54 protein-coding genes and 1 pseudogene (1 of these 55 only partly in view) are annotated in these 55791 nt (G+C 63.9%); 16 read left to right on the top strand and 39 right to left on the bottom strand.

Annotated elements, in window-relative coordinates; all coding sequences use genetic code 11:
* Positions 1 to 1827: the 3' portion of a peroxidase family protein gene (locus tag HU750_RS08760; RefSeq protein ID WP_186678671.1), read on the top strand. The gene continues 9000 nt to the left of window position 1, outside the view; only the last 1827 of its 10827 coding nucleotides appear in the window; its start codon lies beyond the left edge, outside the window; it ends in the stop codon at positions 1825 to 1827.
* Positions 1828 to 1998: 171 nt separating this feature from the next.
* Here HU750_RS08760 and HU750_RS08755 read toward each other — a convergent pair whose 3' ends face one another.
* From HU750_RS08755 to HU750_RS08700, 12 genes are all read right to left on the bottom strand, one after another.
* Complete coding sequence (locus HU750_RS08755) at positions 1999 to 2295, bottom strand: chorismate mutase (protein ID WP_186678668.1); 297 nt, start codon at positions 2293 to 2295, stop codon at positions 1999 to 2001.
* Positions 2296 to 2352: 57 nt separating this feature from the next.
* On the bottom strand, positions 2353 to 3138 hold the full coding sequence (locus HU750_RS08750; RefSeq protein ID WP_186678665.1) for an ABC transporter ATP-binding protein: 786 nt from the start codon (positions 3136 to 3138) through the stop codon (positions 2353 to 2355).
* An 11-nt stretch (positions 3139 to 3149) separates the two neighbouring features.
* Entirely contained in the window at positions 3150 to 3905 is a 756-nt protein-coding gene (locus HU750_RS08745) for an ABC transporter permease (RefSeq protein WP_186678662.1), read from the bottom strand.
* 10 nt (positions 3906 to 3915) lie between these two features.
* Positions 3916 to 4668: an ABC transporter permease gene (locus HU750_RS08740; RefSeq protein WP_027593767.1), complete on the bottom strand. Its 753-nt coding sequence runs from the start codon at positions 4666 to 4668 to the stop codon at positions 3916 to 3918.
* A gap of 356 nt (positions 4669 to 5024) precedes the next feature.
* Positions 5025 to 7472, bottom strand: a complete 2448-nt coding sequence (locus HU750_RS08735) for a TonB-dependent receptor plug domain-containing protein (protein ID WP_186678660.1) — start codon at positions 7470 to 7472, stop codon at positions 5025 to 5027.
* A 64-nt stretch (positions 7473 to 7536) separates the two neighbouring features.
* Positions 7537 to 9780, bottom strand: a complete 2244-nt coding sequence (locus tag HU750_RS08730; RefSeq protein ID WP_186678658.1) for a TonB-dependent receptor — start codon at positions 9778 to 9780, stop codon at positions 7537 to 7539.
* 303 nt (positions 9781 to 10083) lie between these two features.
* Positions 10084 to 11142: an ABC transporter substrate-binding protein gene (locus HU750_RS08725; protein ID WP_027593764.1), complete on the bottom strand. Its 1059-nt coding sequence runs from the start codon at positions 11140 to 11142 to the stop codon at positions 10084 to 10086.
* Entirely contained in the window at positions 11139 to 12203 is a 1065-nt protein-coding gene (locus HU750_RS08720) for an ABC transporter substrate-binding protein (protein WP_186678656.1), read from the bottom strand. The genes HU750_RS08725 and HU750_RS08720 overlap by 4 nt, the downstream gene beginning before the upstream one ends.
* Positions 12204 to 12221: 18 nt before the next feature.
* A complete protein-coding gene (locus HU750_RS08715) occupies positions 12222 to 13373 on the bottom strand; it encodes an LLM class flavin-dependent oxidoreductase (RefSeq protein ID WP_186678654.1) in 1152 nt (383 codons plus the stop codon).
* A gap of 451 nt (positions 13374 to 13824) precedes the next feature.
* Positions 13825 to 15684 (bottom strand): ABC transporter ATP-binding protein, encoded by a 1860-nt coding sequence (locus HU750_RS08710; protein ID WP_186678652.1) that lies wholly within the window; start codon positions 15682 to 15684, stop codon positions 13825 to 13827.
* Positions 15677 to 17452: an ABC transporter ATP-binding protein gene (locus HU750_RS08705; protein WP_186678644.1), complete on the bottom strand. Its 1776-nt coding sequence runs from the start codon at positions 17450 to 17452 to the stop codon at positions 15677 to 15679. Before HU750_RS08705 ends, HU750_RS08710 begins: the two co-directional genes overlap by 8 nt.
* A gap of 133 nt (positions 17453 to 17585) precedes the next feature.
* Positions 17586 to 18818 (bottom strand): acyl-CoA dehydrogenase family protein, encoded by a 1233-nt coding sequence (locus HU750_RS08700; RefSeq protein WP_186678643.1) that lies wholly within the window; start codon positions 18816 to 18818, stop codon positions 17586 to 17588.
* Between the two features lie 378 nt (positions 18819 to 19196).
* On the opposite strand from HU750_RS08700, the gene HU750_RS08695 reads away from it, so the two are divergent.
* The 7 genes from HU750_RS08695 to HU750_RS08665 all read left to right on the top strand — a co-directional run bounded on the left by HU750_RS08695 (position 19197) and on the right by HU750_RS08665 (position 27631).
* Positions 19197 to 20252, top strand: coding sequence for an ABC transporter substrate-binding protein (locus tag HU750_RS08695; RefSeq protein ID WP_186678633.1), 1056 nt, complete (start codon positions 19197 to 19199; stop codon positions 20250 to 20252).
* Positions 20253 to 20279: 27 nt separating this feature from the next.
* The gene (locus HU750_RS08690) at positions 20280 to 21011 is read left to right on the top strand and encodes a class II aldolase/adducin family protein (protein ID WP_027593757.1); all 732 of its coding nucleotides are present in this window, start codon (positions 20280 to 20282) and stop codon (positions 21009 to 21011) included.
* A 174-nt stretch (positions 21012 to 21185) separates the two neighbouring features.
* Positions 21186 to 22373, top strand: a complete 1188-nt coding sequence (locus tag HU750_RS08685; protein WP_027593756.1) for an LLM class flavin-dependent oxidoreductase — start codon at positions 21186 to 21188, stop codon at positions 22371 to 22373.
* A 10-nt stretch (positions 22374 to 22383) separates the two neighbouring features.
* Entirely contained in the window at positions 22384 to 23958 is a 1575-nt protein-coding gene (locus HU750_RS08680) for an ABC transporter substrate-binding protein (protein WP_027593755.1), read from the top strand.
* Complete coding sequence (locus HU750_RS08675; RefSeq protein WP_186678631.1) at positions 23951 to 25030, top strand: ABC transporter permease; 1080 nt, start codon at positions 23951 to 23953, stop codon at positions 25028 to 25030. Before HU750_RS08680 ends, HU750_RS08675 begins: the two co-directional genes overlap by 8 nt.
* On the top strand, positions 25023 to 25850 hold the full coding sequence (locus HU750_RS08670) for an ABC transporter permease (RefSeq protein ID WP_186678630.1): 828 nt from the start codon (positions 25023 to 25025) through the stop codon (positions 25848 to 25850). The genes HU750_RS08675 and HU750_RS08670 overlap by 8 nt, the downstream gene beginning before the upstream one ends.
* Entirely contained in the window at positions 25847 to 27631 is a 1785-nt protein-coding gene (locus HU750_RS08665; RefSeq protein WP_186678629.1) for a dipeptide ABC transporter ATP-binding protein, read from the top strand. Before HU750_RS08670 ends, HU750_RS08665 begins: the two co-directional genes overlap by 4 nt.
* Before the next feature lie 98 nt (positions 27632 to 27729).
* Here the strand turns inward: HU750_RS08665 and HU750_RS08660 are convergent, their stop codons facing one another.
* The 6 genes from HU750_RS08660 to HU750_RS08635 form a co-directional block, all read right to left on the bottom strand.
* On the bottom strand, positions 27730 to 28818 hold the full coding sequence (locus tag HU750_RS08660; protein WP_099429803.1) for an LLM class flavin-dependent oxidoreductase: 1089 nt from the start codon (positions 28816 to 28818) through the stop codon (positions 27730 to 27732).
* A 28-nt stretch (positions 28819 to 28846) separates the two neighbouring features.
* The gene (locus HU750_RS08655; RefSeq protein WP_186678628.1) at positions 28847 to 31423 is read right to left on the bottom strand and encodes a TonB-dependent receptor; all 2577 of its coding nucleotides are present in this window, start codon (positions 31421 to 31423) and stop codon (positions 28847 to 28849) included.
* 210 nt (positions 31424 to 31633) lie between these two features.
* Complete coding sequence (locus tag HU750_RS08650) at positions 31634 to 33187, bottom strand: ABC transporter substrate-binding protein (protein WP_186678627.1); 1554 nt, start codon at positions 33185 to 33187, stop codon at positions 31634 to 31636.
* A gap of 4 nt (positions 33188 to 33191) precedes the next feature.
* Complete coding sequence (locus HU750_RS08645; RefSeq protein WP_186678626.1) at positions 33192 to 34391, bottom strand: LLM class flavin-dependent oxidoreductase; 1200 nt, start codon at positions 34389 to 34391, stop codon at positions 33192 to 33194.
* A 12-nt stretch (positions 34392 to 34403) separates the two neighbouring features.
* A complete protein-coding gene (locus tag HU750_RS08640) occupies positions 34404 to 35627 on the bottom strand; it encodes a lipase family protein (protein ID WP_099429799.1) in 1224 nt (407 codons plus the stop codon).
* An 11-nt stretch (positions 35628 to 35638) separates the two neighbouring features.
* Complete coding sequence (locus HU750_RS08635; RefSeq protein ID WP_186678624.1) at positions 35639 to 36712, bottom strand: ABC transporter substrate-binding protein; 1074 nt, start codon at positions 36710 to 36712, stop codon at positions 35639 to 35641.
* A gap of 332 nt (positions 36713 to 37044) precedes the next feature.
* Here HU750_RS08635 and HU750_RS08630 point away from each other — a divergent pair, with 332 nt between their 5' ends.
* Entirely contained in the window at positions 37045 to 38109 is a 1065-nt protein-coding gene (locus HU750_RS08630; protein WP_099429798.1) for a sigma-54 interaction domain-containing protein, read from the top strand.
* A gap of 144 nt (positions 38110 to 38253) precedes the next feature.
* Here HU750_RS08630 and ttdB read toward each other — a convergent pair whose 3' ends face one another.
* Entirely contained in the window at positions 38254 to 38862 is a 609-nt protein-coding gene (gene ttdB, locus HU750_RS08625; protein ID WP_186678620.1) for a L(+)-tartrate dehydratase subunit beta, read from the bottom strand.
* Positions 38859 to 38954 (bottom strand): annotated as a pseudogene (locus tag HU750_RS27415) (L(+)-tartrate dehydratase subunit alpha); the annotation flags it as partial. The pseudogene HU750_RS27415 and the gene ttdB, both read right to left, overlap by 4 nt.
* 265 nt (positions 38955 to 39219) lie before the next feature.
* Here HU750_RS27415 and HU750_RS08615 point away from each other — a divergent pair.
* Together HU750_RS08615 and HU750_RS08610 are read left to right on the top strand one after the other, a co-directional pair.
* Positions 39220 to 39699, top strand: coding sequence for a cysteine hydrolase family protein (locus HU750_RS08615; protein WP_027593733.1), 480 nt, complete (start codon positions 39220 to 39222; stop codon positions 39697 to 39699).
* Between the two features lie 97 nt (positions 39700 to 39796).
* On the top strand, positions 39797 to 41650 hold the full coding sequence (locus HU750_RS08610; protein ID WP_186678619.1) for a DUF3857 domain-containing transglutaminase family protein: 1854 nt from the start codon (positions 39797 to 39799) through the stop codon (positions 41648 to 41650).
* A gap of 35 nt (positions 41651 to 41685) precedes the next feature.
* Here HU750_RS08610 and pbpG read toward each other — a convergent pair whose 3' ends face one another.
* The 11 genes from pbpG to HU750_RS08560 all read right to left on the bottom strand — a co-directional run bounded on the left by pbpG (position 41686) and on the right by HU750_RS08560 (position 47106).
* Positions 41686 to 42609 (bottom strand): D-alanyl-D-alanine endopeptidase, encoded by a 924-nt coding sequence (gene pbpG, locus HU750_RS08605; RefSeq protein ID WP_027593731.1) that lies wholly within the window; start codon positions 42607 to 42609, stop codon positions 41686 to 41688.
* A gap of 131 nt (positions 42610 to 42740) precedes the next feature.
* On the bottom strand, positions 42741 to 43874 hold the full coding sequence (locus tag HU750_RS08600) for a tyrosine-type recombinase/integrase (protein WP_323055819.1): 1134 nt from the start codon (positions 43872 to 43874) through the stop codon (positions 42741 to 42743).
* On the bottom strand, positions 43775 to 44119 hold the full coding sequence (locus HU750_RS27550) for a hypothetical protein (RefSeq protein WP_265967390.1): 345 nt from the start codon (positions 44117 to 44119) through the stop codon (positions 43775 to 43777). The genes HU750_RS08600 and HU750_RS27550 overlap by 100 nt, the downstream gene beginning before the upstream one ends.
* Before the next feature lie 37 nt (positions 44120 to 44156).
* Complete coding sequence (locus tag HU750_RS08595) at positions 44157 to 44480, bottom strand: hypothetical protein (RefSeq protein ID WP_186676579.1); 324 nt, start codon at positions 44478 to 44480, stop codon at positions 44157 to 44159.
* A 55-nt stretch (positions 44481 to 44535) separates the two neighbouring features.
* Positions 44536 to 44910, bottom strand: a complete 375-nt coding sequence (locus HU750_RS08590; RefSeq protein ID WP_186678612.1) for a hypothetical protein — start codon at positions 44908 to 44910, stop codon at positions 44536 to 44538.
* The gene (locus tag HU750_RS08585; protein ID WP_186678609.1) at positions 44907 to 45257 is read right to left on the bottom strand and encodes a hypothetical protein; all 351 of its coding nucleotides are present in this window, start codon (positions 45255 to 45257) and stop codon (positions 44907 to 44909) included. The genes HU750_RS08590 and HU750_RS08585 overlap by 4 nt, the downstream gene beginning before the upstream one ends.
* Complete coding sequence (locus HU750_RS08580) at positions 45254 to 45637, bottom strand: phage protein NinX family protein (protein ID WP_186678605.1); 384 nt, start codon at positions 45635 to 45637, stop codon at positions 45254 to 45256. The genes HU750_RS08585 and HU750_RS08580 overlap by 4 nt, the downstream gene beginning before the upstream one ends.
* On the bottom strand, positions 45634 to 46023 hold the full coding sequence (locus tag HU750_RS08575) for an ASCH domain-containing protein (protein ID WP_186678600.1): 390 nt from the start codon (positions 46021 to 46023) through the stop codon (positions 45634 to 45636). Before HU750_RS08575 ends, HU750_RS08580 begins: the two co-directional genes overlap by 4 nt.
* On the bottom strand, positions 46020 to 46223 hold the full coding sequence (locus HU750_RS08570) for a hypothetical protein (protein ID WP_085273464.1): 204 nt from the start codon (positions 46221 to 46223) through the stop codon (positions 46020 to 46022). Before HU750_RS08570 ends, HU750_RS08575 begins: the two co-directional genes overlap by 4 nt.
* The gene (locus HU750_RS08565; RefSeq protein ID WP_186678596.1) at positions 46220 to 46516 is read right to left on the bottom strand and encodes a hypothetical protein; all 297 of its coding nucleotides are present in this window, start codon (positions 46514 to 46516) and stop codon (positions 46220 to 46222) included. Before HU750_RS08565 ends, HU750_RS08570 begins: the two co-directional genes overlap by 4 nt.
* Positions 46513 to 47106, bottom strand: a complete 594-nt coding sequence (locus HU750_RS08560) for a hypothetical protein (protein ID WP_186678594.1) — start codon at positions 47104 to 47106, stop codon at positions 46513 to 46515. The genes HU750_RS08565 and HU750_RS08560 overlap by 4 nt, the downstream gene beginning before the upstream one ends.
* A gap of 127 nt (positions 47107 to 47233) precedes the next feature.
* Here HU750_RS08560 and HU750_RS08555 point away from each other — a divergent pair, with 127 nt between their 5' ends.
* A complete protein-coding gene (locus HU750_RS08555) occupies positions 47234 to 47440 on the top strand; it encodes a hypothetical protein (protein ID WP_186678593.1) in 207 nt (68 codons plus the stop codon).
* 114 nt (positions 47441 to 47554) lie between these two features.
* On the top strand, positions 47555 to 47857 hold the full coding sequence (locus HU750_RS08550; protein ID WP_186678582.1) for a hypothetical protein: 303 nt from the start codon (positions 47555 to 47557) through the stop codon (positions 47855 to 47857).
* A gap of 44 nt (positions 47858 to 47901) precedes the next feature.
* On the opposite strand, the gene HU750_RS08545 is transcribed toward HU750_RS08550, so the two are convergent.
* Together HU750_RS08545 and HU750_RS08540 are read right to left on the bottom strand one after the other, a co-directional pair.
* Positions 47902 to 48810 carry a hypothetical protein gene (locus tag HU750_RS08545; protein ID WP_186679066.1) on the bottom strand — a complete coding sequence of 303 codons (909 nt, stop codon included), beginning with the start codon at positions 48808 to 48810 and terminating at the stop codon, positions 47902 to 47904.
* A 244-nt stretch (positions 48811 to 49054) separates the two neighbouring features.
* Positions 49055 to 50998, bottom strand: coding sequence for a DNA cytosine methyltransferase (locus tag HU750_RS08540; RefSeq protein WP_186678580.1), 1944 nt, complete (start codon positions 50996 to 50998; stop codon positions 49055 to 49057).
* Positions 50999 to 51156: 158 nt separating this feature from the next.
* On the opposite strand from HU750_RS08540, the gene HU750_RS08535 reads away from it, so the two are divergent.
* The 3 genes from HU750_RS08535 (at position 51157) to HU750_RS08525 (ending at position 52653) form a co-directional block, all read left to right on the top strand.
* Entirely contained in the window at positions 51157 to 51567 is a 411-nt protein-coding gene (locus tag HU750_RS08535) for a hypothetical protein (protein ID WP_186678578.1), read from the top strand.
* A gap of 7 nt (positions 51568 to 51574) precedes the next feature.
* Positions 51575 to 52027 (top strand): hypothetical protein, encoded by a 453-nt coding sequence (locus tag HU750_RS08530; protein WP_186678576.1) that lies wholly within the window; start codon positions 51575 to 51577, stop codon positions 52025 to 52027.
* A 362-nt stretch (positions 52028 to 52389) separates the two neighbouring features.
* Positions 52390 to 52653, top strand: coding sequence for a hypothetical protein (locus tag HU750_RS08525; RefSeq protein ID WP_186678574.1), 264 nt, complete (start codon positions 52390 to 52392; stop codon positions 52651 to 52653).
* 37 nt (positions 52654 to 52690) lie between these two features.
* On the opposite strand, the gene HU750_RS08520 is transcribed toward HU750_RS08525, so the two are convergent.
* The 6 genes from HU750_RS08520 to HU750_RS08495 all read right to left on the bottom strand — a co-directional run.
* Complete coding sequence (locus HU750_RS08520; protein WP_186678572.1) at positions 52691 to 53296, bottom strand: hypothetical protein; 606 nt, start codon at positions 53294 to 53296, stop codon at positions 52691 to 52693.
* Between the two features lie 257 nt (positions 53297 to 53553).
* Positions 53554 to 53742, bottom strand: a complete 189-nt coding sequence (locus HU750_RS08515; protein WP_186678569.1) for a hypothetical protein — start codon at positions 53740 to 53742, stop codon at positions 53554 to 53556.
* A 93-nt stretch (positions 53743 to 53835) separates the two neighbouring features.
* A complete protein-coding gene (locus HU750_RS08510; protein WP_186678566.1) occupies positions 53836 to 54381 on the bottom strand; it encodes a hypothetical protein in 546 nt (181 codons plus the stop codon).
* A complete protein-coding gene (locus tag HU750_RS08505; RefSeq protein WP_085273453.1) occupies positions 54378 to 54647 on the bottom strand; it encodes a hypothetical protein in 270 nt (89 codons plus the stop codon). Before HU750_RS08505 ends, HU750_RS08510 begins: the two co-directional genes overlap by 4 nt.
* 19 nt (positions 54648 to 54666) lie before the next feature.
* Complete coding sequence (locus tag HU750_RS08500; RefSeq protein ID WP_016487862.1) at positions 54667 to 55050, bottom strand: response regulator transcription factor; 384 nt, start codon at positions 55048 to 55050, stop codon at positions 54667 to 54669.
* A gap of 6 nt (positions 55051 to 55056) precedes the next feature.
* A partial coding sequence (locus tag HU750_RS08495) for a ParB/RepB/Spo0J family partition protein (protein WP_186678563.1) occupies positions 55057 to 55791 on the bottom strand: 735 nt, incomplete at its 5' end.

Below are 55791 nucleotides of genomic sequence, written 5' to 3'. Positions count from 1 at the left end.
CAGTTCACCTTCCAGTGGCAATCGAACCGGGGCGTTGGCTGGGTCAACATTGCCGGTGCCATTAACAGCACCTTCGTCCTGACCCAGGCGCAGGTGGGGCAGAACATGCGGGTGGTGGTCAGCTACGTGGATGACTTCGGCGTGCACGAAAGTGTTGCCTCCGACATCCTCGACCCGGTGGCCAACGTCAACGATGCACCGACAGGCGCGGTGCTGATCAGCGACACCACACCGGACCGCGGCCAGGTGCTGACCGCGCTCACCGCTGGCATTGCCGACCTCGACGGGCTGGGTGCGTTCAGCTTCCAGTGGCAGCAAGGCAGCGGCAGCAGCTTCAGCAACATCGTCGGCGCAACGGCGGCCACCTTCACCCCGGGCTTTGCCCAGGGTAACCAGCAACTGCGGGTGATCGTGCGCTACACCGACGGCTTCGGCACGCTGGAGACGTTGACGTCGGCAGCAACCGCGCCCGTGGTAGTGCCGCCCGGTGTGACCCTGGTCGGTACCAACGCGGCCAACACCCTGACCGGTGCGGCGGGTAACGACGTGATCTCGGGCCTGGGCGGTAACGATACCCTCAACGGATTGGGCGGTGCGGACCAGCTGTTCGGCGGCCTGGGTAATGACGTGCTCAACGGCGGTGACGACCCCGACATCCTCAACGGCGACGATGGCAACGACACCCTCAACGGCGGGCTTGGCGCGGACGCCATGAACGGTGGTGCCGGCAACGATACGTTCGTGGTCGACAACGCCGGTGACACGGTGACCGAGGCGCTGAACGGCGGGACCGACCTGGTGCAGACCAGCCTGGCAAGCTACACGCTGACGGCGAATGTCGAGAACCTGACCTACACCGGCAGCAGCAGCTTCAACGGCACCGGCAACGCTTTGGCCAACACCCTCACTGGGGGGGCAGCCAACGATGTGCTCAATGGCGGTGCGGGGGCCGACCGACTGGTCGGTGGCGTCGGCAATGACACCTACGTGGTCGACAATGCCAACGATGTGGTGGTCGAAGCGTCGGGTGCCGGTACCGATACCGTGCAGACCTCGCTGGCTACCTACACCCTGGCCGGCAACGTCGAGAACCTGACCTTCACCGGGGTGGGCAACTTCACTGCCACGGGCAATGGGCTGGCCAACCTCATCAACGGCGGGGCAGGTAATGACACGCTCAATGGTGACGGCGGCAACGACATCCTCAATGGCAACGCGGGCAACGACACGCTTAACGGTGATGCCGGCAACGACCAGCTGTTTGGTGGGCTGGGCATCGATACCTTGAACGGCGGCGGTGGCGATGACAGCCTCGATGGCGGTGATGGCAATGACTCACTGCTGGGGGGCGCTGGCAACGACACGCTGCTGGGTGGCCTGGGCAACGACACCCTGGACGGTGGCGTCGGCGTCGATTTGCTGCAGGGTGGCGATGGCAACGACACGCTGTTTGGTGATGTCGGCAACGACACCTTGCTGGGAGGGGCCGGCAACGACTTCATCAACGGTGCCGCTGGCAACGATACGGTCACAGGTGGGGCGGGCAACGACACGATGATTGCCACTGACGGCAATGATGTCTTCCAGTTCGCTGCAGGCTTTGGCAACGACCTGATCATCAACTTCGATGCCATCGCGTCGGGCGGCCAGGACCGGCTGGACATCACCGCGCTCAATATCACGGCTGCCACCTTCGCTGCCAGCGTCACCATCGCCGATGTCGGCGCTGATACGCTGGTCAGCATCGGCGCTGCCGACTCGATCCGCCTGGTGGGGGTGGCCGACGCCACGACGGTGACGGCGGCAGACTTCATTCTGGCGGGGTGAGTGGCTGAGCGTTCGTGCTCTCAGGATTGACGCGTTCCCGTGTAGGAGCAGCCTTGTGCTGCGAAGAGGCCGGTAACAGCACAGCGTATTTTTGCTGCTGTCACCGGCCTCTTCGCAGCACAAGGCTGCTCCTACCGAGTTCGCGTAGGGCAGTGTCGAACCCGTCCAGGTTCACTCACGGCTCAATGCGGCATGCAGTTTCAGCTCTTCATCGATAAAGGCCGCAATCATCGCCCGGTACACCCGTTCCACCACGTCGGGCGACGCCCCGGTATCGCTGGCAATTGCACGCACCTTGGCAATCACCTGCTCGACCCGCGCCGGTGCGCGCACATCGTCGCTGGTCTTCTTGAAGGTGGCTGCCTGGGCGACCAGTTGGCCGCGTTGGGCGAGCAGCGCGACCAGGTTCTGGTCGATGTGGTCGATGCGCGAGCGAACGTCCTCGATCGATGTGCAACGTACGTCCATGTAGGGGGCTCCATGTTGATGGGCAAGCAAGTCGACCGACATTAGCACAGGCGCAGCTCAATGCCCCACCAGCTCACCCAGCAACCGCTGTTTGTACGCGTGCAGCACCGCACTGTCGCGCTCACGCGGGTGCGGCAGGTCGATGTGCAGGTCCTCTCGGATTCTGCCAGGGTGGGCATCCATCACGATCACCCGGTCACCCAGGTACAGCGCCTCCTCGATGTCATGGGTGACCATGATCACGGTGCACCGCTCCTGCACCCAGATGCGCTGCAGCTCTTGCTGCAGCCTCACCCGGGTCAGGGCATCGAGGGCGCCGAGCGGCTCGTCGAGCAGCAGCACCTTGGGTTTGTTCACCAGCGCCCGGGCAATGGCCGCGCGCTGGGCCATGCCCCCGGAGAGCTGGTGCGGGTAGGCGTGTTCGTAACCGCTCAGGCCCACCAGCTCGATATGCTCAGCCACCAGGCGGGCCTTGTGCGTGGCTGGCATGGTGTGGTTTTTCAGGGCCAGGGCGATGTTCTGCTGCAAGGTCATCCATGGGAACAGGCGGTGGTCCTGGAACACGATGCCGCGTTCCAGGCCCGGCCCGCGCACGGGTTGCTGGTCGAGCAGGATCTGCCCGTGATAGTCCTGGTCGAGGCCGACGATCAGCCGCAGCAGCGTGGACTTGCCACAGCCGCTGGCGCCGACAATGCTGACGAATTCGCCAGGTTGGATGTTCAGCTCGATGTCCTTGAGCACTTGCATCGGCTTGCCCTTGAGGGCGTAGGTCTTACTCAGGCCGCGAAGGGTCAGTGCGCCGTGGGTGGCGGTGGTGGGTAGAGCATGGGCGATGGCGTTCATGGTCGGGCCTTTCAACGGGTCGGGCGCCAGCGCAGCAGGCGGCGGGAGAGGAGGGTGCAGAGCCAGGACATCAGGTAGCCGCACAGGCCGATGCACAGCACGCAGACCACGATGATCTCCATGCGCGCGCCGGCTTCGGCGGTCATCATCAGGCTGCCGAGGCCGGCACCGGAAGACAGGAACAGCTCGCTGCCGACCGAGGTCACCCAGGCGAATGCCAGTGCCTGCAGCACGCCAGCGGCGATGCCCGGCAAGGCGGCAGGCAGCAGGATCAGGCGCAGCTGCTGGGCGCGGCTGAGCATCAGCACGCGGGCGGCTTCACGGTGCTGGCCCTCGACCTGGCGCAGGCTTTCGAAGGTGTTGAGCACCATGGGGTACAAAGCCGCAAGGCTGACGATCAGCAGCTTGGCGCTTTCGCCGTTGCCCAGCCACAGGGCGATCAACGGGATCCAGCCCAGCATCGGCACCTGGCGCAGGGCATGGAACAGCGGCGCGATCAGGCGGTTGGCAGGGGCGGACAGGGCCATCAGCGCGCCCAGCCCGATGCCACCGACAATGCCCACCGCCAGGCCGGTGCAGGTGCGCACCAGGCTTGCCCACAGGTTGATCAGCAGCTCGCCGCTGCCCAGCAGTTCGACCCATGCCGACCCTACCTGCGCCAGTGGCACGAAGGCGTAGGCGCCGGCGGCGTCCTGGCGCGAGGCGTATTCCCAGGCGCCGAGCAGCAGCAATGGCAGCACCAGGCCTCGGGTATTGTGTAGCTTCATTACTGCCTCCTCAGCGGCTTTGCCAGCCAGACAAGCGCCGCTCCACGCGGCGCAGGGCAAAATCCAGGGTGAAGCCGATCACACCGGTGATCACCACCCCGACCATCACGACATCGATACGCAGCATCTGCCGGCCCATTTCGATCATCTGCCCCAGCCCGCTGTCGGCGGCCAGCAGCTCGCAGGCCACCAGCACCACCCAGGCGCGGGTCAACGCCACGCGCACGCCGGTGACGATCGCGGGCACGGCAGCGGGCAGGGCAATACGGCCGACCAACGTGGTCCAGCGCAGGCGGTACACCGCTGCGACCTCGAAGTGACTGCGCGGGATCGCGCGTACCCCTTCACAGGTGGCCAAGGCCACGGGGAAGAACGCGGTCTTGGCGACGATGACGATCTTGAAGGTTTCATCGACGCCAAACAGCAGCACGAACATCGGGATCAAGGCGATGCTGGGCACCTGGCGAAGCGTGTGAAACAGCGGTGCGCAGTAGGCCTCCACGGTGTATGACAAGGCCAGCGCCGTGCCGAATGCCAGGCCGCCGAGCGCGCCGCCGACAAAGCCCAGGGCCAGGCGCGAAAGGCTGCCGGATAGGTGCTCCTGCAGCTCGCCGGTGGCCAGCAGTTCGGTGAAGCTGTGCCAGACCTCCAGCGGTGGCACCAGCAGGTTGGCAGGGAACAGCCCAGCGTTGGCCAGCACGGCCCAGAGTGCGAGCAGGGCTGCAGGTGAGATCAACCAGGAGAGGGGCGAGAGCAAGCGCATGGCGGGCCTTGGGGGAGCAGACGATAGAAAGGGCTATCGCAAGAGCTGTGCCAGGCGCTGAAGGCCCGGAAATACGGGGGCTGAAAAGGAGGTGGTGCTGGAGCAGCACAGGGCTGCTGCTCCAGCAGCAGGTCGTCAGCACTACGTTCTGGCTTCTTCGCGGGCAAGCCCACACAAGTACGCAGAGTACAAAGATCGCAAGCGAGTTGCTGACCCTGTGAGAGCAACTGTCTTGTGGTGCTTGTTCTGGCCTCATCGCTGGCAAGCCAGCTCCCACAGGTGCGGCGCTAGCTTTGGAGGCTACACAGTTCGGGTGGGAGCGGGCTTGCCCGCGAAGAAGCCAGCGCGGTCGCTGATCAGAAATCGTAACTGACGCTGGTGTAGTAGAACGCCCCCTGCGCTCCCTCGGGGCTGGTGATGGAATACTTCGGCACCCCATACAGCTGCGCGCCTTCGAGCTTGTCTGGGTGGCTGTCGAACAGATTGATCGCGCCCGCCGACAAGGTCAGGCCCAGGTCGAAGCGGTACGACACATCCAGGTCGGTCACCCACTGCGCCGCAAACGTCTGGTCCAGCGCCGGGTTGGCGGCGTTGCGGCTCTGCCATTCGCCATAACGGCGTTGGGCCACAGTGACGCTCCAGCCGTCATACAGCCAGTTGGCGCTCAGGGTCAGTTTGTCCTTGGGCGTACCGTCCTCGATCAGGCCTTGGGTGTTGCGGCCGATGATCTGGTTGCCGGGGATGCTGCCCACGTCGTCCAGCCCGGTGATACGGGTGTTGTTGCGCGCATAGCCGCCGTTGAAGTCCAGCCGGCCCCAACCGCCCAGCTCGAGCTGGTAGTGGCCGGCCAGCTCGAAGCCATCCGTGCGGGTGTCGGCGATGTTGGTGTAGAACGCCGCACTCTGGATATTGGCGTAGGGCGTGCCGGCAAAAATCGGCGTGACCACTGACGACGGCAACTGGTCGGACAAGGTGATGCGGTTGTCGATGTCGATGCGGTAGGCATCCAGCGTCACCGAAGCGTTGGGCAGCGGGCGCCAGACCAGGCCCACGGAGAAGTTGGTCGACTCTTCGGGCTTGAGCGACTTGCCACCCAACAGCGCCGCTTCCGGGCTGTCGGCTCGCAGGGTGCGCTGTTGCACCTCGACCCAGTTGCCACTGCCCGGCGGTTGCTCCACCACCTGCACGCTGAACGAGGACAACCCGCTCTGCACCAGTGAAGGCGCGCGGTAGCCGGTGCTGGCGCTGGCCCGGGCGGCGATTTCGGGTGTGAAGTCATAGCGCAGCGACAGTTTGCCGTTGGTGGTGTCGCCAAAGTCCGAGTAGTGCTCGCTACGTACCGCCACGCCGGCCTGGAATTTCTCGGTGAGCTGGGCTTCGACATCCAAGTAGGCGCCGATCACCCGGCGGTCGAGCGAGACGGCATCGACCTGGGTGATGCCCGAGTAATAACCGGGAATACGCCGGCCAGAAACCGGGTCGACGGTGTTGAACAGCGGCCCGTTGGACCAGCCGGCGGCGTCACCCTCGGTCAGGTCGAAGTTCTCCTGGCGCCAGGCCAGCCCTGCTGAAACGGTCAGTGGCTTGAACAGCCAGTCGTTGGCGAAGTCGCGTGTCCAGTCCAGGGTCAGGTTGGTCTGGTCGGCTTCGCGCCGGCCGGTGTAGATGGTCGAGGGGCTGGCGGTGCCCCAGCTGGGGTTGATGGCGTCGCGGTCGGTGGAGTCGACGCGGTTGTTGCCGTAGTTCAGCGCCAGGTCGAAATTGCCCAGTGCTTCATTCTCCAGGCGCAGGCCACTGGTGACGGCGAAGTCTTCCAGGCCATAGCGGGTTATTGGCAAGCGGCCGTCGGGGTAGCGCGCCAGCGCCACGCTGCCGTAGTTGTTACGCAGGGTGGTGGGCGGGTCGAAAAAGTTCTCGGCGTCGGTGTTCTTGTGCGCGTAGGTGGCGAAGCCATAAGCGCTAAGGCCCTCGCTCAGGCCCATCTCGGCGTTGGCGGTGAAGTTGTACTGGTCCGAGACGTTGCCCGAGCCCCAGCGCCAGTTGCGGTAGCGGTTGTTCTGCTCACGCGGGGTGTCGATGCTGGTCGAGCCGGGATAGAACAGGCGGTTGTCGTCGCGCGTGTCGCTGGCTGGGTCCTGGCTGCCAGCGTCGAAGGCCAGGGTAAGGAAGCCGTCGTTGGGCAGGGTAAAGCCTTTCCAGCCACTGAGCTTGCGTTGCAGGCCATCGCCTTTCTTGTAGCCGCCGAAGCGGTAGCCGGCGTTGCCGCCGTCGTCGCGTTCCTTGAGGACGATGTTGATCACCCCGGCGATGGCGTCCGAACCGTATTGGGCGGCGGCGCCATCGCGCAGGATCTCTACCCGCTCGATGGCCGACAGCGGGATCAAGCTGAGGTCCACTGCCGCCGCGCCGCGGGCGTTGACCAGGCCTTGGCGGGTAACGTTGGCGCTGGTGTGGCGGCGTTTGCCGTTGACCAGCACCAGCACCTGGTCGGAAGCCAGGCCGCGCAGCGAGGCGCCCTGGGCGATGGAGCCGGCAAAGGCGCCTTGTGGCGATTGCGGGAAGCTGAACGACGGTGACAAGGCCGTGAGCGCGGCGGACAGGTCGCTGGCGCCGGTTTCCTGCAGTTTTTCGCCACTCAGGACGTCGACGGGCGCAGCGCTTTGCAGGGCGGTGACGTCGCTGCGGTGGGTGCCGACCACGACCACGGTGTCGAGGTTGGTGGCGGGTTCGGCGGCGAATGCGGGCACGGCAAGGCTGCCGATGGCCAGGGCGATGGCGCTGGCCAAGGGGGTGTGGTGGAGCATGGGGATGTCCTTTTAGAAGGCGTGGGTGCCTTGGGGCTGCACAGCAGCCCCAAAGGCAGAAAAATCAGAAGCGGCTGGTGACACTCAGCCCGACCGTGCGTGGGTCGCCATAGGTGATCACGTACTGCCCGGCAGTCCCGTTAGGCCGGCCATGCACCTGGTAGCGGCGGTCGGTGAGGTTGTTGACGAAGCCGGTCACGCTCAGCTTGTCGTCGGGGCTGAACCAGGTCAGGCGGGCGTTGGCCAGGGTGTAGTGGGGCTGGCTGAGGGTTTCGTCAGCGCTGCTCTGGCGGTCGGCAAGGAAGTATTCCTTGTCGCGGAAACTCACGTCGCCGCCGGCTACCAGCTTGCCGCCGACCTGCAACGGAAAGGTGTAGTCGGCACCCAGCGACACCACGTTGCGTGGCGAGCGCACGAAGCTGTTGCCGCTGTAGTCGCCGGTCACCGCGCCAGTGGTGGGGTTGGTGTTCTTGAAGTCGGTGTATTCGGTGTCGAGGAAGGACACCGCCGCACGCACGTGCAGGCGGTCGGTCGGCTGGCCTTCGATCTCCAGCTCCGCCCCTTTTACCTTGCCCTTGGCGCCGTTGGTCAAGGCGGTGGTGAGCACGCCGTTGTTGACCGTCAGCAGGTTCACCTGAATGTCCTTGTAGTCGTAGTAGAAGACGTTGGCGTTAACCGTCAGGCGGCGGTCGAACCACTCGGATTTCAGGCCCAACTCGTAGGCATCCAGCTCTTCCGGGTCCACCGTGGTCAGCTGTGCAAGGCTGGTCGATAGCCCTGTGTTGAAGCCACCAGAGCGGAAGCCATGGGCATAGCGGAAGAACACCCGCAGGTTGTCGTTGATGCGGTACTCGGGGGTCAGGTCGTAAGTCCAGGCTTCCCAAGTCTTGTCTTCCTGGCGATTGCCGTTGGTGCCCACGCCTGCCAGCGGGATCAGCGGGCCGTTGGCGGTGGTGCGGGTCAACTGGGTCAGGTCCAGGTCGATGTCTTTTTTCTCCTGGGTCCAGCGCAGGCCACCCGTCACGCTGAAGTCATCGGTGAAGTCGTAGGTGAGGTTGCCAAACAGCGCGTAGCTGTCGGTGCGGTGGTCATAGCCCAGGTCGCGGAACGCGGTGGTGCCGACCTGGTTCGAACCGGTGCCGTTGGGTGTCGGGCCCGGGGTGACGATGCGCTGGGCCGCGCTGTCGAGGTCCTCATGGAAGTAGTGCGCGCCTGCCAGCCAGTGCAGCGGGCGGTCTTCCGGCGATGCCAGGCGCAGCTCCTGCGACCACTGGCGGTAGCTGTTGTCGGTGATCGACGCGCCGTTGACCTCGTATGGGGTGTAGTCGGCGTCGCTGGTCGAGCGGTTGCGGATGTAGTCGTAGGCGCTGATCGAGGTCAGGGTGTAGTCGCCCAGGTACCAGTTGAAGGTCAGCGACGCGCCGTCGTGGTCGAGGCGGTAGTCCTCGTTGACGTTGAGCGAAATGTCGCGGCCATTGGGGCGCTCGTAACCGACGTTGTAGTAGCGGCCCACCGGCAGCGAGCCGTTGCTGCCATCGCCCTTGAACTGGCGGCTGTGCAGCTTCAGCAAGGCGTCCAGGTCGGGGTTGAGCTGGGCGAGGAACTGCAGGCGGATGGCTTTCTTGTTGACGTCGCCATAGGTGTTGCCGTCGAAGTCGTTGTGCTGGAAGCCATCGCGTTCTTCGGAGTACAGCGACACCCGGCCGGCCAGTTTTTCGTCCACCAGCGCGCCGCCGATGGCACCGGTGAGGATCCGTTCGTTCTTGCTGCCGACGCCGACTGTGCCGTAGCCGTCGGTGTCGAAGGTCGGCTTCTTCGAGATCACGTTGACCGCGCCCGCCGTGGTGTTCTTGCCATACAGGGTGCCCTGCGGCCCGCGCAGGATCTCGATGCGTTCGAGGTCGAACAGCGGGCCGCCGCCGGCGATCGGTGCATTGAGGTAGACGTCGTCGGCGTAGATGCCCACTGGGTAGACCGTCGCGGCGCCGGTGTCACCGGTGCCCAGGCCACGGATGTACCACCGCGGCCGGCCATCGCCGTCGGGGTTCTTGGCCGAGGCGTTGGGCACGAAGGTGGTGATGTCGCCCATCGAGCGCACGCCGTCGGCAGTGATGCTGGTGCCCTTGATCGCCGACACGGCGACCGGGACTTCCTGCAGGGTCTGCTCGCGGTGCTGGGCCGTGACGGTGACGGTTTCCAGGGCGGGCTCGGTCTTGGCGTCTTCGTTGGCGGCGACGGCCTGGCCGCCGGTGCCGGCCAGCAGCAGCGCGAGGCTGATCTGGCGGGCCAGTGGGTGGAGCTGGTGCATGGTGAATCTCCCCGTATGTAAAGCGTTGTTGGGGAGAGCTAGAGCAGGGACTGTGCCATGTTTGTAAGTTTTTGAATTATATGAATTTAATTGGTTTTTTAGGGGGCTGTTGCCGGTAGGGCAGCAGTGGGGTGCTTGGCGGGTGCTGCTGGGGCAGCAGCGTTTGGTTGAGCGTGTTGGGGCCGCGTTGCGGCCCTATCGCCGGCAAGCCGGCTCCCACCCGAACTGTGTAGCCTCCAAGGCTAGCGCCGCACCTGTGGGAGCGGGCTGGTCCCGCGAATGGGGCGCATAGCGCCCCCAGGGTCACACAGCCAACCGCGAAGTCGAGCCGATCACACGCTCCAGCACGCTGAAGTCGATCCACTCCCGCACATCGAACCGGCGCGGTATGAACCCCCACCTGAACAGGAACTCGGTAAAGTCCTGCAGCGCATCGATCGAGCGGCTGTCCAGGGTCGTGCGCAAGCGCCGGTGGGCATCGTCGCCATAAGCCGCAGCCACCCAGTACTCGCTGGTGTTCAGCTCACGGGCAAGGAAGCGCCGGGTCTCTTCCGGGTTGGCCCACGCCCACTGCTCGGTGCGCAACACCGTGTCGACCAGTGTACGGCTGGCATCGAAGTGCTCTTCCAGCAAATGCCGGTCCACGGTCAAGGTGCGCGGTGTGCCGTTGTTGCTGCGGATCAGCGGGTCGGGGTGGCTGCCGGTATCGACGACTACACGCAGGCCAAACTCGTGGGCCAGGTGCACCGCATGGGCGCCCTTGAGGAAGATCGCGTCGATGTCGCCGCGCAGCAGGCCGATCAGTTCGTTGTTGCGGCGGCTGAAACGGCTGGTGTCCAGGCTCACTTCGGCGCCATACAGGTGCTGCTTGGCGTCGTCGCTGTAGGTACCGCCGTAGGGGTAGTCGACCAGTTCGACATCCGCCACGCTCAAGCCTTCGAGCTTCAGCGCGTTTTCCAGCCCGCGCAGGGCCTGGGCGCGGGTGAAGTCGATCTGCACGTTGGCCCACTTGGGCAAGCCGAAGCGGCGGTTTTTCAGGTCGCGGATACTGCGCACACCGCTTTCTTCGGTGGTCAGGATCAGTTGCACTTCATCGCTCCACGACAACCCCAGCACGCGGGTCTCGACACCACTGGCGTAGGCCCAGATTGCTGGGATGTTGCCGCCGTGGCGTACTGAGTTCTGCAGGTGGTGGTCGTAGTGGGCTTCGCGCACTTCCCGTTCGCTGGATTCGCGTAATGACTGGATGTTGGTGCCGAACGGCGCAAAGGCCTCGGCCAGGCGCCCGGATTGCACGGCGATGCCGAGGCCGGTGGGCACAGGGCTGTGGGTGTACCAGAGCGTTTCCAATGGCTTGGTCATGGGGTAACGGGCTTCCTGTCCAGGGGAGTGGGGGCCAGCAAGTGGTCCAGGGGTTGGCGGGCGATCCAGTCACGTACCTCGAACCGGTTGGGGATGAAGCGCCAGCGTTTGAGAAATTCGACAAAATCCTGCAGGGCGTCGATAGCCTGGTCATCCAGGCGGGTGCTTAGGCGCAGGTGGGCATCGGCGCCGTACGCGACCGTGACCCAGTATTCGCTGCTGTTGGTTTCACGGGCCAGGTAGCGGCGGGTTTCGTCCGGGTGCTGATGGGCCCAGCGTTCGGCGCGCAGTACGGACGAGAGCAGGGTGCGCACCACCTGCGGGTGTTGCGCCAACAGGTGGCTGTCCACAGCGAGGGTGCGCGGCGTGCCGTTGTTGCTGCGGATCAACGGGTCGGGATGGCTGCCGGTGTCTATGACCGTGTGCAGGGCAAAGGCATGGGCCAGTTGCACGGCGCTCGCGCCCTTGAGAAAGATCGCATCGACCTCGCCGCGCAACAGCCCGGCCAACTCCAGGTTGCGGCCTTCGCTTTGCGTGCTGGACACCGGTGTACCCGCCACATTGCGCACTGGGCGGTCGCTGAAGGTGCCGTCGTAGCGGTAGTTGACCAGCGCGACGTCGCCCACTTGCAGGCCTTCGAGTTTAAGGGCGTTTTCCAGCCCGCGCAGGGCTTGTGCGCGGGTGAAGTCGATCTGCGCCGAGGCCCAGTCGGGCAGGCCGAAGCGCCGGCCCTTGAGGTCCTTGACCGTGTGGATGCCGCTGTCCGGGCGGGTCAGGATCAACTGCGCTTCATCGGCCCAGGACAGGCCGATCACACGGGTTTCGCGGCCTTGCGCGCGGGCCCAGATGGCCGGGATGCTGCCACCGTGGCGGACCGAGTTGAGCAGGCTGTGGTCGAAGTGCGATTCGCGCACGGCCTGCTGGTCGGCTTCGCGCAGGGATTGTACCTGGGTGCCAAGGCTGGCCAGGTCATCCTGCAGCCAGCCTTGCTGCACGGCGATGCCCAGGCCGGTGGGGACTGGACAGCGGGTGTACCAAAGGGTATCGAGGGGTGTGCTCATGTTCCGGCTCCGTCGGGTTCAGGCGCTGGCCTTGAAGGGGGTGGTGGCGGCAGCCTGTTGCACCAGGGGCAGCACTTCCTGGCCGATGCGCAAGGCTTCTTCCAGGTGCGGGTTGCTGGCCAGAATGAATGTGCTGAAACCCGCATCACGGTATTCGGCCAGGCGCTCGGCGATGTTCTGGTGGCTGCCCACCAGGCCCACGGTCGGGCCGGGCTTGGCCTTGGCGAAGCCGGCCCACAGGTTGCGCGCCAGGATCAGTTCGTCGAAGCCTTGCAAGCCTTGGTGATAGGCCGCCTGGCGAGCGCCGCCGACCGAGTCGGAGCCGGTCACGAAGCCCTTGGCCGAGGCGCTGGCCTTGCCTTCCAGGCGCTCGAACTGCTGGCGCAATTCCTGCCACGCCTGTTCCTCGGTCTCACGGGCGAACAGGTCGACGCGCAGGCCGAAGCGCACCGTGCGCCCTTGTTTGTCGGCCAGTTCCCTGACCCGCTCGATGTGCGGTTTGAGCGTGTCGATCGGCTCGGCCCAGTTGAGGTACACATCGGCGTGGCGCGCCGCCACGTCCAGCGCTGCATCGGAAAACCCGGAGAAGTACACGCCCGGTTTGCGCTCGTGTTGCAGGCCGGGTGGCAGGCTGCCGTTTTCCAGGCGATAGATGTCGCCGTCGTAGGAAAATTTGTCCTGTGCCCATAGGCCCTGGATCACGTCGAGGAACTCACCGGTGCGCTTGTAGCGCAGGTCATGTTCGAGGAAGTCGCCGTTGGCCCGCTGGCTGGCCGGGTTGCCGCCGGTGATGATGTTCCAGTCCAGCCTGCCACCGCTGAGGTTTTGCAGGATCGCAGCCTGCTGTGCCGCATAGGCGGGCAAGGTCCAGGTGGCCTGGAACGCGATCAGAAAGCGTATGCGGCGGGTTTCGCGGGCCAGCGCTGCAGCAGCGATCCACGGCTCGGGGCCGGTGGGCAGCAAGGCACCCTCGAAACCTGCCAGCTCGGCGGCCTTGGCCACCTGGGCGATGTAGTCGATGTAGGTAAAGCCGTCGCTTTCGCCGTTGGGCAGGCGACCGGGGGCGATGTTGCCGGCGCGGTGCTGCGGGTTGCCACGGTTGTGGCGGTCGGTGGACAACTGTGGGCCATCGGTGCCCAAGGGCAGGCGCCAGAAAAATTCGGTGGTCATGGGGGCTCCTGAAGGGGAGGTTGTGCGGATGGAGAGGGTGGTGCAACGGCTGTGCCATGCGTGGCGTTGGGCTTGTGCGGCGGGGGCTTGCGGTGCAGGAGAGGGGCGGGGTGCTGCTGTGGCAGCAACCGGGAAGCAGTGGATGCTGGGAGAGCAGCATGGGGGCTGCGGGGGGCAGGGCTTGAGTTTTGCGGTGCCTGGGAGATCGAGCGCCGCCCGCGCGGCGCATCGCGAGCAACGCTCGCTCCTACGTTTGTTTCGGGCCAATCATTCCTGGGGCAAACACGCGCGACCGCCTTGGCGCATGGCTCGGTACTGCGTCGAACAAACAAGGCGTTCGCGCGCCCCTGTCACAGGCGTTATTGGCCGAAAACAAACGTAGGAGCGAGCGTTGCTCGCGATGCGCCGCGCGGGCGGCGCTCGATCTCCCAGGCGCTGCACCTCCCAAACCTTACACCTGGCACGACTCGCCCCTCTCGGCCACAACCTCCCCGGCACTGCGCAAGTACGCCTCATACAACGCCGCATAAGCCCCCCCACGCTCAATCAGCTCGGCATGCGCCCCTTGCTCCACCACCTGCCCATGGCGGACCACGGCGATGCGGTCGGCATCGCGGATGGTCGCCAGGCGGTGGGCGATGATGATCGCCGTGCGCCCTTGGCAAAGCCGCCGCAAGGCCTGCTGGATACGCCGCTCGGTGTGCACATCCACCGCCGAGGTGGCCTCGTCTAGCACCAGTACCGCCGGGTCGGCCAGGTAGGCGCGCACCAGGCACACCAGTTGCCGTTGGCCATGGCTCAGGTGCGCGCCCAGGGGCCCGACTTCGGTGTGGTAGCGCTGTGGCAGGCGCTCGAGCACTTCGTCTGCCCCCAACTCGCGGGCAGCTGCCACCAGGCGTGCATCGTCGGCACCAGGTGCCGCCAGGCGCAGGTTGTCGAGGATGCTGCCGCTGAACAGCACGTTGTCCTGCAGCACCACGCCGACGTTGCGCCGCAGGTCATGCTGGGCCAGTTCGCGAAGGTCGATGCCGTCCAGTTTCACGGCGCCGCGTTGCACTTCGTAGAAACGCGTCAGCAACTGCACCAAGGTACTTTTGCCATGCCCGGACGGGCCGACGATGGCCAGCACTTCACCGGCGCGGATGTGCAGGTCGAGGCCATCGATCACCGGGCGCGGGCCATTCGGGGTGTAGGCGAAACCCACCTGCTCAAAGTCCACCTGGCCGCGTGCCCTGGCCAGCGGGCGGGGTGATTGCGGGTCGAGTACCTGTGGGCGGGTGTCGAGCAGCAGGAAGATCCGCTGCGCCGACGCACTGCCGGTGGCATAGCGCTCGAACAGGTCCGACAGCTCTTGCAGTGGCCCCAGGAACAGGAACACGTAGAACAGGCTCTCGGCCACCTGGCCGACAGTGACCTTGCCTTCGGCCAGGCCGTGGGCGCCTACCAGCAGCAATACGGCCATGCCTGCCGTGCTCAGCAGTGCCGTGAACGGCGCGAACCAGCCGGCGCGCAGGCTGCCGCGGATCAGGGCCTGGTTGAAGTCCTCGAGCAGGCGCCGGTAGCGCGTCTGGTTTTTTTGTTCCTGGCCACATTGCTGAATCAAGCGCACGCCGCTGACGCTCTCGACCAGGTGCGCGGTGAAGCGGCTGCGCTGTTCGGCGACCTTGGCCCAGTTGCGTTGCGACACCCGTTTGAAGCGCCAGGTGGCCAACGCCAGCAGTGGCACCGTGGCGGCCAGGCTGTAGAAGAAGCTCGGCTCGATGCGCCACAGCATCACCGCCGCCAGGCCGCAGCGCAGCAGGGCGCCGAGCAGTTCTGGCGGGCCTTGCACCAACAACGGTTCGAGCGCATCGACATCACGGTCAACGCGGGAAATGATGCGCCCGGCGCGGGTCTGGTCGAAGTAGCTCACCGACAGCGCCTGCACGTGGGCAAACACCTTCACCCGCAGGTCGTTGAGCACGCGGATCGCCGCCCGCCCAGCAATGAACTGCGACACGCCTGCCAGCAGGAAGCGCCCCAGCCAGCTGGCCACCAGGCCCAGGCCGAGCCACAGCACCAGGCGTTCGTCCAGCAACCAGTGATCGGCGCTGGCCACCAACCCCTTGTCGAGCAGCTCGCGGACGAACCAGGGCCGCAGGAACACGGTGAACACCAGCAGCAGTTCGATGCCGATCACCGCCAGGATTTGCCGGCGAATGGGCCGCAGCAGCGGCAACAGGCGGTGGAACATGCCACGGTCCAGGGCCTGGCGCGCCAGGTGCTGCTCGATCTCGATATCGCTGGGGGCGTTGTTGGGTGCATTACTCATGGTCGATCCCCAGCAGGTCGCGGTAGTGGGCATTGTTCGCGCTCAGCTCGGCATGGGTGCCACTGGCGCTGATGCGGCCGTTCTCCAGCATCAGTACCCGGTCGGCCAACAGCAGGGTCGAAAGGCGGCTGGTGATCAGCAGCAAAGTCGGCCCCTGGCCCGTGTCGCCGCGCAGGCGGCGGATGTTGTGCAGCACCTGGCGCTCACCCAGGGCATCCAGGGCGCTGGTGGCGTCGTCCAGGCACAGGATGTCTGGCGCGCCGAGCAGTGCGCGGGCCAGGCACAGGCGCTGGCGCTGGCCGCCGGAGAGGGTCACGCCACGGTCGCCCAGCGGCGTGTCGAGGCCATGGGGCAAGCGTTCGAGTACATCGTCTGCCGCCGCCAGGCGCAGCCCTTCGCGCAACTCAGCGGCGCTGGCATTGGCTGCCGCCAGGCGCAGGTTGGCCGCCAGGCTGTCAGAGAACAGGAAGCTTTCTTGCGGCAACACCTGGACGCGTCGGCGCAGGTCGGCCAGGTCGAGCGCGCGCACATCCTGCCAGCCCACGGCGTCACTGCCGACCAGCACGGCGCCGCCTTGCACGTCGGCCAGGCGCGGCAGCAGGCTGGCCAGCAGGCTCTTGCCGGTGCCCGTGGCGCCGACCAGTGCCACCACCTCGCCGGGCTGCAGGGTCAGCGAGCAGTCCTGCAGGATGGCGCGCTCGCCCGTAGGGGCGCTGACGCGCACCTGGGCCAGTTTCAGGCCCAATGGCCCAGGGGGCAGGGTAGCCTGGCCGCCAAGGATCGCCGGTTGCTCGTCCAGCAGTTGCCAGATGCGCTCGGCGCTGGCGCGGGCATCGGCGAAGGTCTGCATGACCCGGCCGATGCCTTCGATACGGAACACCAGCGTGGTGGCCACCAGCAGCGAAGTGACCAGCTCGCCGATGCCCAGCGCGCCCGCCGCTACGCGGTGGGCGCCGTACACCAGGATCCACACATGCCCCAGCGCTACCACCGCCTGTGGCAGCGGGATGCGTGAGCTGGCATAGGCCAGGGCCGCGCGCGCGTGGCCGGTGAACACGCCAACCTGGTGGGCGAACCGCTCGATGCGCTGGCCCTCCAGGCCGAACGCCTTGATCACGCGCACGCCACCGATGCCTTCTGCCAGGTCCTGGCTGACCTGGTCGTAGGCAGCGCCCACGGCGCGATCGAGCGTGACCAGGCGATCGGTCTGCACGACGAACAGCCACAGCCCGGCCCCGGTCAACAGCAGCGGCACCAGGCCGAGCAGTGGGTCATACCAGCTCAGCAGCCCCACGGCGGCCATTACCACCAAGGGGGTTTCGATGATCTGTCGCCAGAAGGTGATCAGCGCATCGCGCACCTTGTCGGCGTCGCGGGTGGTGCGGGTCACCAGTTCACCCATGCCGTGGCGCCAGTGGTAGCCCAGGTGCAGGCGCTGGACCTGCGTGAGGATGCGCTCGCGCAGGCGCGTCAGCAGCGCCTGGCTAAGCACCAGCGACAGCACCGCGGCGGCGTATTGCAGCGCACCACGGCCCAGGGCGATGGCCAGCAGCAGCCACAGCCAGTGCCAGGCCACGGCGGCATCCAGGCTGCCGTCGGGCAGGCGTACCACAGCGCGGCCAGCGCTGACATCGTCGACCGCGTGGCCGATCAGCCATTGCTGCCAGACCAGGCCAAGGTTGCCGGCGATGTACAAGGCGGTCACGAGGCCGAAGCGCCAGGGCATTTCACGGTAGATGGCCAGGGCGCGAAGAAGAGGGTGGTTCATGTAGAGGCTCGGTACTGGGGCTGCTACGCAGCCCATCGCAGGCAAGCCAGCTCCCACAGTGACGGTGGCGTGGCTTGGTGTGTGGGCGCTGGCTTGCCTGCGATGGGCCGCGCAGCGGCCCCCAGGGTTAGGTTCAACGGCGCGTTGCGCCCTGGGTTTCCTTGGCATTGAGCACGGCGGTGTACTCCCCTGGGTCGGCGCCATTGAGGTAGTAGTTGCCGACGTTGTGCAGCCGCCAGCGAATGGGGTCATGGGTGGTATGCACCCGGGCGTTGCGCCAGAAGCGGTCGAGGTTCCACTTGCTCAACGAGGCACTGGCCCCGAGCAGGGAAAACAGGTCGCTGGAGATCTTAAGTGACGCCGCATCGGAGTGGGCGCGGGCAGTGGCCACCGAGAGAATCAGTTCATCCTGCAGGGCTTTGTCCTCCGGGTCGCGCTCATGCGCGTCGAACACCCGTGCGGCATCGCGCAGTACCGACTCGGCACCGCGCAGCGCCACGGCGTACTCGCCAATCTGGCGAATCACGTGCGGCTCGTCACTGGCGCGGTCCACGCCACTTTCCACCCAGGCCCGGGCATGCTCGCGCAGGTAGTCGACGCCTGCCTGCAGCGCGCCGGCGGCGATACCGGTGTCGATGGCGGCATGAAGAATCTGCGGGAAGGTCAGCCCTGTGCGCTTCATCGGGCCGGTTCGCCGCGACAGGTAACGCTCGTCGAGCACGATCTCGTCGAAGTTGACCGTGCCGCTCACCGAGTTCTGCTGGCCGAAGGCCTGCCAGTCATCGACCAGGGTCAGCCCAGGTGTGTCGCGGTGCAGCAGCACACCGACGCCGCCGTCTTCGCTGGCGGCCGTCAGCGAGATCCAGTCGGCCAGGTAAGAGCCGGTGGAGTAGAACTTGCTGCCATTGAGCACCAGCTTGCCATCGGCGCGGCGCTCGACCCGGGTTTTCAGGGCGAACTTGTTCTTGCCGCCCACCTCGGCCAAGGCATTGCCGAAACGCTTGCCGGCCAATACGTCGGCGATCAGGCGGTCGCGCACGTCGTCGGCGTAGCTGGTGAAGATGCCGCGCAGCATCACGTTGTGGATCTGCAGCAGTTGGCCGACACCGCCGTCTGCGGTGGAGATCAGGCGCACGGTTTCGACGATGGTTTGCACCGAAGCGCCAAGGCCGCCGAATTCGGCCGGTACGGCGATGGCGGTGAGACCGCTGCTGGACAGCAGGTCGGCCTGGCGGCGCGGCAGCTGGCCGTTGTTGCTGGGGTCGGCGGCGAGCACGGCGATTTGCGCGGCGACCTCGCGGGCGGCGGCGATGGCTTCGGCTTCGCTGGTCAGGCGGTGGATAGGGCTGGGTTCGATGGCGCTCATGGGTCGTCTCGCAAGGGTCTTTAAGGGCCAGTGCGCCTGCTTCGCGGGCAAGCCCGCTCCTACAGGTGAAGTGCCGGTTTCAAGGGCAATGAAGGTCCTGTGGGAGCGGGCTTGCCCGCGAATGGCCGCACCGCGGTCTCATAGCCTTGAGCAAGTTCTTTGCCATGACTCACCAGGCCCCGTGTTGCTTGGCTTCGGGCCGCGCCTGCTGCCCCAGCAACAGCTCGCCTGCTGATCTGGCAGCACCCCGCCCGCAATCCTGCTCCGTGCCCAGCACCCAACGCCTGTAAATGACACTCAAGTCCCCGTAAATCAAGGCCTCCAGCGGTTGGCACGCACGCTGCAATAGCGCTTTCACGACGCCCAAGGAGCCACCCCATGACACGCGCTACTGCCGCAACGCAAACCGACGACCCCACTGCCCTGGACCGCATCTGGTTTACCCGCTGCCCGGTGCCCACCGCTTCGGGCATCGCCTACAAGCTGGGCTGGCTGGACGAAGAATTCGCCCGCGACGGCCTGCCGGTCTCGACCCTGCAGGAAACCCGCCAGCTCGGCCATCACCACTACGATCACCAGCTCCCGGGGTTGTTTCGCGAGGGTGGCAACGTGCCGGCCTTGGCCGCCCGTGCAGCAGGCTCACCGAGCCGGCTGATCGGCCTGACCTGGATCGAGGAATGGCAGACCATCCTGGTCCGCCCGGACTCAGGCATCCGCAACGCCGCCGACCTGCGCGGCAAGCGCCTGGCACTGCCGGCCTGGGCTGACAGCCGCCCCGGTAGCATCGCCCGGGCCATGAGCCTGCACGGCTACAAAGGCGCCCTGGCCTCGGCCGGCCTGCACCTGGACGACGTGCAACTGGTGGAAGTGGCGCTGCTCGACCAGGCCAGCGCCGCCACCCCGCAGCTGGGCCTGCAGCGCCTGTGGTCGGGCCTGGATTACCTGGCGCGCGGCGAGGTCGATGCCGTCTACGTCAAGGGCGCGGCCGCTGCCGATGCGGCGCGGCGCCTGGGCCTTGTGGTGGGCGTCGATCTCGACCTGCTAGCCGACCCGCGCCACCGAATCAACAACGGCACGCCAAGGCCGATCACCGTGCACCAGAGCCTGCTCGACAACCACTTCGAGCTGGTCGCGCGCTTCCTGGCCCAGACCCTGCGCGCTGCCGAATGGGCGGCCGGCAACCGCGATGCGCTCAACAGCTTCCTCGAGGACGAGACCCGCGCCGGCAGCCAGGGTGTTGCCGATGCTTATCGCGGCGCGTTTCACACCACCTTGGCGCCGGACCTGTCCGAGCAGCGCCTGGCGTTTCTGGGCACGCAAAAGGACTTTCTCTACCTGCATGGCTTCCTCGAAGCCGACTTCAGCATCGCCGACTGGGTCGACCCACGGCCCCTGCAGGCTGCCCATGAACTGCTGGCCCAGCGCCGCGCCTGACCTTGCATCCGCCCCCGGAGATTGAACATGACCGTACTGATCAACGAACGCCCCGTCACTGCCGAACTGCACGCTTTCATCGACCAGGTGGTCGCCGAAGCCGAAGCGGCGTTTACCGTATTCCGCGAGACCAACACCATCACCGCCAATGGCACTGTCGGCTTCATCGAGCGTGTGCCCGGTGAAGACCTGCTGGTGTCCGTCAACTACGGCGGCCCGTGGAACCACCGCAAACCGCTGCAGGCGACCGTGACCGACTTCTCCGGCAACGTGATCGTCGGCAAGGGTAAAGGCGGGCTGGGGCGCTACACCAAACTGTTCCAGACCCACGCTGACATCACCACGATCTCGCATGTGCACAGCCCATACCTCGGCGCCTGGGCCCAGACCCACCGTACCTTGCCGTTCCACTACGTGCCGGTGCAGCGCTATCAGCTGGCGCGGGAGCTGCCGGTGTACATCGACCGACGCCAGGCCGAGGTGGACTTCATCCTCGACAAGATCGCCGAAAACCCGTTCAACCTGGCCATTCTCGAAGCCAATGGCGGCTCGACGGTGTGGGGTAAGCAGGGGCTTCGTGCGACGGCCGAGTTCATCCTGCTGTTGGAAGAAGGCGCGCAGATTCAGCTGCTGGCCGATGCGCTGGGCGGTTCGCGGCCGTACGGGCCAGGGGTGCTGACGCAGCAGTGGAAGATGAGTGGGTTATACGAGCGCGCTACCGAGCTGGGGCTGGTGCCGGGTATCGATCGGCGCAGCTGATTCGCAGTTCCAAGCCCACCACGCCCTCCTTTGTAGGAGCAGCCTTGTGCTGCGAAGAGGCCGGCCCGCCAGATGCAGTTGCTGCGCCTGGACTGGCCTCTTCGCAGCACAAGGCTGCTCCTACAGGGGGACGAGTGACAGTTTGGTATTTCACTCCAAGCAAGGACCACCCCCATGGCAGTAAAAATCCTCTGGTACCTCACCACCCCCGACGGCCCCTATCCCTGGGAGCCCGAAGGCCGCTGGAAAACCGACTTCGAGCACCTCAAGCAACTGGCCATCGCCGCCGATCGCCTGGGCTTCTACGGCTCGCTGCTCGGCTCCAGCCCCAACGAAAGCCTTGCGGTATCGGCCGCGCTGATCGACGCCACGTCACGCCTGCGCTTTCTGGTCGCACAACACCCAGGCGAGCTGTCGCCTGCGGTGTTGGCCAAGTGGGCACTGACCTTCGACCAGTTTTCCAACGGCCGCTTGCTGTTCAATGTGGTCAACGGCAACGACGCCGGCCTGGCCACGCTGGGCGTGCATTACCCGCACGATGAGCGTTACGACTTCAGCCTGGAATACTGGCGCGCGTTCCAGGGCTTTTACGCCGGTGAAACGGCAGGCTACGACGGCCGTTACGTCAAGCTCTCGCCACGCTCACCTGCGGCTGCCAGCCACCCCTTGGGCGGTTGGCACCCACCCAAGCAAAAGCCTGGCATCCCGCTGTGGGGCGCGGGCACATCGGCGCCGGGCGTGGCCCATTCGGTGCAGTTACTCGACGTCTACTTGAGCTTTGCCGATACCCCGCAAAAGCTAGGCGACAAGTTCCGCAGGGTGGCCGCCGAGGCAGCAAAAATCGGCCGCGAGCTGACCTACGGCACACGCCTGCAAGTCATCGTGCGCGAGACCGAAGAAGAAGCCTGGGCGCATGCCGAACGCCTGCTGCAGCGCACTTCGCTGGCCACCGCCCGCGCGGCCATCGAGCGTCAATTGCCGGCAGGGCAGACCCTGGACACCTACGTCAGCGACGACCCGCGCATTCAGCGCAACCTCGACAGCATTCGCGCCGGGCGCCTGCCCACTGCCCGCGAGCTGGAGATCTACCCCAACGTCTGGCTGGGCCCCAGCCTGTTCGGCTTCAACATCCTTGGCCCGGCTGCGGGCACCTACCTGGTCGGCAGCGCCGAACAGGTGGCCGAGCGCATCCGCGAGTACGAAGCCCAAGGCACGTCGGCGTTCATCCTGTCGGGCTTCCCGCTGATCGATGAGGCCCACCGGGTGGCCGACCTGCTGTTCCCGCTGCTCGACCTGGACCACGGGTTCGAGGTGCCGCGCCTGAGCGCCCGCACTAAGCCGACCGTGGCCCAACCGGCGTAAGGAGAAGGTGATGAGTGAGTTTTCGCGCCGGGTGTTTCTCGGCAACAGCCTGGCCGTCGGGGGCGGCCTGCTGCTCGGTGGCGGGCTGCTCAGCGGCTGCGATGGCGGCGCGCCCGCTGCCACGGCTGACGGTATCGCATTACCCGCCACGCCGGTACATGGTGGGCGGTTGCGCGTGGGCATCATCGACGGTGACCAGGCGGGCAACCTCGATGCGCACAAGCCGGTGGGCGGCGGCATCATCCGCGGCTGGGCGCTGTACGCCAAGTTCTGGGAATGGAACCCGGATGTCAGCACGCGCCTGGCCCTGGCCGAGTTCGCCGAGCCGAATGCCGATGCCAGTGCCTGGACCATCCGCCTCAAGCCAGGGCTGGAATTTCACCACGGCAAGAGCATCACCGCCGACGACATGCTGTTCTCGATCCTGCGTTTGACCGACCCGCAGTTGGCCTCGCCGTTTGCCGGGCTGGTCGGCGCCATCGACCGCCAGGCGCTGCGCAAGCTGGATGCGCGTACGATCGAGATCCGCTTCAAGCAGGGGCAAAGCTTCTATCCCTTGGATGAAACGCTGATCAGTTTCGGCGGCATCGTGCCGACCGATTATCATCCGTTGACCAACCCGGTTGGCGCCGGGCCCTACAAGCTCAAAAGCTTCATCCCTGGCCAACGCTCGCTCTACACCCGCTTCGAAAACTACTACAAACCCAACCGCCCTTATGCGGATGAGCTGGAGATCATCGAATTCAAAGACCAGGTCTCGCGTGCGGCGGCCTTGCGCGCAGGGCAGATCGACGTGGCCAGCGGGGTGCAGGCCGAGCACAGTGCCTTGCTCAAGGCTGACCCGCGCCTGCGCCTGTACGCTTCGCCCAGCACCTCGTTTACCGGTTTCAACCTGAACCTGGCCAAGGCGCCATTCCAGGACGTACGTGTGCGCCAGGCGTTCCGCCTGCTCGCCGACCGGCAAGAGCTGGTGGCGCGTGGGCTCAATGGTTTCGGCCGTATCGCCAACGACCTGTATTCGCCACACGACCCGACTTACAACCACACGATCGCCCAGCGCCCGTACGACCTTGATCAGGCCCGTTCACTGCTGCGCCAGGCCGGGCAGGACGACTTGCGTGTCGAGCTGACCACCACACCAGGGCCAGGGGTAAACGCGGCGTTGGTGTTTGCCCAGCAGGCGCAGAAGGCGGGGGTGCAGGTCAAGGTCAACCAGGTCGACGGCTCGGTGTTCAATGGCCCACAGCGCGAGCAGTGGCAGCTGTCACCGGGTTCGACGCCGGCCCGCGGTTTCCTCGCCTCGGCGCTGCACAACGATGCGCCGCAAGCCATCTACAACCGCAGCAATTTTCACGACCCACGGTTTACCGAACTGTATGGCCAGGCGCTGGCGCAGCCCGACCTGGAGCGGCGCAAGGCCTTGGTGCATGAAGCCCAGGTAATCCAGCACGAACGTGGCGGGCTGTTGATCTGGGGCTTCTCGGACGTGCTCGATGCAGCGTCCGCCAAGGTCGGCGGGCTCGCCCCCGAACAGACCACCTTCGCCTCCTGGCGCTTCGACGAACTCTGGTTGAACCATGCCTGATCACGCTCACCGTTCCCCACGTACGCCGGCCTGGCTGGCCTGGTTCATTGGCCGTCTGGGCTACGGCCTGCTGACCGCCTGGGTCATCAGCCTGGTGGTGTTCATCGCCACCCAGGCGCTGCCCTCGGACCCGGCGCGGGTCATCCTTGGCCCCGATGCGCCACTGGACAGCATCGTGACCTTGCAGCGCCAGCTGGGCCTCGACCAGCCGATCCTGGTGCAGTACCTGCGTTGGCTGGGGGCGGCATTGTGCGGTGACTTGGGCATCTCGCTGGACTCGCAGGTGCCGGTGGCACAGTTGCTGTTCGGGCGGCTCGGCCACACCCTGGCCTTGCTGGCCGGCGTGCTGGCGCTGGTGGTGCCACTGGCGCTGACCCTGGGCGTCAGCCTGGCGCTGCGCCGTGACCGGCCGCTGGACCGCTGGGGGTTGTCGGCCTTGATCCTGTTGAAGGCCACGCCGAGCTTTCTGCTGGCCATCGGCCTGGTGCTGTTGTTTTCCATGCCCGGCATGGGCTGGCTGCCGGCGGTGTCGATCCTCGACCCGCAATTGCCTTTGTGGCGGCAGTTGCCATCGTTGGTGCTGCCGGTGGTTGCCCTGAGCCTGTCGGCGCTGCCGTACCTGACACGGATGGTCCGCGCCTCGATGATCGAGGCGCTGGAGTCCGACTACGTGGTGGCCGCACGCTTGCGCGGTATACCGGAGCGCCGCATCGTCTGGCGCCATACCTTGCCCAACGCCCTGACCCCGGCCATCCAGGGCGTGGCGCTGACCCTGCGTACGCTGGTCGGCGGCGCACTGTTGGCCGAAGTGATCTTCAGCTACCCCGGCATCGGCACGGCCCTCAATGCGGCGATCCAGATGCGCGACCTGCCGATGATCCAGGGCGTGGTGCTGGTCATCACCCTGGCTGTGGTGCTGATCAACCTGTTGGCCGACCTGCTGACTGTCCTGCTCACCCCCAAGCTGCGCACCGCGCGCCGGGTCAAGATGATCCGCCGCAACCGGCGCGGCATTCGCCCGTGGTGGCGACGCGCACGCCGTACACCTGCCCAGGAGGCAACCCATGACTGAGACCCGCTGGCTGGCCGACCCGCAGGTGCGGCGCGGCGCCGTGATTACCGCGCTGGTGATGTTGCTGGCGCTGCTGGGCCCCTGGCTCGCGCCGCATGCGCCGACGGCCATGGTCGGGCCGGTGTATGGGCCGCCGACTGCCGGTGCGCCGCTGGGGCATGATTTTCTTGGCCACGACTTGTTGTCTCGCTTGCTCAGCGGGGGCGTGTCGGTGCTGTGGATGTCGGTGGCGGCGGCCACCCTCGCGCTAGTCGTCGGCGGCAGCCTTGGGTTGTTGGCCGGTTTTTCGCGCCGCCGCCTGGACCAGGCGATCAGTTGGGCGGCGGATGTCTCGCTGGCCTTTCCGGACCTGATTCTGGTGTTGCTGATCGTCTCGATGCTCGGCCGTGCGCCGTGGCTGATCGTGTTGACCGTGGCCATCGCGTTTACCCCAGGGGTCGTGCGCCTGGCGCGTGGCAGCGCGGTGGCGGTGGCGGGCCAGGAGTTCGTCGAGGCGGCGCAGATGATGGGCTACTCACGTTGGCGCATCCTGTTCAGCGAAATCCTGCCGAACATCCTGACGCCGCTGCTGGTGCATTTCGGCAACATGCTGACCTGGGCGGTGGGCATGCTCTCGGGCTTGAGCTTCCTGGGTTATGGCGTAGCGCCGCCGGCGGCGGACTGGGGGCTGATGATCAACGAAAACCAGGCCGGCCTGCTGGTACAGCCCTGGGCAGTATTGGCACCAGCACTGCTGATTGCCGTGTTCGCCTATGGCACCACCATTCTGGCGGAAGGTATCGGCCGGGTCAGTGCACGTATTGGGGAGAAGCAACCATGACGGCGGCGTTGAAAGTCGACAGCGACGTGTTGCGGGTCAGCAACCTGCGGGTGGAACTGGCCGGGCAGGTCGATGTGCTGGCCGATGTCTCGTTCAGCCTGGCGGCGGGAGAGATCGTGGGGTTGGTCGGCGAGTCCGGTTCGGGCAAGACCACCCTGGCCACGGCCTTGCTGTGCCATGCGCGGCAAGGTGCGCGGATTACCGGTGGGCGCATTGCGGTGGCTGGGCAGGCGGTGTTGGAGCTTGAGGGCGAAGCCTTGCGCCTGGCGCGGGGCGGGTTGGTGGGCTACGTCGCCCAGGACCCGGCCACCGCGCTGAACCCGGCTCTGCGCATAGGCGCCTTGTTGCGTGAAACCGTGTTGGCGCATCAGCCCAAGCTGACTGCAGATGCATTGCAGCAACGCATCAATGAGACCCTGGTGGATGTCGGCTTGCCAGACGACGCAGCCTTTCTGCGGCGTTTTCCTCATCAGTTGTCCGGGGGGCAGCAACAGCGGGTGATGCTGGCACTGGCGTTTGTTCTGCGGCCGAAACTGATCGTGCTCGACGAGCCGACCACGGCGCTCGATGTGACCACCCAGGCGCATGTGCTGGAAACCCTCAAGCGCCTGTGCCGGGGGCACGGTGTGGCGGCGTTGTACGTGACGCACGACCTGGCCGTGGTGCGCGACCTGGTTGACCGGGTGATGGTGATGTATGCCGGGCGGCTGGTGGAAGTGGCGGGGCGCGAAACCTTGTTCAAAGCACCGGCACACCCTTACACCCGTGCCTTGCTCGCGGCCATTCCTGATATTGCCCGACGCCAGCCGCTGCAAGCCATCGCCGGCCATGCACCGGCGCCGGGGCAGCGGCCTGCGGGCTGCGCGTTTGCCCCGCGTTGTGCCAGGCGACGTGCCGAGTGTGTGGTAATCGAGCCTTCGCTGCTGGCGTTCGAGGGCGGTCAGCAAGTCGCTTGCCTGGCGCCCTACCGTGAGCCGCTGCCCCTCGGCGAGCAGGGTGTCGAGGTAGCAGCGGCGCCCAGCGCAGAGGTGTTGCTGGAGGTGCAGGGGCTGGATGTGGCTTACGACCGACAAGTGCTGTTCGATGTTTCACTGCAGGTAGCGCAAGGCGAATGCCTGGCGCTGGTGGGCGAGTCCGGGTCGGGCAAGACCAGCCTGGCCAGGGCCATCGCGGGGTTGGGCGAGAACGTTCAGGGGCAACTGCGTTACGGCGGCGAGCCGCTGGCGTTCACCGCACGTCAACGGGATGCACGGCTGCGTCACCAGATCCAGTACGTGTTCCAGAACCCCTACCGGGCGTTGAACCCTCGGCAGACGATCGCGCAGACCCTCAGCGCGCCCCTGGCGCATTTCTTCGCTGTACGTGGCGATGAGGCGCGTCATCGGGTCGAAGCGGTACTGGCGCGGGTGTCGCTGCCGGCGCGTGTGGCCGATCTGTATCCGCACAGCCTGTCAGGGGGAGAACGGCAGCGCGTGGCGATTGCCCGGGCGTTGATCTGTGAGCCACGGCTGTTGGTTTGCGACGAGATTACCTCGGCGTTGGATGTGTCGGTGCAGGCGTCGATCCTGGCATTGCTGAGGCGTTTGCAGCGTGAAGGGCTGACCGTGTTGTTCGTCACCCATGACTTGGGGGTGGTGCGGGCGATAGCCGACCGGGTGTTGGTGTTGCGCCAGGGCAGGGTGGTGGAAGAGGGGGCGGCTGAGCAGGTGCTTGGGCGGCCGGTTGATGGCTATACCCGGACCTTGGTGGAACATTCGCCTCGGTTGCAGGTGGGCGTCTAGGTGCATGGCTTTGGGTGGGGCGGCGCTCGATCTCCCAGGCGCTGCAAGGCCCAAGGCATGCACCTGGCACCCCAGATGCAATCCCCAGCTGGGCACCATCACCCAGCAAATCGCGCCTGCCGCCGCCGCACTTCCTCCCGCACCGCCGGAATCACCCAGCGCCCGTAATCCACCGTGTCGTACAACGGGTCATACCCGCGGTTGAGGAAGGTGCTCACCCCCAAATCGACATAATCCAGCAACGCCTGGGCGACGGTCTCCGGCGTGCCCACCAGCGCCGTGGTATCGCCATAAGCCCCCACCGCTGTCGCCGTCGGCATCCACAATGCCCGGTCATGCCGGTCCGCCCGGGCGGCGGCGGCGAGCAGGCGTTCGGAACCGGTGCCCTTGATGCGCTTCTGCCAGGGGCTGTCCGCCGCAAACTGCGGGTTGGCCTTGATCTGCGCGAGGATCTGCTCCGCGCGCTGCCAGGCCAGCTCCTCGGTGGCACCCAGGATCAGCCGCACCGACAAGCTCACCCGTGGCGCCGCCACGCCAGCGGCACTCGCCGCAGCCTTGAGTTTGGCGATCTGCTCGGCGACGCCGCTCAGCGGTTCACCCCACAGGGCATACAGGTCGGCATGTTTGACGGCGATCTGGTAAGCGATGTCGGACGAGCCTCCAAAGGAAATCGGGATATGCGGCTGCTGCAGCGGCTTAACCGGCGAAAAAGCGCCCTTGATGGTGAAGTAGCGGCCTTCGAAGTCGAAGGGCTCTTCGGCAGTCCAGGTGCGCCGGACAATCTCCAGGTACTCGTCGGCGCGCTGGTAACGCGCGGTCTTGTCCAGCAGTGTGTCGCCTTCTTGTGGCTCGGCCGTGATGCCGGTGATCGCATGCAGGCGAATGCGCCCGCCGCCGGTGGTGTGGTCGAGGGTGGCGAATGCCCGCGCGGCCACCGTCGGCGCAGTCAGGGCAGGGCGGTGGGCGATCATGAAGCCGAGGCGCTCGGTGTGCGCGGCCGCATAGGCGGCAATCTGCAGGCTGTCGGCACTGCCTGGGCCGCTGGCGATCAGTACCCGGTCGAAACCGGCATGCTCATGGGCGCGGGCGTGGTGGCGGATGAACGGCAGGTCGAAGTCGGGCGAGCGCACGCCGCGGGTCTCGGACCACTGGCGGGGGAAAATCATGCCGACGAATTCAATGGACATGGCGATGGCCTTTTACGTTGAGGAAGGGTCAGAACTGGTAATCGACCTGGGCCAGCAAGGTGCGCCCAGGCATGGGTTGCAGGAAGGTGTTGGTCGAGCCGGCCAGGCCGCTGACGAAATTCAGTTCGTCGGTGACGTTGAGCATGCGCAGCGTCACGCCCCACTGTGGCTGGCGGTAATACGCGGCAAGGTCGAGGTTGTATTCGTCGGGCACCTTCACCGTCTTGCTCAGGTTCAGGTACCAGCTGCTGGTCCACCAGCCAGAGAGCTCCACGCCGAACCCGGAATCGAAGCGGTAATCGACATAGCCGCCGGCGTTGTACTCAGGAATCTGCACCGCATCGAACTTGCCGGACGGGCGCTGGTTGAGGCTGTTGTTATCGCCGAACACGGTGCCGTTGTCGGGGATGAACCCTGCGGAGGCGAACCCGGCCTGGCTGGTGAACTCGTTGTAGGCACTGATGCGGCTGAGGTTGAGGCCGCCGCGCAGGTGCGGGTCCTGGTAGCGCAGGGTTGCTTCCCAGCCTTTGACGATCAACCGGGCGATGTTGTTGTTGCTGTCTGGCGACTGGTCGCGCGCCTGCTTGTAGGCGGCCAAGGTGAAGAACAACTGGTCGGGCATGGCCTCGACCTTCAGCCCCACTTCGTGCAGCACGCTAAGGCTCTCGAACGCCAGTGGGTTGAGCTGGTTGGCCCCGGCGCCACTGCCCCAGCCCAAACCATTGGTGAAGAACCCGGTGTTGACGGCGAGGGAGCGGTCGAAGGTGTAGTACAGGGTGCTGTTATCGGTGGGTTTGAAATAGGGGCTGACCTGTACCGAGAACAACCGGTAATTGTCCGAGTCCTTGCGCGGGTTGCCGCCCGCGAGCACGAAGGGGTTTTCGATACGGGCATCGATCCAGCTGCGGCTGGCCCCCACGTTCAGCCCCACGCGCTCGCCCAGGCGCAGGTTGTGCTGGCTGAACAGGGTTTGGGTGGTCCAGGTGCTGTCGGCGGTGTAGGGCGCTACCGATTCAGCGTACAAACCGTGCCCTGCCGGGTACATGGCGGGCAGGTTTAGCCAGCCATAGTAATTGGACAACTGTGGCACGCCGGGCTGGCCGATCCAGGCTCCGTTGCCACCGGCGGGGTTGCGCCCACTCAGGCCAAGCAGGTCGCCAGGGTTTTTCAGCGTCGGGTCGAGGGTGAGGTCGTAGGCGTTGATGGTGGAGCCAAAATTGTTGTTGGCGGCGATCGACTCGTTGGTCTCGCGGCGGTAGATCAGCCCGGTGTTGCTGTCGTCGACCAGCGTCAGGCCGCCCAGCTGCCATTGGCCACGGGCGCGGAACTCGAAGCGGTTGTCGAAGATGTCGTCCTTGCCCTGCACCTGGAACGCGCCCACCGCGTCGGTGGTGTCGGTGGAGTGCTGGTAGAAAGTGCTGTTGGCCAGGGTGATCGACGGGGTCAGGTCGCCCTCGACGCGCAGTTGTGTGGTGAAGCGCCGCGAGCGGTTCTGGTCCTGTGCGCGCTGGCCGGTCTGTGACGACAGCGAGGTCTGGCCATTGCCTGCCAGCGACGGGTCGTACACCCAGCCGCGCAAGCTGCCTGGGCTGGCCTGGGTATTGGGTGAGGCGCCCTGGAAGCTGCCATCGACCACCTGGTACTGGCCCTGCGCGTTGCGCTGGCGCTGCACCCAGCCGAGTACCTGGGCATCGCTGGCACCCGATGACAGCACCGGCGACCACAGGCTGTTGCCGTTCTGGATGATCGGCGTGGCGCGCCCGGCGTTGTACCTGCCGTGGTCGACCAAGTCCTGGGTGGCGCGGTTCCAGCCGTGGGTGATGTTGTAGTCGTAGTAGTCGTCGTAGGCGGCGTTCCAGTCCACCCGCAGGTTATCGTTGCGCCAGGCGAGGGCGCCGTAGAACGCGTCGAAGTTGTTGTCGACGTTGTCGTAGAAGGTTTCCTGACGCTGGCGGGTGATGCTGACCCGGTAGGCCAGGCTGTCACTGAGGGGGCCGGTGTTGTCGAGGCTGAATTGGGTGGCATCGCGTGATTCGCCGTCGGGGATCCAGCTGCCGATTTCGCCACTCAGGCGGGTGCGGAAGCGGTTGAAGTCGGGCTTCTTGCTTAGGTAGTTGATGTAGCCGCCGCTGCCACTGACCGAGCCGTAGGTGACCGACGAGGGCCCGGCGACGATGTCGGCGCCTTCGTAGGCGTTGAAGTTGGCGGGGTGGCGTACGCCGTAGGCGCGTTGGCCATCCTGGAACACCTCGGAGCTTTGCCCGCGCATTTGCGGGGCGATGCCGGCGTTCTGGCCGCCGCCTCGGGTGATGCCGGGGGCGTATTTGACCAGGTCGTCCGAGCTCTGGATCGGGTCGCGGGCCAATTGCTCGGCGTTGATCTGGGTGACCGAGCGTGGCGTGTCGAGGACTTTGCTTTCCAGGCCGCCGTAGATCGAGGCCGGTGGGCGCGTGGGCAGGGCGTCGTCGTCAGCCTGTTCGGCTTGGACGGTGACGGTTTGCAGTTGGGTGTCCTCGGCGTAGGCCAGCGGTACGCTGGCGGCGAGGATGGCCAGTGCCAGGGCGCTGGGCTGGAATGTCGGGTGCAGCAAGGCAACGCGGAGCATGGGGCTGAGCCTCGTTCTGTTCGGGAATGGGAAAAGCGAGGGCGCAGCCGCGCCTGCGGTTATTGGGTGCCTATGGCGACTGCCGGGGGCGCTATGCGCCCCTTAAGTGGGGCTTGCCCTGCGAACACGGGCGAAGCCCGTGCCATCCACTCGGGGTACCTGCTTCGCGGGGCAAGCCCGCTCCCACAGAAGAGTGTGCTGGCCTAGTGTTTAGCTCCTGAGCCACAGGCTCTCGAACCGCCAGGTACTGAACAGCGACTGCTCCGCCTGCGCCCCACCGACCCGTATGCTGACGCTGTCGAGCAAGTCGGCAAAGCCCCAGATCAGCATGCCGCCGCGTTCGTACTGGATGCGTTGGGCGCTGTGCACCAGGGCTTTGCGTTTCTCAAGGTCGGGCTGGGCCATGGCAGCGAGAAAGGCCTCGCTGAACGCCGGGTCGTGGAAGTGAGTCTTGTTGGCCACGGCGAACGGCGCGTCGGTATGGATGGCGCTGGCCAGAAACGGCGCACCGATGCTGCCCCCAGTGCTCAACGTCCAGTCGTCGCGCTGCGGCCCCTGGAACGTCGCCAGGTCGACCTGGCGTACCGTGATCGTCACGCCGATGCGCCGTGCCTGTTCGGCCAGCACCAGGGCCGAGGCAAGCCCAGGCCCTGGGGTCGTGACCAGTTCCACCTGCAGGCCTTCGTGGCCCGCGTCCTTGAGCAATTGCGCCGCCCGTTGTGGGTCATGCGGCCGTGGCCCGAGGCTGTGGTCGAAGGTGGGGTCGAAAGGGGCGTACAGGTCATTGGCCACCCGGCCCTGGCCATTGAGTGCCCGGCGCACCAAGTCCTCTCGGTCAGCCAGCAGGCGAAACGCCTCACGCACCCGCGGGTCGTCGAAGGGCGCTTTGGTGGTGTTCATGTCGAACGACAACCAGTTGCCGCTCACCGACTTCAGCAGGCGCAGGCGTGGGTCGGCCTGCAGCACTTGCAGGTGCTCGGTGGACATGACGTTGGCCATGTCGATCTGCCCGGCGCGCAAGGCCGCCAGGCGGCCGGTCTGGTCCTTGAAGTCGATGATTTCCAGTTCATCGGCATACGGTTTGCCGGGCTTGTAGTAATTGTCGAAACGGGTGAACAGCGAGCGCTGGCCCGGGGTGAAGCTTTTGAGTTTGTAGGGGCCGGCACCGACCGGGTTGGTGACCGGGTGGTAGTCCACCGGCACGATGCCGCCGAAGTTGACCCACGTCTCGGGCAACGGCAGGTAGCTGCGGCCTTCGCGAAAAGCCAGGCGCACGGTGCGATCGTCGAGCTTGACCAGGTTGTCGCGGTCGACCCAGTGCAGCAGCGCCGCATAGGGCGAGGCCAGCTGCGGGTCGGTCAGGCGTCTGATGGAGAAGATCAGGTCGTCGGCGTCGATGGTCTTGCCGTGGTGAAACTCCAGCCCAGGCTTGAGCCGCAACGTCCAGCCGCTGGCGTCGGCATTGGGCTCGGCGAACTCGGCCAGGGCCAGGCGCGGCTGCATCTGCTCGTCCCACTCCCACAGCTTGCTGTACAAGGCAAAGCCGCGGACGATGCCGCTGCCGACCGGTTTATGGGCGTCGAGGTTGCCGCTTTGGTTGCCATCGATGATGCCAAGACGCAGGCGCCCGCCATGGCGTGGCTGGTCAGCAACCGCGTCGCCGGGGCTGTCGCTTGGGCCGCAGCCGGCCAGCAGCCCACCGGCCAGTACGCCGGCATGGCCAATGAAGGCGCGCCGGCTCAATGGGTAACCGTCCCAAGCCATGGCGTCAGCCTCCGTTGCTGGCGTGCAGTTGCACGGGGGTGGGCGCCGGGCGGGCGAGGGCGGCGCGCTGGCCACGGAAGTGCGGCAAGATGTGCTCGCCGAGGCGGTAGGCTTCTTCCAGGTGCGGGTAGCCGGCAAGGAAGAACAGGTCGATGCCGATGCCGTGGTACTCGCGGATGCGCGCCACCACGTTGGCGTAGCTGCCCACCAGCGCGCAGCCTGGCGGGATGCCGATATAGCCGAAGCCGGTCCACACGTTGGGGTGGATGAAGAAATCGTCGAAGGCCGGTTGCTCGTCCTTGTCGCTGTAGCCGTGCTCGTAGCTCAGCTTGCGTGCCGTGCGTAGGCCCGCGTGGGCGGCGCGGGCCTTGACCGTGCCCTTGGCCACGCCTTCGTCGAAGAAACGTTTGGCCTCGGCCCGCGCGGCCTCTTCGGTCTCGCGGGCAATCACGTCGATGGACAGGCCAAAGCGAATGTCAGTACGCCCCCACTTCAAGGCGCGGGCGCGGATGTCGGCGATCAGCGCGGCGATCTCGTCCGGGTGTTCGGCACGCATCAGGTAGAAGTCGGCATGCTTGGCGGCAAACTCGCGCGCGGCCAGCGAAGAACCGGCGGTGCAGATCAGCGGCAACTCGGCTTTTTTCAGCGGCCCGCGCAGCCCGCCGCCCTCGGCACGGTAATAGGTGCCCTCGTAGTGGAATTGCTCGTTGTGCCAGTAGCCGCGTACCACGTCCATGAACTCGGTGGCGCGGGCGTAACGTTCGTCGTGGCCCTCGAAGTCGCCCACCTGGCGCTGGATGGCATCAGAGCCGCCGTTGATGATGTTCCATACCAGCCGGTTGCCGGTGGCGCGCTGGTAGGTCGCGGCCTGTTGCACGGCCACCCAGGGCGTGTAGTGATAGGGCTGGAACGCAGTGACGAACTTGAGCGTGCGGGTTTCCCGTGCCAGCAGCGAGCACACGGTCCACGGCTCTTCGCCGGTGGGCGCATTGACCATCAGTGCGCCGCCGAAGCCGTTGATTTCCGCAGCGCGGGCGATTTGCCCGAGGTAATCGATGTAGGTGAAGTGATCACCTACCGCGAACCCGGACACCGCACCGCTGCTGTCGCCACCTGCGTGCCAGTCGCCGCGGTTGCGCGGATCGCCAGGCAGGTACTGGGTTTCGCCATGCAGTGGCAGGCGGGTAAAGAATTCGATGCTCATGGGGTGGCCTCCTTACTGGACGCTGGGGCTGCAGTTGGGCGTGACCGGTTGGCCGCTGATGACCTGGCGGGCGAAGGGGATCGAGTCCTTGAGCGAGGCGTTGACCGTTTCGCTATGGCCCAGGCCTTTGTACAGATGGCCCTGCACCACCGAGCCGGCCTTGCAGGCATCCTGCATCAGTGCAACCTGGGTCGCGGCGGCAGGGGTCTTGTCCTCGGCGCCGGTGCCGATGAAGATCGGCTGGGCCAGTTTGAGGGTGGGGTACGACACTTGGGCCAGCCACGGTTTGAGCTGGTCGCCCTGGTAGTCCTTTTTTGCGTTGGCGGGGGTCAGGCCGGTGCCGACCACATCACTGACCAGTGCCGACAGGCAACTGGTGCGCGCCTGCTCGAACAGCGGCAGAGCCTTGTCGGTGTAGAAGTCGCGCGGGTCGATGCTCGGGTCGTACTGCTGTGCGGCGAGCAAGGTGTAGAAGCCGTAGGCCAGGGCCGGGTCGACCTTGTTCTGGTCCTGCTCACCGACGTTTTTCGACCCCACGGTGTAGATCACGCCGGTGCCGATGCTGCCCTTGACCCCCAGTTTGGGTGCATAGGTTGCGGCATAGGCACCGGCTGCAAAGGCACCGGCGCCACCCTGGGACTGGCCGATGATCAGGACCTTGTCGGCCAGCCCCGGCACGCCGGCGACCACGGCCTTGGCGGCATCGAGAATGCCATAGGCGGCCATGCGGTTGTTCAGCAGCGGGTGGCCACCGGGCACACCCAGGCCTTGGTAGTCGGTGGCGACGATGGCATAGCCCTCTTCGAGCCAGCGGTTCAGGTACTGCACATCGCGGTAGGAACGCCCGGCCCAGGACGGTGCGCAAATATCCGCCACCCCGACGGTGCCGTGGCCCCAACTGGCGACCGGCCAGCCACCGGCGGGCGCCGGGCCCTTGGGAATGAACAGCGCGCCAGAGACCACGATTGGCGTCTTGCCGTCGATGCCGTCCAGCGAGGTGTAGAGGATGCGCTGGGCACTGGCGGCGTTGGGCAAGCTCAGCGCTGAGTCCAGCGGCTCGCTGCGCAGCAGTTTACCGGGGGTGGCCGGGATTGCCTTGGACCAGGTGTAGAAGCTCGAAACGCGGCCGTCGCCTTGTTGCGGGTCGGGTTTGGGGGCGTAGGTGTCGGCGGCCAGGGCGCCAATGGAAAAGGCCAGGGCACTGAGGCCGAAAACGATGGAAACAGGCAATTTCATGGAAGATGTTCTCAAGGTTGTTGGCTGATTTGAGCGTTCAGGGACGGCCAATAGTGGGTGAGCTGCAGGTCGATGAGCGCCTGGCGGGTGAAGCCTGTGGCCAGGTCGCTGCTGATGTCGTAGGGCGTGCGGATCAGGCGGTTGGCCAAGGCGTATTGGCCCAGGGCGTCGTAGTGGGCTTTGAGTTGGGCATCGCTTTTCGGCGCCCAGCGCGCTTTCCAGGCAACCGGGTCGTCCTGGTCATCGCGGCGCAGCACGCTTTCGGCCACCCCGGCGCGGGACGACAGCGCGTAATAGGCGTCGCGGTTCTGCGCTTGGGAGATCCACCAGGCCGCGCGCACCCAGGCCGTGGCCACCAGCTGCGTAAGGTCGGCGTGCTGCTGCACGAAGCGGTCGGTGCCCCACAGGTCGGACACCAGCCGCCAGTCGTTGGCGCCTTGCTTGGTCGACCAGAGAATCCGCGCCACGCCTTTGTCTTCCAGGGCGTAGGCTTCGTTGAGCAGCACGGCGGCATCGACCTTGCCGGCCGACACGGCGGCGGCACCGACCTGCGGGTTGAGGTTGGCGATCTTGAAGTCGGTCAGCTTGAGGCCCTGGCTTTCCAGGAAGTTGCTGAAGGCAAATTCCCAGGGCCGCCCGCGGTGCAGGGCCAGGCGCTTGCCTTTGAGGTCCTGGATGCTGCGCACCGCAGAGCCGCTGGGCACCACCAGGTAAATGTTGTTGCCGCTGCCACCCGGCACGATCAGCTTGCCGGGCACTTGGCTGGCGCCAGCGATGACCGAGGGCAGGTCGCCGCGTACGGCGAAGTCCAGGCTGTCGTTGCTGAAACCTTCGTTGATTTGTGGCCCGGCGCCGGCGTGGGGCAGGGCGGTCCATTGCAGCTTCACGCCGCGGGCGGCCAACTGCTGTTCGAGCCAGCCGTCTTCGATCACCCGCCCCGGGATGCCCCCGAAGACCGGCGCGCCGCCTTGGGTGAAGGCAACGATGGCGATGCGCACCGCTGCCGTTGGCTCGGCGGCCAATGTGGTCAGGCTGAGTAACAGGCCGCCCAACAGGGCCAGGCCGTGACGCCAGAGTGTGTTCATGTGCGGCTCCAAACAAGGGTTCAACAGGTCTGGGCCGCGTGCTGCAGCGAACCAGGCATTGCCAGGCCAGGAGCGAAATGCATGCCAGTCTTCGAAAAGGCGGCTGCAGGCCTTTAACGGCGGGGCCTTCAGCACATGGGAGGGGCGCGGCGTGCAGCCCAGCCTGCTGATCGGCACGCAGGGCAGTGCTGGCGCGTTGCTGCTGCAGCAGCAGTCGGTTGTTGGAATATCAAATATTCAAAAATGGAATATATAAATATTAATTAATAATTTTTTGATCTAATTTGTTTCGGGCACTATGGGGCTGCGCGTCAATTGCCAGGAATGCCCCCATGTCGCTGATCACCCACCCTAATGCCCGAGAGCTGACCAAGTCGGTACGTGCCACCGTGCTTGTGTTCAAGGACCCTCGCTCCCAGGAGCTGCTCAGCCGTATCGAGCGCCTGGCGCCCAGCGAGGCCAATACCCTGATCATCGGCGAAACCGGAACCGGCAAAGAACTTGTCGCTCGCCACATCCATCAGCTGAGCCGCCGTGGCCGCGAACCGTTCGTGGCGGTGAACTGCGGTGCCTTTGCCGAAACCCTGGTGGAAAGCGAACTGTTCGGCCATGAGAAAGGGGCGTTCACCGGTGCCACCTCGAACAAGGCCGGTTGGTTCGAGGCGGCCAATGGCGGCACGCTGTTTCTCGACGAGATAGGTGACCTGCCGTTGAACATGCAGGTGAAGTTGCTGCGGGTGCTGCAGGAGCGCGAAGTCGTGCGGCTGGGCTCGCGTACACCGATCCCGATCAACGTGCGCCTGGTGGCCGCGACCAACGTCAACCTGGCCGACGCCGTGGTGGCGGGGCATTTTCGCGAAGACCTGTTCTACCGCCTGCACGTCGCCACCATCCGCCTGCCACCGCTGCGTGAGCGGCCCGGCGACATCCTGCCCTTGGCAGAATTTTTCATCGAAGAGCATTGCCGGCGCCTGGGTTATGAACGTGCGTCGCTCAGCCCGGATGCAGAGCGCAAATTGCTGGCCCACAGCTGGCCGGGCAACATCCGCGAGTTGGAAAACGCGATCCACCATGCCTTGCTGGTATGCCGCTACCAGGTGGTAGCGCCCGCAGACCTACACTTGGTGGACATGAGGCCGCAAGGTGCGGCCCAGGTGTATGCCACGCAGGCCAACGCCCCGGCCGCGCTCGCGGCGCCGCCTAACCTTGAAAGCGCCTTGTTGGCGTTGTTCGAGCAGAACGTGCCGAACCTGTATGAGCACATCGAGGAGACGGTGTTCCGGGCGGCGTATCGGTATTGCCACGGGAACCAGCTGCAGACCGGGCGGTTGTTGAACATCAGCCGCAACATCGTGCGGGCGCGGCTGGAGAAGATTGGCGAATTGTCGAAGGCATGAGGTGCCTGTATCGGGGCTGCTGCGCAGCCCATCGCCGGCAAGCCTGGCTCCCACAGGTACTGCACATGGCTTGAGGTCTGTGCAGTCGAGGTGGGAGCCCGGCTTGCCGGCGATGGGCCGCATAGCGGCCCCGATTTGGCGCGGTTATTTGATAAAGCGAACCTGGCTGTTGATCTTCTCGATCACCGCCCCTTTGCGCGCGTTGAAGCGGGCCTTGTTCTGTTCGAACAGGTTATTGCCCTTGGTGTCGATGGAAATGATCAGCGGGCCGAACGCCCGTACCCGGTTGACCCACAGGGTTTCAGGCATCCCCAGGTCTTGCCACTCGGCACGTTCGATCTCTTCTACCTGCGTTGCAGCCAGCACCGCACAGCCCCCTGGGAACACCGCATGCACGGCTTTGTTTTCCAGGCAGCCGGTGGTGGTTTCCGGCCCCATGCCGCCTTTACCAATGATCAGCTTGACGCCGGTTGGCTCGATGAACTGCTTTTCGAACTTCTCCATGCGCATGCTGGTGGTCGGGCCAATGGACACCATCTCGAAACTGCCATCGTCTTTTTTGCGCACGATAGGCCCAGCGTGGAAGATCGCACCGCCGCGCAAGTCAACCGGCAACTCTCGCTTGAGCTCGATCAAACGACGGTGCGCGACGTCGCGGCACGTCACCAACTGGCCGGTGAGATAAACCACGTCGCCGACATTGAGGTTGGCCAGGTCTTCGTCTTTGATCGGGGTGGTCAGGATCTTTTTCACAGTACTACCCCTTTGTGCGAGAGGATGTCGTAGGACAGGTCGGCGTTGATGCGGATCTTGCCGCGGCGGTGCGCCCAGCAACCGGTCGATACCGGCGTGGGGTTGAGTGCAAATCCATTGTGCGGGCTGCCATGGAAGGAGAGTGGCGAGTTTAGCGGCGAAGACGAGTAAGCTGCGAGCAGTCATCCGACTTCGCCTTGCTCGGTATCGTTGGTCCGCACCCAGTTGGGCCGTATCAGCATCGCCCATCAAGTAAATGGCGAGTTCGATGCGGGCCATGCAGGCACTGTTTTCAGCAAACCGCAGTGCTGGCACCACGTTATACTCGGCGCTTTTTGCCCATGGCCGGAGACCCTAATGCGCCAGGTTTTGCTCATCGTCGATGTTCAATCCACTTTCAGCCCGCCCGAATGGCTGGTCGACGGTTTGCGGCGGTTGTCGGCGAATATCCCGACCATCGCCTCGGTCGAACTGCACGATGAGCAGGCCACGCCGTTCCAGCGTCAGTTGGGCTGGCACCCGGCAGCCGAGGACGAGAGCCTGGTCGAAGCGGACCAGGTGTTCGTCAAGCATGGCTACGGGCAGACCGTCGAAACCCTCGAATACATCAAGCAACTGGGCGTGGAGCGGGTGCTGGTGTGCGGCATGCAAACCGAAACCTGCGTGCTGGCCGCAGGCTTTGCGCTGTTCGATGCGGGGCTCACGCCAACCCTGGTGACCGACATGACGGTAGGGTCGTCGCTGGACAGGTCCGGGAAGATGGGCATCGACTTGTGGAAGCACCACTTCCGCCAGGTGACGACGTCTGCCGAGGTGCTGGCCGCGCTGGCAATGTGAGCACAGGAAGTGCAATCATTTTGCCATCTTGCCACGCCAATGAGTATCATTGTCGATTGATGGCAGCCTCGATACACCTCGATTGAGAAGGATCTCCATGCTGAAACAGTCTTACCTTGTCGCCGCTATGCTGCTGCCGCTTGCAATGAGCTGGTGTGGCTCGGCGCAGGCCTTCACCGATGGCACTGACCGCTCCGTGACCTTGGAAAAGGTCGAGCAGACCTTTGTCGTGCAGAAGGATGGCAGCCACCGCCTGGACGTCGACAGTGTCTTGCTGATCAATGACGAACGCGCCATCAAGGCCCGCGCCCAGCAGCCGGTGAGCTTCAACCGCTCGCTGGAAACCCTGGAAGTGATCGAGGCCTACACGCAAAAGCCCGATGGGCGCAAAGTGCGGGTGGATGCCGCGCACATCAAGGAACAGCAAGAGCAGGCGTCTGCGCAGGCGCCGATGTTTCAGGACAGCGTCAACAAGGTCATCATCTTCCCTGAAGTTGCGGTGGGGGATCGCCTGGTTCTGCATTACCAGCGCAACCGATTCACGCCGCTGTTCCCGGGGCAGTTCGAAGACATCACCGTGCCGGAATTCCACCCGGTCGAGCAGTTCACGCTGACCTACGACATGCCCGAGGACATGCCCCTGCAAGCGGACGCGCGCAGCTTCAAGGCGTCGATGCCGGTGGCTGCACCCGGGCGCACGGTCTACCGCTGGGACTACGTGCCGGCGGACCGGGCGCGGATCGAGGCCAGTGCGGTGTCCTACCTGGACTACGGGCATTATCTGGCCGTCTCGACCTTCACCGATTTCAAACAGTTCGCCGAGGCCTATCAGGCACGGGCCAAGGTCGAGGTCACGGCACCGATCACCGAGTTGGCGCACCGTCTGACGGCCCACTTACCTACCGCACGGGAAAAGGCGCTGACGCTCAGCGACTGGGTGCGTGAGAACATTCGCTATGTCGCCGTGTATATCGGTGCCGGCGGGGTGGTGCCACATGCCGCGCAGACCGTGCTGGACAACCGCTACGGTGATTGCAAGGACCATGTGGCACTGCTTGAAGCGCTGCTGACGGCGGCGGGTATCAAAAGCACGCCGGCCTTGATCAACCTGGGCAATGCTTATGTGTTCCCCAAGGTCCCTGCGCTGGGGGTGTTGAACCACGTGATCACCTACGTGCCGAGCCTGGACCTGTACCTGGACTCGACCGACCCTTCGATTGCCGCAGGCTACCTGCCGCTGGGCACCTTGAACAAGCGCGTGCTGCTGACTGCCACAGGCGAGTTCGGGCGTACCCCGGCCATCCAGCTCAACAAGGTATCCAGCGACCTGAAGTTCAAGGTCAACGGCAAGGGAGCGGCGGATTTCACCAACGTTGCCACCGTGCAAGGCTGGGCCAGCGAGGTTAGCCGTTATGGGGTTAAATCGATGAAGCCGGCCGACCGTGAACTGCTCGTCGAAAAAGTGCTCGGCGCCTATGGGCAGCGCGGCAGCGGCACGTTCGAGGTACGCCCGCCGAGCGCCACTGGCGAGTTTGTCAGCACCGTTGATGGGCGCACGGAAAACCTCGTCAACCTGCCCGGGCCGGTGGGGGTGGTGGCCTTGAGCAGTCTGGCAGGGGGCATCTCGCAGAACGTCTACAGCTTTGCCATGGAGAAGGAACGCAGCCAGCACTTCGTGTGCATTTCCAACGACACCGTGGAAACATCGCGCTTCGAATTCCCATCGGAGGTCAGCGTGCTGGCGATCCCCAAACAGGTGCGTCTGCAAGACGCCAATGTGGAATACAGCGCGCGTTACGCCCAGGAGGGGAATGCGGTGGTGATCGAGCGGCACTTCAAGTTCAGCCGCCCGAACGTGGTGTGTTCACCCGAGGATTTTGCCGCCATGAAGCCGACGCTCGAGGCGATGGTCAAGGACCTGCAGAGCCAGATCATCGTGCAAGCGAGCTAGCCCCCAGGTCGTACGCCAACAGCAACGCGCCTGGCTTACTCGGCCGCCAAGCGCCCCTTCACCCGGTCAGCCTTGTACTGCATGGCCACTGCTGGCGCAGGCTTGGCTGCACCGGTTTCCAGCCACTGACGCATGCGGCTGGCATCGGCGAAGTGGGTGTACTTGCCGAAGGCATCGAGGATCACCATGGCCACCGGGCGGTTGTCCATGCGGGTCAGCAGCACCAGGCAGTGGCCAGCCTCGTTGGTGAAGCCGGTCTTGGTCAGCTTGATGTCCCAGTTGCTCTTGTTCACCAGGTGGTCGGTGTTACGGAAGCCCAAGGTGTAGTTGGGCGCGCGGAAGGCCACGGTCTTCTCGCGGGTGGTCGACAGTTCGCTCAGCATCGGGTACTTGCGCGACGCCATCAACAGCTTCGACAGGTCGCGGGCGCTGGACACGTTCTGCGTCGACAGGCCAGTCGGCTCGACATAGCGGGTGTGCGCCATGCCCAGGCTGCGGGCTTTGGCGTTCATGGCCTTGATGAACGCCGGGTAACCGCCGGGGTAGTGGTTGGCCAGGCTGTTGGCCGCACGGTTTTCCGACGACATCAGGGTAATCAGCAAGGTCTCGCGGCGGTTCAGCTGGCTGCCCAGGCGCACCCGCGAATACACACCCTTCATCTCCGGGTTGTTGGCGATGGTCATGGTGAGCATTTCATCCATGGGCAGCTTGGCGTCCAGCACCACCATCGCCGTCATCAGTTTGGTCACCGAGGCAATGGGCACCACGCGGTCGGCGTGGCTGGCATACAGTTCCTGATTGGTGTTCAGGTCGATCAGCAAGGCGCTGCCCGAAGCCAAGTGCAATTTGGCCGGGTCACGTTGCACCTGGGCCGGGGGTTGTGCAGCAGCAGTCGACGGGAGGGTCGCGGTACCTGTGAGCAACAGCAGCAGGCTGAGGATGGACAGGGATGTTTTCACGTTGAGGCTCACTAAAAGTTGGTATGTCGTTGGCTGTGCAAGGGTTTTCCCCCAAAAAACCGCTGCATTGTGGAGTATGGCCTAAACCGTGTCGAATGCCTTATGACTAAAGGGCGTAACGTGAACGAAATTTAATCCTGTACCAATTCTGTACCAATTACCTGCTGTTCAAGCTTGGCCAATTCGGACCAATCGTTGGCTGAATTCAGCCACTTCGCGTACGTCGTCAACAGCACCTGGACCGAATGCCCAAGCTGCCCCGCGATGAACGCAGGGTTCATCCCAGACATGAGGCACATCGTGGCATATGTGTGCCTGCAGTTGTACTGAGGGCGCGCAGGAATCTTCAATGCCGCGATAGCCTCATTAAAGTGTACCCCGGGAGTATCGGTGCCCTTCATGTACGGTGATGAGCCGGAAGGCTGAAATACGTAGGATGACTCTGTAGAGACTCGGCGCTTCTGCCTGGATCGATAGTGTGCGATCTCCTTTGCCTTGGCCAGGGCGCCCAAAGCTCGACTGTTGAGCATCACGGTCCGGGTGTACTTCGTCTTTGTACGTTCGACCACTTGCTTTTCCACCACGATCCGGCAGATGTGTGCCGTCCTCTTGTTGAAATCAATCTCGTCCCAGCGCAGCGCCATGACCTCTCCAGTACGCATGCCAGTGTAGAAGGCAAACTCATAGAACGCGGCGAATACCTGGTTGCATCGGGAGAAGTTCGCATACATCCACGCGATCAGAGCATCAGCTTCTTCCACCGTGAACGGATCCACCTGCTTCTTGTTTTTCTGAGGCAGTTGGATCGCAGCAGCCGGGTTTCTGTCTACCACCTCGTCATACACCGCTGCTCGGAACATCGCCTTGACTCTGGCGATAGCGGCGCGTTTGACTGTCGAACTCTTCCACTGGGTCTTTGCGACCACCTCCCTCAGCACCATCGGTGTGACCGCCTTGATCGGCAGCGTTGCCAGATGGGGCATCCAATAGTTGTTCATCAACCCCTTGTAGTTGACGCGGGTGTCGTGCACCACTTCCAGGCTATTAAGCCAGGTCTGGGCGTACTCGCCGAACATGATTTCATTCACATGCGCGAGATAACTGGACGTGGGGAATAGCTCAGCATATCGCTTCTCGTCCAGCACCCCGTGTTTGGCAAGGCTGATTACTTGAGCGCGTAAATCGGCTGCCGCTTTGATCCCCTTGGCGGTTTGGGGATACGCGAGAGTTTCGGACCGACGCTCACCGTTCCAAGTAAAACGGATCCGGATGGATTTACCGATGAGTTCAACTCCAGTGGGTAGCCCCAGCTTCCTTCCAGCCACGCTTCGTATCTCCTGATGCTGTAAAAAATCCGGCCGTCGATCTTCTTCCAGACCCCCTCGGGGATCACGCCGCGGCTTCGCTTGCCTTCCAAGGCTCGCTTGGTCGTTCCGACCAGCTCGGCCATTTTCTCCTCAGGGACCTTGTCGGATACATAGGCCACCGGCTGACGATCTTCGTTTTGCATAATGGTCTCCACGCCGCCGGTGGCGGCAGGTTGGTGGTCAGTCGACCTGGTAGTAGACGTAGCAGTTGACGCCCTGGTCCTTGAGCGACTTGTGCATTGCCTGCACGCCCGCGCTGTGCTGGTTTCCCTGGCCTGGCCAAGGTGTGTCCAAGTGGACGCCTTGCTGGTGGTAGCGGCTTTTCTTCTGGACGTAACCGGGCAACCCCTGCAGTTGGCTGGGCCGAAGGCCTGGCACCGGAATCACTACGCGGTCCAAGTTGGCGCTGCCGCCGTCGTCGGTGCACGCAGCCGCTGCGGCTTTGCCGGCCTCGATCGCAATTCGGACCTTTGCAGGCAGGCTCGAGAGTTCATCTTTTGTCATGGCGATAGCTCTCCATGCCCGCGCGGGTCGGCGGGCTTGAGTATTAGGGGAGGGGTTAGAGAAGATGGGCGCCGGCTTCTAGCAGGCCGTCTCGGTCTTCTCGCAGCAGCTTGTTCTCGGCGCTCAGCTGGTCGCGCTCCCTGATCAGGGCCTTGATAGCGGTTGAGATGTTGCGGTGCCCCAGCTCGATGGTGATGGTTTGGGCCTCGTCGAACAGCTTGACCTTCTGGTCTCGCTCCTCGGCTGCGCGCCTGGCTAGCTGCTTTTCACGGATCTTGAGGCAGCGCTTGCAGGTGACGTGGCGCCAATCGCTGGTCAGCTGCTCGTCTTCCATTTCACCATCGGTACCGCACAGCACGTCTTCTGGCGGGTCTGGATCGGCCTCGGTACCGCCATCCCACTCGTACATGTGAACAGCGCGCCTGCTCATGGTTGTTTACCCTGTGCGCGGCTTGCAACGCCATCCATTATGGCGATCGACATACGCCGGCGCTCCTGCACCGCCGGGCTGTCGGGGTCGTAGTTGGCGCCGAGGTAGGCCTTAGGATCCATGGCCATGGCCCGCTTCACCCGCGTGAAGTTCTCGTCGCGTTGCCATAGGCCGCTCCAGGTCAAGAACGGCTTCTTGCACTTTTCCTCACCTTCGGCCAGCTTCCAGATGGCTTGGCGGTCGAAGGTCATGAGCATGTCCATGGCGCAGACGGCCAGCCGCAGATCGTCATAGTCTGGGCGCTCGCCGGATTTCGCGGCTTCGATGATTTCGCCAAGGGTCTTCATGGCATCAACTCCTTCGGCACCTGGACGGTATCGCCGAGCTTGGCGGCGACGATGGCGCGGCAAGCGGCGATTAGGTGGGTCAAGCCGTCCGCGTCGCCTGGGGTGTCATCCAGCCCGGTGACGGCAAAGAATGAATCGGAGTACAGGCCAAAGCCGACGCGGTATTTCTGAACCAGCAGGCCGCCAAGCGCCCAGTCCTCCCAGGGGTTATAGCGCTTGCTGTGCTCGATGACTTCGCCACGATAGGTCACGAACACGCGCCACCCGTTGCCGTAGATCGGAGCCGCCAGGTCGAGCTCCAGCCCCTCAGCCTTGCCCACGGCCCACCCCAGCGCCTCGCCTGCCAGCTCGGCTGTCTTCACTTCGATCAGGTCGGTCATGAATGCACCTCGGCAGGAACATCAAAGAACCCCAAGCGCCCATTCATCGGGATAAACGGCAGCGGTTTTGGATCGCGCAGCACGAACCCTTTCTCACCCATGTACCAGGGCGAGTCACTAGTATCGAGGCTATCAACCAGCTCGACCGAGCCGATGATGCCCCCGCGCTCCAAGTCTTCCATCATGGGCAGTCCTCTCAAGACGTCGAAGCTTGCTGCGCCGCTGACGACCTGGAGAGCCGTCATGTACTCAGCCTTGGTCATGCCCTTGGCTGCATGCACTAGGAAACGGCCTCGGAATTTTGTGTGCCAGGTCCGGTTCTCAATATCCTTGCCGCCATGGATGATCAGCCAGGCCCATGGCTGTCGAATTGAAAGTGCCTTCACAGCTGATACCTCTCATCAATCCAGCGCCCAGGCGCCAGAGCGGGTGTAGGTTCGGGTTGGGTTTCGTGCGGGGAGAGCTGGCGCTCGTGATGGGTAACGCACGGCGCCGCCTGCTCGTCCTTGTGCTGGCTCATCCAAGAAGCGCCGATCAGTGCGCCGATGGCGCCGTATGTGAGAACTTCAATCAGCCAGCCGATCATGGCTGCACCTCGGCGTTGTAGCGCTTGTAGCCCTCGCCGAACTCCCAGCAGTAGGTCACCGGCCATGCGCCTGGCGTGCCTTCCTCGACGAACACGTATCGGTGCGTAAACTCGCCCGAGCGATCCGGCACCGTCTTGCACCATTTGTGCTGCGGGCCGCCCAAGAACCAACCCGGGCATTCCTTCACGGCTTCAGCCATGAACACATCAAGGTCGTGATGGCCCTTGCTCATTGCGATGTAGGTGTTGCTGCCGACGCTCTGAACGTCCAGCGGATACTGTTTCAGCCTCATGGTTTAACCTCGCGGCGCGCCCACTGCACATGCGGGCCGTCTTCCGTGTCGAAGATGCCCATCAGGAACCACTCAGGGCCAGGCGATTCAGGCTCCCAGCCGTTGCAGTGGCCGGCGCCGTCAAAGTACGGGTGCTCAACCAGATCTGAATCCATATCCCAGGTCTTCAGTTCCAGACCTTGCTCAGCTGCCCAGGCCTTGTACGGGGCTGGGTCTTCAGTTGCGCCAAAGTCAGGAATGCCCGGGTGGTGCCACCATCCGTTCTCGTCGCGCAGAATGAAGGCTGGCTGAATCAGCTGCTGGCGATCAAGGCGCTCAATCTCGGCCAGGATCAGCGCACCGGCCTTCACCATGTCGCGGCGGCGATCAGCGCTTGGCTTGAAGGTACTTTGGCCCCAAGGCCAGTCGGTGCTCATGGTGCCAGCTTGGCCCGCCAGTCGGGCGTACACGCTCGCCGCCCTAGCCAGCTCTCCAGACGCATAACCATCGTCGCGATACAGCGAGAAACCTTCGCCGCCTACCTGCCGTTGGCGCTCGAGCACGACATCCAGCGCCGCGCGGTTAAGGGTGATTTCACTTTTCTCGGGCATGGCGTTTCCTTGGCCCCCGTTTGGCGGCCTGTTAATAGGTTGACTGGAATTTATTGACTTATGCTGGCCTGCCGCGGTCCACCGAGAAAGGGCATCAGTTGGCTGCCCAATCTGTTGGGTGGCGACAGTGGATAAAGTAAATAGAGAAAAGCAGTTCCGCGCTTACGAGCTGCTTCGCAAACTTGACACGCAGACTGCCACAGCGATGAATCAGGTGGCCTACGGCCATATTGTCGGTGCTGAATGGGGTTACATGTGCAGCGAGCATCGCAAAGCGTTCGAAGATTGGATGATATTTGCATCCACGATTGAAGATTCAGAGGACAGCGCCTAGAGCCGCGTATCCGATACGGCCCACGAAACACCTTGCTTTATTTGATTTGCGCTTCGCCTTCGCTATGGTGACTATTACACCCCCATGAAAAAACGAGAGTCGTAGGAGTACGGCATGCGAATTCGCGGTGATGTTTTTTGGTCCTGGGCTGACCCGACGCTTCACCACAGGACTCATGACGAAACACTCGATGACGGAACGTTCATAGATGTCCAAGTGCGACTGTCGCGAACGGGCAACACGCAGATGTTCATCGGCGTCTATGCGGCATCTGGCGCTGCGATCCACGAGGAAGCTTTCGACTCCAGGCCAGGCGAATCGATGACCAGGGCATTGGCCTGGGGTGTAGGGCGTGCCCGCCGGATTGCCACCGAAGGCCTGGCTGCAACGGACAAGATTGCGGCCTGCTCGAAATAGAGGGGAGAGGGGTTACAGCGGGGTGGAGTACAAATGTGCTCCGATCAGATCCGGGCGGCGGTGATGGCCTTGTACTCGGCCATGAGATCCTCAGGAACGCCGGACTCGGTGAGGTACTCAACGAAGCGGTCCATCCAAGACTTCTGCGTGGTGATGAGGGTGCGCAGCTGCTCTTCCTTACGCTCAAGCTGGATGATCTGGTGCGCGCTGTACCGGCACATCTCAAGTTCGCTTGCTGCCGCAGGATCAACATTGAAATGCTGGCGAAGATCGTCCTCATTCCAGTGGCTGCCGTAGTCGCCGGTGTCGGCAATGGCATGGCTGCCGATGAAGTCATCCAACCCTGTTTCGGCGTCCAGCTCGGTGATCATCTCGACCACTTCGGCGCGGCCTTGTGCTCGAGCGACCAGCAGTTCCTTCTTCAACCGCCCAACCTCGCCAGGATCAGCGTGGGTATAGAGCGGCCCGATCTTGGCGATTTCGTCGAGGCATGCGCGCCATCCATCTGTGTAGCCTTGATCCCAGTCGTGGCCCGCGCTCAGCTTGGCCTTGCAGGCCGGCAGCGCCACGGGCTCGCCCGGGTACTGTTCGACTGCGCCCGTGAGTGGCCCGACCGGCACCACCGGCAGCCCGGTCGCCGCCGCATCCCTCTCTGCCTCTTCTTTGGTCCACCAGATGGCAGTACCAACCATCCAGGCTATAGGCTCGGGGTGGGGCTGCGGGGCTGGCGCCTGTCCAGCGATCTGCGCGACTCCAATCCGAAGGTGCTGGCGAGCTTGGGCATGTGCCATTTCGTGAGATGTGGCTTCGCGAACCGAGTAGGGCAGGCCTCCATCAACTTTCCTGAACACCCAGCCGTAATGGCTGAAGTTCTTGTCCATCTGGATCAGGTGCAGGCCGTCGTCGCAGGCTATCCAGCCGTCGGCGTCGTTGGATGGGTTTTCTGTGGGCATAGCATTCCTCTGTGCCGGACGGTCCCGGCTACTCTGGATGTGATGTGGATAGAGGGAGACCGGCGATGACAACCAAGTTCACCTGCCTGAAATGCGGAAAAGAAACGGATGCTGAGATGGATCACGATCGGGAAATGGACCGTCAGTCTTTCTACTGCCAGCAGTGCGGAGCCAAACACGTATGTGTCATGGAGACACGTGCACCGGGCGGCCCCGTAGAAATGCAGTTCCGGCTTGTCGAAGACTAGGCCGCTGCAGCTTGTTGGTCAGATACACGCCAAGGGTCGTTGGCGCGAGCTAAGGCAGCCATTGGCGGCGGGCTGACGCTATTGCCGCACATGTGCACCTGCTCGGTCTTGGTGAACGGCTTGCCGTCGGCACCCTTGTCGATGATGTAGCTGGCCGGGAAGCCTTGGGCGCGGTATAGCTCGTGCGGCTGCAGCATACGCAGGCAGATGTCGACGATCACATAGGGCGTGCCCCTCACGGACACGGTGACCAGGCCCAGGCGGTCCTTGGTGGTCACCGTGGGCGCTGGCGAGTCGCAGGCGCTGATGTTCTCCGTCCCGTAGTAACTGATCAGGAACGCGGCGACGCGCAGGGCGCCTTCCTCATGCTCTGGCGATAGCTTGTACTCGACTAGGGCGTGATGCTCGGCGCCGGCGGTCATGGTCGGTACCGGCTCATCTATCGCCCGCCCTACGCAGTTGCGGCGGAGGGTGGCCAGGCTGGCCGTTACGAGGCGCTGCTGGCTGCCGGTGTTGGTGACCGTCGTCAATGGCTCGTCCGCCCCCTTGGCTGGCGTGGTGTTGAATCCGCCATTGGCCTGCTCGATGAAGGCTGTGCACACGCCCATGGCATGGGCCGCACCCGCAGGCCGCTTATAGTTGCCGCCGCTCGTGATTGTCGGCACCGGATCGGTGATGGCTGCTCCTTCGCTGTTGAACCTGAACTTGACCAGATGCGCCGATGCCAGCGCCCGGTGACTTTGGGTCATCAGGGTGCCCATGGGCTGGTCAGCTGCTACTGGCTTACCGGCATATACCGGGCCGCCGGCCCCGACCATCACCGGGCTGGCCATCATCAGTTCGCCACGATTGGCTGCAGTTACCGTTGGCAGCGGATCGCGCGGGTTGTTCACTCGGTCGGCGCCCTGGTGTGTTGCTGGAAGAATCACCGGGCTTGCCATGGCGAAGGATCCACCGCGGGGCCAGGATGTGACAGTGCGCAGCGGCTCATCTGCCGACTGGGCAAGTTCGCCCGACCAGTTCGCAATGGGCACGATGAAGGGCTGCGGGTTATCCAGCACAAACTTCTTCATACCCTTGGCTACTCGGCGCAGCGTGGCATCGGCCAGCGCCTTCTTGCGGCCGAAGATGCTCTTGCTCGGCACGCTCCAATCGATGCAGTCGGCGGCGGTGCGCCACTTCTGCTGGCCCTTGACTGGGTTCTTGGCATGGGTCGGCTCTGGCCACACGATGGGCTGGCCGTCGCAACGGGCGATCATGAACAGGCGTTCCCGACTGGTGGGCGCGCCGAAGTCGCAGGCCTTGATGATCTGCCATTCAACCTGGTAGCCCATGCCTTCGAGCAGATGCACAAACCGGCGCCAGGTGATGCCGCGCCGCTTCTGGTCGGGCACCAAGAACTGCTGTTGCACTGGCACGCGTTCGCCGACGGCGGCCACGGTGCCGTCCAGCTTCATCACCCGGCCGGTCGCCTTATCGCGCTTCGCCATCAGCGGGCCCCACTGCAAAATCTGCTTCACGTTCTCCAGGCTGATCACTCGGGGCTTCTTCTTGCCAGCCCACTTCAGGCCGATCCACGACAGGTTGCGGATCTCGCGCTTGCGCGGCTGTCCGCCGGCGGCCTGGCTGTGATGCGTGCAATCGGGGCTCATGTGGAACCAGCCCACAGCCCGGCCCTGGCACTCTTCGTTCGGGTCACCCTCGAACACGTCGGTGGTGAAGTGACGCGCTGCCGGATGGTTAGCGGCGTGCATGCTGATGGCCGCCGGGCTGTGGTTCTTGGCCACGGTCACGGGCCTGCCCAGGCCCATTTCCAGCCCGGTACCGGCGCCGCCGCCACCGCAGAAGAAGTCGACCACGATCTCATCGTCCTGAGGGTCGAAGCCAAGTCCATACTGGGTTTTGAAGTCGAGGTGGTTCTTTTTTTGGAATGCAGACATGGGCGGTCCTCGCCGGGACTGGATTAATGAGGAGTGGTAAGGTAAAAGGTAGAAAATCAGGAAGGGTTACAAATGTCCCCACTTTCGTGATTGAAAAATATCGATAACTGTTATTCGTGGCTTAGAGGTGGTTGGTGGATAAAGGGCAGGTTGCGATAGTGGATGAGCGTAAATCTACTAAGTATGAGCGGCTTCTAAAGGAAGCAGGATTTGAAGTGCTAAGTGTTTACGACGATACTATATTTTTTAAGTTGATTAGTTATGGGTACTCGCTGGATCTTGATCCTGGCTCGCCTGAATATTTGTCATTTAATCTTGGTGCGGCTATAGATGATGGTAAGAATAAAGATCGCGCTGCTAGGTATGAGCTTCTGCAATTCATTAATGCCGGTTATAAGTATGTGAAGTGTAGCTTTGGAGAGTCTCATAGTGGCGCTGAGACCATACAGTTTTCTTGTGATCTGATGTTTATTAGCGATTCAGATTTCAAAAAGTGCGCTCATACTATTGTGGGTACTTTGGATAACGCTTATATCTCGGTCAGTGCCAAGTTCCCCGATCTTGTATAGGTGAGTCATGTCTAAAGATCAGGGCGATAAAGTACTCTCTTTGACAGATGCTTCAGCTGGTTTTGTTGGGGCCGCTTTTCTGTATTTTATTCAAAAACTTCCTGATACAAGCGACGCTAAACAGTTATTATTGTATTCCATGACCGTAGTGGCTCTGGCTGCAAATAACGTGTTCTCGATCGCTTTTGGTTGGGGAAGGAAAAAGATACAACATCGCGCTTTGAAGATTCAGCATAAGGATTTGTCTACAGAGTACGCTGAATATAAGAAAAATGATGATCCGGATCCGGAGATCATGGATGGGTTCAACTCTGCAATCAAAGATACACAGTTGGCTATTTTGAAGAATTTGTCATCTAATTCTGAAGGCGCCGGTCCATCAGTTGCGCAACGGAAGCCGGTTACACGAAATCGAAATACGAACCCAAGTAAGGCAACTACAGAATCTAATAAAAAGTAAATAGCTTAGCTATGTGTCATGTTGCTTTCGGCTGATTCCAGGCACCGACGACGGCAAAGATCTTGGCGGCCTCTGCCTCGTCGAGCGTTGTATCGGTAGGGATGGCGATCCAGCCGGCCGCCACCAGGTGATTGGGGGGGCGGGGCCCGCAGGTCCGCGAAGGTTTTCTCGATCACCTCCGTCAGGTTCTCACCCCTGCATTAGGCCAGCGGTGCCGTCGCCCACAGGGATGGAGTCCTGCTGGGGCACGACTTCGTCCTGGCGTGAAGGCGCCGCCCTCGCCGGGGAGGCGTTATCGTTGAATAGGGGAAGGTGCTGGTTGTGTTAGATTTCAGTTCCAACCCAGCTAGACAGAGGCCGATATGGTTAACGTTGTGGAAGTAATTCTTGAGCTTCGGGCCGACAGCTTCATCAATAGTGGGCGTGTCACCGCCGGCCGGGTGGTTCAAGCCACCAAGACCGGGTTTTTTACGTGCCAAGTAGAGGCTACGGTCAAAGGTGTCGCCTTGCCTTCCGGCCCATATGGCCATGTAGATGAAGCTCGAGCTGCTCTTATAGATTTCTGGGAAAGATGCAACAAAGCACTAGAAAGCTACCCTTACTGGACTGATCTGGACTACATCTGATCCGTTGGAGATAGGGTCGACGGCCTGCACTGACTGCTCAGGAGGCGTAGGTCCGATCAAAGTCGTTGGCCGGATATCGAGGTCGCTCGCGGAACTCCTTCAGCGCGACCTTGTAGCTGGCCTTGGCTTCCTTCAGCGTCGGAGCCCACTCGCCGACTACTTCGAGCGTTTCGTAGGGAGACCACCGCGCGAAGTCGTAGTGGCGTCGGTACTGCCGGTATGTGCTCCCGCGAGGGTAGCGCACCATCCGGTACTCCCGTGCACCCCACTCGCCGCGCTGCTGGTACTGCGGCATGTTGATGCCGAGGAAGTGAGCGAAGCCGTCGTAGCACTCGCACTCATCAAGGTAGGCGTCGAACTTGGTACGCTTTTGAGGCGGGGGTGCCGGTGGCAGCTTGTCCAGGGCGTACTGCTTACCCTCGTCAGTGGCGCGATACACCACCTCGTCCTCGGAGCAGAAGGCCGGGGCCTTGCCGCGCGTCATCAGGCCGGCCGCCACCAGTACATCCAGGTTGTTCGAGTCGTCGTAGCCTGGGCTGGTGAGGAAGTGGTTTCGGCTGATGTCGCGGCGGTCTGAGCGCTCAGCAGACAGGCCCAGGGTGTGCCAGAGCAGGCCGAGCTGCTTCTCGGTGGCTTCTATCATGGCTTTCTCCATGCATGCGCCGCCCTCCGTGGCCGGATGCGTCATGGTGTTGGAATGGGAATTGCTCTACCCCTTAAACATTGAGAACTTTGGGGGAGCGCGGTTATGACTGATGACGATTGCCGTTACATGATCTTCGTTGTGGCTGCTGTGCTGATGCTTACTTTAGGGGCGACCTGGGTGTTTCTTGAGGCCATCAGCTGAGCCCGCCCTTGGGCTATTGCACACCCAGACCTGGGCCAGATGCGGCATGGTGGTTACTTGAGGATTGCGCGCGCGCAGGCCTGAATTTCGATCCAGAGCGCTGAAGAGGGCCGCGCTTCGTACTTGGCCAGTGCCTTGGCGATGCGCACGGCCAGTTCTTCCTTGCTACCGGTGGGGTCTGGCGGCGATTGATGTGCAACCTGGATAGGTAGGTCGAATTGGCCCGGAAGGTCGACTCTCATGCGTCGCGTCTCCTCGATCTTTTGCGAGCCCGCTGGGCGGCAGATTAATGTGCTGCTGGCGCCGGCCGTGCCGGACGCGCGCGGTGATGCGCTTCATGCTGTGTTGGCTTCTCGCTTTTCGGCGGTGGTCGGGAAGTTGATCTCGAACTCACGCAGCAGCCGCTTTAGCTGCTTGTCGGAGATCTTCATCAGACGCACCACCTGATATCTGGTCATGCAGAAGTTGCGGTAGGCGATGATCTGATCCGCTTTGTTCCTGTCGGCCACCGGGTCGCTGAGCTTCTTGCCCAGGTTGCCTTTGCCGCGCCTTGGATCTCGCTTGAATTTGAATTGGCCGTCCAAGGCGTAGCGGCTCAGGCAGCTCAATGAAAGGCCGGTGTATGCAGCGGCTTCGGCATAAGTCATGCGCTTCGCCAGCTCACGGACCTCTTCAATGCGCATCTGGCGTCTTTCAGTGCGGGTATTCAGCGGAGCGGCTTGCGCTCGTGCCGGCTCAAGATCACGGTGCGCGCGCCGCGGCACATAGCCTTTGTGCGGCAGGGTTTGCACCTGGCCGCCGTCGAGAAAGAAGCTGTCGATGCTCGCATTGAGCTGGGCTAGCACTGCACTGCGCTGCTCTTGATTTGGGCTGCCGATCATTGGAGTCCGCCTCCCTTGCTCGCCGCACCTGCCTCCATCGCGTTAACAAAGCGCATGACGGCCCGATAGGTGAAGGCGTAGCCCTGAACGGCGCCAGTGGAGATCTCCACAACATCCCATTTTCCGTCCTTGCCCGATGCCTGGTACCGCGGTGCGGGCTGGTTGACCTTGGCGTGCGCCTCGGCCCTCACTGACTTACTGCGCTCGAGCAAGGCTGCGAGCACGGCAAGCTTCTGCTCGAAAGCAGGGTGCATTGCTGTCTGCATGGGGTGATCCTCGGTAGGGTCAGGCGTGGTACTCGAAGGCCTCGGCCTTGCGAACGATTCGAACTTGGGCGGTGCGGCGCTCCGGCGCGCGGCGATCGCGGCGCATGGGGTCGCTGTCGTCGATCACCGCGTGCATGGTGATGAGCGCGGCCAGGGCGATGCAGATCGGGCTGATGATCTGTTGGCGCATGGCCTTGGTGACCGCTTCAATGCGGCGGCCGGCCTCCAGCTTGAACAGCGCGGCCTCGATGCGATTGGCTACGGTGCCCGGGCTTACCGCCATCTGGCGGGCGATTTCTTTGGTGGTGAGGCCTTGGGCCACCCACAGCAATGCTTCGAGCTCACGGGGAGCCAGCGCCTTGCCGAGCTGGCCAATCCATGACCCGCAAGTGATCGTTTCCATGAATTGTTATCTCGGTTTGGCGCCGTCCAGGGCTTCGCGCAGCTGAAGGACGAGCGCAGTGGGAATGACGAGGGAGTGGCTGCCCTCATCGATCGAGTTCAGCGATGCAATTAGATTGCGTGATGCGGAGTGCAGTGCTTCAAGCCTGGACTTCGGTATCGATGGGCCCTTCATAGATCCTGCGGTAACTCGCTTTTTACCGCTCGCCTGGGCCTTTTCCAGCTCAGCGCCCAGTACTTGCCCTGCGCCGTCGCCGTGTTCCCGAACAACCTGTGCAGCTGTCGTAGCTGAAACGTGGCCGGCGGCTACCAGGTTCTGTACATCGGTGTTCGCGTTTCCCACTGTGAGCACCTGCTCCACATGCTGACGGGTTTTGCCGACCTTCTTGGCAATCTGCTCAGGAGTCCAGCCGAATGCCCTGAGCCGCTTGTAACCTTCAGCGAGCTCAAGCGGAGACAGCTTCTCGTTCTCTTGACTAGTGATAATCCTCGCAACGCGATCTGCATCGCTGCCTTCGAACGAGTTAACTGGGATCCACGCTTCCAAGATTGCCGGGTTCGCTTTGCTCGGCGTTCGTGGCAAACGTCCAGCGTTGTCCAGCTTGAGTAGCGCCCGTCGTCGACGGTGGCCTGAATCGCCCCTGGTTTCGTAGACACCTCCAAGCCTCATAATGAGGCCCAAATAGGAGGTGCCATGAGTCGTCAGCGTTACCCCGAAGAATTCAAGATCGAAGCGGTCAAG

This window comes from Pseudomonas sp. SWRI50 (genome assembly GCF_014269095.1).
GTDB classification, from domain to species: Bacteria; Pseudomonadota; Gammaproteobacteria; order Pseudomonadales; family Pseudomonadaceae; genus Aquipseudomonas; species Aquipseudomonas kermanshahensis.
The sequence above is the reverse complement of the archived record's forward strand: the minus strand, read 5'-3'. Positions and strand labels throughout refer to the sequence as shown.

What these genes read in the sequence shown, in the direction of transcription:
- HU750_RS08670 (WP_186678630.1), top strand. Translation starts at nt 25,023, where the DNA reads ATGACTGAGACCCGCTGGCTGGCCGACCCGCAGGTGCGGCGCGGCGCC.
- HU750_RS08690 (WP_027593757.1), top strand. Translation starts at nt 20,280, where the DNA reads ATGACCGTACTGATCAACGAACGCCCCGTCACTGCCGAACTGCACGCT.
- HU750_RS08740 (WP_027593767.1), bottom strand. Translation starts at nt 4,668, where the DNA reads ATGCGCTTGCTCTCGCCCCTCTCCTGGTTGATCTCACCTGCAGCCCTG.
- HU750_RS08675 (WP_186678631.1), top strand. Translation starts at nt 23,951, where the DNA reads ATGCCTGATCACGCTCACCGTTCCCCACGTACGCCGGCCTGGCTGGCC.
- HU750_RS08500 (WP_016487862.1), bottom strand. Translation starts at nt 55,050, where the DNA reads ATGGAAACGATCACTTGCGGGTCATGGATTGGCCAGCTCGGCAAGGCG.
- HU750_RS08630 (WP_099429798.1), top strand. Translation starts at nt 37,045, where the DNA reads ATGTCGCTGATCACCCACCCTAATGCCCGAGAGCTGACCAAGTCGGTA.
- HU750_RS08680 (WP_027593755.1), top strand. Translation starts at nt 22,384, where the DNA reads ATGAGTGAGTTTTCGCGCCGGGTGTTTCTCGGCAACAGCCTGGCCGTC.
- HU750_RS08725 (WP_027593764.1), bottom strand. Translation starts at nt 11,142, where the DNA reads ATGACCAAGCCATTGGAAACGCTCTGGTACACCCACAGCCCTGTGCCC.
- HU750_RS08580 (WP_186678605.1), bottom strand. Translation starts at nt 45,637, where the DNA reads ATGACCGACCTGATCGAAGTGAAGACAGCCGAGCTGGCAGGCGAGGCG.
- HU750_RS08585 (WP_186678609.1), bottom strand. Translation starts at nt 45,257, where the DNA reads ATGAAGACCCTTGGCGAAATCATCGAAGCCGCGAAATCCGGCGAGCGC.
- HU750_RS08525 (WP_186678574.1), top strand. Translation starts at nt 52,390, where the DNA reads ATGGTTAACGTTGTGGAAGTAATTCTTGAGCTTCGGGCCGACAGCTTC.
- HU750_RS08520 (WP_186678572.1), bottom strand. Translation starts at nt 53,296, where the DNA reads ATGATAGAAGCCACCGAGAAGCAGCTCGGCCTGCTCTGGCACACCCTG.
- HU750_RS08505 (WP_085273453.1), bottom strand. Translation starts at nt 54,647, where the DNA reads ATGCAGACAGCAATGCACCCTGCTTTCGAGCAGAAGCTTGCCGTGCTC.
- HU750_RS08750 (WP_186678665.1), bottom strand. Translation starts at nt 3,138, where the DNA reads ATGAACGCCATCGCCCATGCTCTACCCACCACCGCCACCCACGGCGCA.
- HU750_RS08720 (WP_186678656.1), bottom strand. Translation starts at nt 12,203, where the DNA reads ATGAGCACACCCCTCGATACCCTTTGGTACACCCGCTGTCCAGTCCCC.
- HU750_RS08530 (WP_186678576.1), top strand. Translation starts at nt 51,575, where the DNA reads ATGTCTAAAGATCAGGGCGATAAAGTACTCTCTTTGACAGATGCTTCA.
- HU750_RS08660 (WP_099429803.1), bottom strand. Translation starts at nt 28,818, where the DNA reads ATGTCCATTGAATTCGTCGGCATGATTTTCCCCCGCCAGTGGTCCGAG.
- HU750_RS08610 (WP_186678619.1), top strand. Translation starts at nt 39,797, where the DNA reads ATGCTGAAACAGTCTTACCTTGTCGCCGCTATGCTGCTGCCGCTTGCA.
- HU750_RS08700 (WP_186678643.1), bottom strand. Translation starts at nt 18,818, where the DNA reads ATGAGCGCCATCGAACCCAGCCCTATCCACCGCCTGACCAGCGAAGCC.
- HU750_RS08545 (WP_186679066.1), bottom strand. Translation starts at nt 48,810, where the DNA reads ATGCCCACAGAAAACCCATCCAACGACGCCGACGGCTGGATAGCCTGC.
- HU750_RS08650 (WP_186678627.1), bottom strand. Translation starts at nt 33,187, where the DNA reads ATGGCTTGGGACGGTTACCCATTGAGCCGGCGCGCCTTCATTGGCCAT.
- HU750_RS08710 (WP_186678652.1), bottom strand. Translation starts at nt 15,684, where the DNA reads ATGAGTAATGCACCCAACAACGCCCCCAGCGATATCGAGATCGAGCAG.
- HU750_RS08615 (WP_027593733.1), top strand. Translation starts at nt 39,220, where the DNA reads ATGCGCCAGGTTTTGCTCATCGTCGATGTTCAATCCACTTTCAGCCCG.
- HU750_RS08595 (WP_186676579.1), bottom strand. Translation starts at nt 44,480, where the DNA reads ATGACAAAAGATGAACTCTCGAGCCTGCCTGCAAAGGTCCGAATTGCG.
- HU750_RS08685 (WP_027593756.1), top strand. Translation starts at nt 21,186, where the DNA reads ATGGCAGTAAAAATCCTCTGGTACCTCACCACCCCCGACGGCCCCTAT.
- HU750_RS08640 (WP_099429799.1), bottom strand. Translation starts at nt 35,627, where the DNA reads ATGAAATTGCCTGTTTCCATCGTTTTCGGCCTCAGTGCCCTGGCCTTT.
- HU750_RS08565 (WP_186678596.1), bottom strand. Translation starts at nt 46,516, where the DNA reads ATGAGGCTGAAACAGTATCCGCTGGACGTTCAGAGCGTCGGCAGCAAC.
- HU750_RS08590 (WP_186678612.1), bottom strand. Translation starts at nt 44,910, where the DNA reads ATGAGCAGGCGCGCTGTTCACATGTACGAGTGGGATGGCGGTACCGAG.
- HU750_RS08510 (WP_186678566.1), bottom strand. Translation starts at nt 54,381, where the DNA reads ATGATCGGCAGCCCAAATCAAGAGCAGCGCAGTGCAGTGCTAGCCCAG.
- HU750_RS08715 (WP_186678654.1), bottom strand. Translation starts at nt 13,373, where the DNA reads ATGACCACCGAATTTTTCTGGCGCCTGCCCTTGGGCACCGATGGCCCA.
- HU750_RS08560 (WP_186678594.1), bottom strand. Translation starts at nt 47,106, where the DNA reads ATGCCCGAGAAAAGTGAAATCACCCTTAACCGCGCGGCGCTGGATGTC.
- HU750_RS08635 (WP_186678624.1), bottom strand. Translation starts at nt 36,712, where the DNA reads ATGAACACACTCTGGCGTCACGGCCTGGCCCTGTTGGGCGGCCTGTTA.
- HU750_RS08645 (WP_186678626.1), bottom strand. Translation starts at nt 34,391, where the DNA reads ATGAGCATCGAATTCTTTACCCGCCTGCCACTGCATGGCGAAACCCAG.
- HU750_RS08540 (WP_186678580.1), bottom strand. Translation starts at nt 50,998, where the DNA reads ATGTCTGCATTCCAAAAAAAGAACCACCTCGACTTCAAAACCCAGTAT.
- HU750_RS08755 (WP_186678668.1), bottom strand. Translation starts at nt 2,295, where the DNA reads ATGGACGTACGTTGCACATCGATCGAGGACGTTCGCTCGCGCATCGAC.
- HU750_RS08515 (WP_186678569.1), bottom strand. Translation starts at nt 53,742, where the DNA reads ATGAGAGTCGACCTTCCGGGCCAATTCGACCTACCTATCCAGGTTGCA.
- HU750_RS08550 (WP_186678582.1), top strand. Translation starts at nt 47,555, where the DNA reads ATGCGAATTCGCGGTGATGTTTTTTGGTCCTGGGCTGACCCGACGCTT.
- HU750_RS08695 (WP_186678633.1), top strand. Translation starts at nt 19,197, where the DNA reads ATGACACGCGCTACTGCCGCAACGCAAACCGACGACCCCACTGCCCTG.
- HU750_RS08705 (WP_186678644.1), bottom strand. Translation starts at nt 17,452, where the DNA reads ATGAACCACCCTCTTCTTCGCGCCCTGGCCATCTACCGTGAAATGCCC.
- HU750_RS27550 (WP_265967390.1), bottom strand. Translation starts at nt 44,119, where the DNA reads ATGCAAAACGAAGATCGTCAGCCGGTGGCCTATGTATCCGACAAGGTC.
- HU750_RS08745 (WP_186678662.1), bottom strand. Translation starts at nt 3,905, where the DNA reads ATGAAGCTACACAATACCCGAGGCCTGGTGCTGCCATTGCTGCTGCTC.
- HU750_RS08665 (WP_186678629.1), top strand. Translation starts at nt 25,847, where the DNA reads ATGACGGCGGCGTTGAAAGTCGACAGCGACGTGTTGCGGGTCAGCAAC.
- HU750_RS08735 (WP_186678660.1), bottom strand. Translation starts at nt 7,472, where the DNA reads ATGCTCCACCACACCCCCTTGGCCAGCGCCATCGCCCTGGCCATCGGC.
- HU750_RS08730 (WP_186678658.1), bottom strand. Translation starts at nt 9,780, where the DNA reads ATGCACCAGCTCCACCCACTGGCCCGCCAGATCAGCCTCGCGCTGCTG.
- HU750_RS08655 (WP_186678628.1), bottom strand. Translation starts at nt 31,423, where the DNA reads ATGCTCCGCGTTGCCTTGCTGCACCCGACATTCCAGCCCAGCGCCCTG.
- HU750_RS08570 (WP_085273464.1), bottom strand. Translation starts at nt 46,223, where the DNA reads ATGATCGGCTGGCTGATTGAAGTTCTCACATACGGCGCCATCGGCGCA.